The organism is Gammaproteobacteria bacterium (assembly GCA_013003425.1).
Taxonomy (GTDB): Bacteria; Pseudomonadota; Gammaproteobacteria; order Steroidobacterales; family JABDKV01; genus JABDJB01.
Genome location: JABDJB010000056.1, coordinates 115,344 through 173,014 on the forward strand (window position 1 = coordinate 115,344; position 57,671 = coordinate 173,014).

47 protein-coding genes (2 of these 47 cut by a window edge) are annotated in these 57,671 nt (G+C 60.0%); 30 read left to right on the forward strand and 17 right to left on the reverse strand.

Going from position 1 to position 57,671, the window contains the following annotated elements; genetic code table 11:
- The 4 genes from HKN06_08685 to HKN06_08700 all read left to right on the forward strand — a co-directional run.
- Positions 1–576 carry the 3' portion of a saccharopine dehydrogenase gene (locus HKN06_08685; protein ID NNF61389.1) on the forward strand. It extends 546 nt beyond the left edge of the window, so only the last 576 of its 1,122 coding nucleotides appear in the window; its start codon lies beyond the left edge, outside the window; its stop codon occupies positions 574–576.
- A gap of 55 nt (positions 577–631) precedes the next feature.
- The gene (locus HKN06_08690; protein ID NNF61390.1) at positions 632–2,023 is read left to right on the forward strand and encodes an MBL fold metallo-hydrolase; all 1,392 of its coding nucleotides are present in this window, start codon (positions 632–634) and stop codon (positions 2,021–2,023) included.
- Positions 2,024–2,027: 4 nt separating this feature from the next.
- On the forward strand, positions 2,028–2,732 hold the full coding sequence (locus tag HKN06_08695) for an alanyl-tRNA editing protein (protein ID NNF61391.1): 705 nt from the start codon (positions 2,028–2,030) through the stop codon (positions 2,730–2,732).
- Positions 2,733–2,877: 145 nt separating this feature from the next.
- Positions 2,878–5,553, forward strand: a complete 2,676-nt coding sequence (locus tag HKN06_08700; protein ID NNF61392.1) for a choice-of-anchor B family protein — start codon at positions 2,878–2,880, stop codon at positions 5,551–5,553.
- A 157-nt stretch (positions 5,554–5,710) separates the two neighbouring features.
- Here HKN06_08700 and HKN06_08705 read toward each other — a convergent pair whose 3' ends face one another.
- Positions 5,711–8,179 (reverse strand): EAL domain-containing protein, encoded by a 2,469-nt coding sequence (locus HKN06_08705; protein ID NNF61393.1) that lies wholly within the window; start codon positions 8,177–8,179, stop codon positions 5,711–5,713.
- Positions 8,180–8,409: 230 nt separating this feature from the next.
- On the opposite strand from HKN06_08705, the gene HKN06_08710 reads away from it, so the two are divergent.
- The 7 genes from HKN06_08710 (at position 8,410) to HKN06_08740 (ending at position 15,241) form a co-directional block, all read left to right on the forward strand.
- Positions 8,410–8,664, forward strand: a complete 255-nt coding sequence (locus HKN06_08710) for a hypothetical protein (protein NNF61394.1) — start codon at positions 8,410–8,412, stop codon at positions 8,662–8,664.
- A 51-nt stretch (positions 8,665–8,715) separates the two neighbouring features.
- Positions 8,716–9,066 (forward strand): cysteine methyltransferase, encoded by a 351-nt coding sequence (locus HKN06_08715; GenBank protein ID NNF61395.1) that lies wholly within the window; start codon positions 8,716–8,718, stop codon positions 9,064–9,066.
- Between the two features lie 51 nt (positions 9,067–9,117).
- On the forward strand, positions 9,118–10,446 hold the full coding sequence (locus tag HKN06_08720; GenBank protein NNF61396.1) for a 2-hydroxychromene-2-carboxylate dehydrogenase: 1,329 nt from the start codon (positions 9,118–9,120) through the stop codon (positions 10,444–10,446).
- A gap of 92 nt (positions 10,447–10,538) precedes the next feature.
- On the forward strand, positions 10,539–11,288 hold the full coding sequence (locus tag HKN06_08725; GenBank protein ID NNF61397.1) for an SDR family oxidoreductase: 750 nt from the start codon (positions 10,539–10,541) through the stop codon (positions 11,286–11,288).
- A 1,370-nt stretch (positions 11,289–12,658) separates the two neighbouring features.
- Positions 12,659–14,083 (forward strand): DUF697 domain-containing protein, encoded by a 1,425-nt coding sequence (locus HKN06_08730; GenBank protein NNF61398.1) that lies wholly within the window; start codon positions 12,659–12,661, stop codon positions 14,081–14,083.
- Entirely contained in the window at positions 14,083–14,289 is a 207-nt protein-coding gene (locus HKN06_08735; GenBank protein ID NNF61399.1) for a hypothetical protein, read from the forward strand. The genes HKN06_08730 and HKN06_08735 overlap by 1 nt, the downstream gene beginning before the upstream one ends.
- 4 nt (positions 14,290–14,293) lie before the next feature.
- On the forward strand, positions 14,294–15,241 hold the full coding sequence (locus HKN06_08740) for an alpha/beta fold hydrolase (GenBank protein NNF61400.1): 948 nt from the start codon (positions 14,294–14,296) through the stop codon (positions 15,239–15,241).
- Here the strand turns inward: HKN06_08740 and glk are convergent.
- Positions 15,226–16,167: a glucokinase gene (gene glk / locus HKN06_08745; GenBank protein NNF61401.1), complete on the reverse strand. Its 942-nt coding sequence runs from the start codon at positions 16,165–16,167 to the stop codon at positions 15,226–15,228. The two genes, HKN06_08740 and glk, sit on opposite strands and share 16 nt — an antisense overlap.
- Before the next feature lie 100 nt (positions 16,168–16,267).
- Between glk and plsB the strand changes: the two genes are divergently transcribed.
- The 8 genes from plsB to HKN06_08785 all read left to right on the forward strand — a co-directional run bounded on the left by plsB (position 16,268) and on the right by HKN06_08785 (position 28,106).
- Positions 16,268–18,751 (forward strand): glycerol-3-phosphate 1-O-acyltransferase PlsB, encoded by a 2,484-nt coding sequence (gene plsB / locus HKN06_08750; GenBank protein NNF61402.1) that lies wholly within the window; start codon positions 16,268–16,270, stop codon positions 18,749–18,751.
- Between the two features lie 235 nt (positions 18,752–18,986).
- Positions 18,987–20,348 (forward strand): DUF1329 domain-containing protein, encoded by a 1,362-nt coding sequence (locus tag HKN06_08755; GenBank protein ID NNF61403.1) that lies wholly within the window; start codon positions 18,987–18,989, stop codon positions 20,346–20,348.
- An 87-nt stretch (positions 20,349–20,435) separates the two neighbouring features.
- Complete coding sequence (locus HKN06_08760) at positions 20,436–21,497, forward strand: hypothetical protein (GenBank protein NNF61404.1); 1,062 nt, start codon at positions 20,436–20,438, stop codon at positions 21,495–21,497.
- 1,154 nt (positions 21,498–22,651) lie between these two features.
- Positions 22,652–23,977: an MMPL family transporter gene (locus tag HKN06_08765; GenBank protein ID NNF61405.1), complete on the forward strand. Its 1,326-nt coding sequence runs from the start codon at positions 22,652–22,654 to the stop codon at positions 23,975–23,977.
- Positions 23,978–24,035: 58 nt separating this feature from the next.
- Positions 24,036–24,737, forward strand: coding sequence for a phosphate regulon transcriptional regulator PhoB (gene phoB / locus HKN06_08770; GenBank protein NNF61406.1), 702 nt, complete (start codon positions 24,036–24,038; stop codon positions 24,735–24,737).
- A gap of 1 nt (position 24,738) precedes the next feature.
- Positions 24,739–26,061, forward strand: a complete 1,323-nt coding sequence (gene phoR / locus HKN06_08775; protein NNF61407.1) for a phosphate regulon sensor histidine kinase PhoR — start codon at positions 24,739–24,741, stop codon at positions 26,059–26,061.
- A 21-nt stretch (positions 26,062–26,082) separates the two neighbouring features.
- Positions 26,083–26,784, forward strand: a complete 702-nt coding sequence (phoU, locus tag HKN06_08780; GenBank protein NNF61408.1) for a phosphate signaling complex protein PhoU — start codon at positions 26,083–26,085, stop codon at positions 26,782–26,784.
- Positions 26,785–26,939: 155 nt separating this feature from the next.
- A complete protein-coding gene (locus HKN06_08785; protein ID NNF61409.1) occupies positions 26,940–28,106 on the forward strand; it encodes a hypothetical protein in 1,167 nt (388 codons plus the stop codon).
- A 36-nt stretch (positions 28,107–28,142) separates the two neighbouring features.
- On the opposite strand, the gene arfB is transcribed toward HKN06_08785, so the two are convergent.
- The 4 genes from arfB to HKN06_08805 form a co-directional block, all read right to left on the reverse strand.
- Positions 28,143–28,568 (reverse strand): aminoacyl-tRNA hydrolase, encoded by a 426-nt coding sequence (gene arfB / locus HKN06_08790; protein NNF61410.1) that lies wholly within the window; start codon positions 28,566–28,568, stop codon positions 28,143–28,145.
- 49 nt (positions 28,569–28,617) lie between these two features.
- Positions 28,618–28,833: a YdcH family protein gene (locus HKN06_08795; GenBank protein ID NNF61411.1), complete on the reverse strand. Its 216-nt coding sequence runs from the start codon at positions 28,831–28,833 to the stop codon at positions 28,618–28,620.
- 110 nt (positions 28,834–28,943) lie between these two features.
- Positions 28,944–29,744, reverse strand: a complete 801-nt coding sequence (gene cysQ, locus HKN06_08800; protein ID NNF61412.1) for a 3'(2'),5'-bisphosphate nucleotidase CysQ — start codon at positions 29,742–29,744, stop codon at positions 28,944–28,946.
- A 7-nt stretch (positions 29,745–29,751) separates the two neighbouring features.
- The gene (locus HKN06_08805) at positions 29,752–31,023 is read right to left on the reverse strand and encodes a DEAD/DEAH box helicase (protein NNF61413.1); all 1,272 of its coding nucleotides are present in this window, start codon (positions 31,021–31,023) and stop codon (positions 29,752–29,754) included.
- Positions 31,024–31,280: 257 nt separating this feature from the next.
- On the opposite strand from HKN06_08805, the gene trxA reads away from it, so the two are divergent.
- The 6 genes from trxA (at position 31,281) to HKN06_08835 (ending at position 37,713) form a co-directional block, all read left to right on the forward strand.
- Positions 31,281–31,607 (forward strand): thioredoxin TrxA, encoded by a 327-nt coding sequence (gene trxA / locus HKN06_08810; GenBank protein ID NNF61414.1) that lies wholly within the window; start codon positions 31,281–31,283, stop codon positions 31,605–31,607.
- Between the two features lie 161 nt (positions 31,608–31,768).
- Complete coding sequence (gene rho / locus HKN06_08815) at positions 31,769–33,025, forward strand: transcription termination factor Rho (protein ID NNF61415.1); 1,257 nt, start codon at positions 31,769–31,771, stop codon at positions 33,023–33,025.
- 166 nt (positions 33,026–33,191) lie between these two features.
- Positions 33,192–35,357, forward strand: coding sequence for a hypothetical protein (locus HKN06_08820; GenBank protein NNF61416.1), 2,166 nt, complete (start codon positions 33,192–33,194; stop codon positions 35,355–35,357).
- A gap of 34 nt (positions 35,358–35,391) precedes the next feature.
- Positions 35,392–35,766 (forward strand): response regulator, encoded by a 375-nt coding sequence (locus tag HKN06_08825; GenBank protein NNF61417.1) that lies wholly within the window; start codon positions 35,392–35,394, stop codon positions 35,764–35,766.
- Complete coding sequence (locus tag HKN06_08830; protein NNF61418.1) at positions 35,759–36,205, forward strand: chemotaxis protein CheX; 447 nt, start codon at positions 35,759–35,761, stop codon at positions 36,203–36,205. The genes HKN06_08825 and HKN06_08830 overlap by 8 nt, the downstream gene beginning before the upstream one ends.
- A gap of 20 nt (positions 36,206–36,225) precedes the next feature.
- Positions 36,226–37,713, forward strand: coding sequence for a GGDEF domain-containing protein (locus tag HKN06_08835; GenBank protein NNF61419.1), 1,488 nt, complete (start codon positions 36,226–36,228; stop codon positions 37,711–37,713).
- An 18-nt stretch (positions 37,714–37,731) separates the two neighbouring features.
- Here the strand turns inward: HKN06_08835 and purD are convergent, their stop codons facing one another.
- From purD to HKN06_08885, 10 genes are read right to left on the reverse strand one after another with little or no spacing between them, the layout of a single operon-like run.
- On the reverse strand, positions 37,732–39,006 hold the full coding sequence (gene purD / locus HKN06_08840) for a phosphoribosylamine--glycine ligase (GenBank protein ID NNF61420.1): 1,275 nt from the start codon (positions 39,004–39,006) through the stop codon (positions 37,732–37,734).
- Position 39,007: 1 nt separating this feature from the next.
- A complete protein-coding gene (purH, locus tag HKN06_08845; GenBank protein NNF61421.1) occupies positions 39,008–40,546 on the reverse strand; it encodes a bifunctional phosphoribosylaminoimidazolecarboxamide formyltransferase/IMP cyclohydrolase in 1,539 nt (512 codons plus the stop codon).
- 10 nt (positions 40,547–40,556) lie between these two features.
- Complete coding sequence (fis, locus tag HKN06_08850; GenBank protein ID NNF61422.1) at positions 40,557–40,895, reverse strand: DNA-binding transcriptional regulator Fis; 339 nt, start codon at positions 40,893–40,895, stop codon at positions 40,557–40,559.
- Entirely contained in the window at positions 40,879–41,871 is a 993-nt protein-coding gene (gene dusB, locus HKN06_08855; protein ID NNF61423.1) for a tRNA dihydrouridine synthase DusB, read from the reverse strand. Before dusB ends, fis begins: the two co-directional genes overlap by 17 nt.
- Positions 41,872–41,873: 2 nt before the next feature.
- On the reverse strand, positions 41,874–43,595 hold the full coding sequence (locus HKN06_08860) for a DUF3426 domain-containing protein (GenBank protein NNF61424.1): 1,722 nt from the start codon (positions 43,593–43,595) through the stop codon (positions 41,874–41,876).
- The gene (prmA, locus tag HKN06_08865) at positions 43,576–44,451 is read right to left on the reverse strand and encodes a 50S ribosomal protein L11 methyltransferase (GenBank protein ID NNF61425.1); all 876 of its coding nucleotides are present in this window, start codon (positions 44,449–44,451) and stop codon (positions 43,576–43,578) included. The genes HKN06_08860 and prmA overlap by 20 nt, the downstream gene beginning before the upstream one ends.
- A 15-nt stretch (positions 44,452–44,466) precedes the next feature.
- Positions 44,467–44,910 carry a type II 3-dehydroquinate dehydratase gene (gene aroQ / locus HKN06_08870; protein NNF61426.1) on the reverse strand — a complete coding sequence of 148 codons (444 nt, stop codon included), beginning with the start codon at positions 44,908–44,910 and terminating at the stop codon, positions 44,467–44,469.
- A gap of 45 nt (positions 44,911–44,955) precedes the next feature.
- Positions 44,956–45,498 carry a TlpA family protein disulfide reductase gene (locus HKN06_08875; protein NNF61427.1) on the reverse strand — a complete coding sequence of 181 codons (543 nt, stop codon included), beginning with the start codon at positions 45,496–45,498 and terminating at the stop codon, positions 44,956–44,958.
- Positions 45,495–47,693, reverse strand: coding sequence for a protein-disulfide reductase DsbD (locus HKN06_08880; protein NNF61428.1), 2,199 nt, complete (start codon positions 47,691–47,693; stop codon positions 45,495–45,497). Before HKN06_08880 ends, HKN06_08875 begins: the two co-directional genes overlap by 4 nt.
- A 1-nt stretch (position 47,694) precedes the next feature.
- A complete protein-coding gene (locus tag HKN06_08885) occupies positions 47,695–48,018 on the reverse strand; it encodes a divalent-cation tolerance protein CutA (protein ID NNF61429.1) in 324 nt (107 codons plus the stop codon).
- Positions 48,019–48,177: 159 nt separating this feature from the next.
- Here HKN06_08885 and groES point away from each other — a divergent pair, with 159 nt between their 5' ends.
- The 5 genes from groES to HKN06_08910 all read left to right on the forward strand — a co-directional run bounded on the left by groES (position 48,178) and on the right by HKN06_08910 (position 56,877).
- Positions 48,178–48,468: a co-chaperone GroES gene (gene groES / locus HKN06_08890; protein ID NNF61430.1), complete on the forward strand. Its 291-nt coding sequence runs from the start codon at positions 48,178–48,180 to the stop codon at positions 48,466–48,468.
- A gap of 26 nt (positions 48,469–48,494) precedes the next feature.
- Complete coding sequence (gene groL / locus HKN06_08895) at positions 48,495–50,144, forward strand: chaperonin GroEL (protein ID NNF61431.1); 1,650 nt, start codon at positions 48,495–48,497, stop codon at positions 50,142–50,144.
- Positions 50,145–50,325: 181 nt separating this feature from the next.
- Positions 50,326–52,713, forward strand: coding sequence for a TolC family protein (locus HKN06_08900; protein NNF61432.1), 2,388 nt, complete (start codon positions 50,326–50,328; stop codon positions 52,711–52,713).
- A 10-nt stretch (positions 52,714–52,723) separates the two neighbouring features.
- On the forward strand, positions 52,724–53,812 hold the full coding sequence (locus HKN06_08905; GenBank protein ID NNF61433.1) for an efflux RND transporter periplasmic adaptor subunit: 1,089 nt from the start codon (positions 52,724–52,726) through the stop codon (positions 53,810–53,812).
- Positions 53,813–53,817: 5 nt separating this feature from the next.
- On the forward strand, positions 53,818–56,877 hold the full coding sequence (locus HKN06_08910; GenBank protein ID NNF61434.1) for an efflux RND transporter permease subunit: 3,060 nt from the start codon (positions 53,818–53,820) through the stop codon (positions 56,875–56,877).
- Between the two features lie 2 nt (positions 56,878–56,879).
- On the opposite strand, the gene HKN06_08915 is transcribed toward HKN06_08910, so the two are convergent.
- A protein-coding gene (locus HKN06_08915) for a cyclic nucleotide-binding domain-containing protein (protein ID NNF61435.1) crosses the window boundary here: on the reverse strand, positions 56,880–57,671 show its final stretch. 999 nt of this gene lie beyond the right edge of the window; 792 of the gene's 1,791 nt are visible here — the last part of the coding sequence; its start codon lies beyond the right edge, outside the window; its stop codon occupies positions 56,880–56,882.

Here is a 57,671-nt window from a genome sequence, read left to right on the forward strand (position 1 = left end):
GGAAAAATTGTGACTCGCCCGGCGCTGTCCGACGCCGAGTTGCTCGACATCGAGCCGGTCGGTCAGCTCGAAGCATTCAATACCGACGGACTGCGCACCTTGCTGCAGACAACGGCCATCCCCGAAATGCGCGAACGCACGCTGCGCTACCCTGGTCATATCGAACTGATGCGGGTGTTGCGTGAAAGCGGGTTCTTTTCAACGACACCGGTTGTGGTAAAGGGCCAGAGCATCGCGCCGCGCGATCTGACTGCCGCGCTGTTGTTCCCGCTGTGGCAGCCGGAGCCGGGTGAACGGGCGTTCACGGTGATGGTTATAGACGTGGAAGGAACAGCGGAAGGCAACAACGTCAGTTACCGCTATCACCTTTATGATGAAGACGACGCTGCCACGGGACTCAGCTCGATGGCGCGCACGACAGGGTTCACCGCAACTGCTGCGGCCCGGCTGGTGCTGCAGGGGCACTACACCCGGACCGGCATCTCGCCGCCGGAGTATCTGGGCGCGGCGCCAGGCTGTCTTGATCGCATTCTGGCGATGCTTGCCGAGCGCAACGTAATTTACCGGCGTAGTTGAAGCCGGCTGTGGCGGCACTGCTAGAATGCTCACGCCGAATAACTGAAGGAGCAGCATGAAGCCGACGATCACTTTCCATGGCGGTGCCGGTACCGTGACCGGCTCGAAGTACCTGCTCGATACCGGCAAGACCCGCGTTTTAATTGACGCAGGAATGTTCCAGGGGCTGAAAAAACTTCGGCTGATGAACTGGCGTGAACCGCCGTTTGATATCGACAGGATCGATGCGGTGCTGCTGACCCACGCCCATATCGATCATGGTGGCTACCTGCCGCGACTGACCCGGCTGGGCTACTCGAATCCTGTTTATATTACGCCGGCATCCATGGACCTTGCTTTTTTGCTGCTGAAGGATGCAGCGAAGATCCAGGAGGAAGATGCCGCCTACGCCAACCGCAAGGGATACAGTAAGCACCGCCCGGCGCTGCCGTTGTACACGGCCGAAGATGCCGAGGCGGCCTGCGCGCTGATGCAGCCGGTGAAGTTTGGCGACTGGCTCGAAGTCAGTGACGATGTCAGGGCCCGTTTTCTTAATATGGGTCACATACTCGGTTCGGCCATGATCCAGCTGGAAATTGCCAACGGCAAAAAGCCGACCCGGATTGTATTCAGTGGCGATGTCGGCCGTTACGACGTGCCGCTGCATTCGAACCCCGACCCGCTGCCGTCCTGTGACTACCTGGTGGTCGAGTCGACTTATGGCGATCGCGATCACAATCACGCCCCGGTCGAGGAGCAGATACGCGACGCCCTGATCCGCTGCATCGAGCGTGGTGGCACGATATTGATACCGTCGTTTGCGGTCGGTCGAACGCAGCTGATTACTTTTACGCTGCGCCAGCTGATCAGGGAGGGACGGCTGCCGGACGTACCGATTCATATTGACAGCCCGATGGCAATTGATGCCACAAAGCTGTACAGCAAGCACATCAAGGATCTGTCGCTGGATGGATCACTGACCGAGGATGGCCGTAGCCGTCTGTTTCCGGACAATGTGCATTTCTCACGTACCGTCCGCGATTCAAAGGCGCTGAACAAGATGCGTGGCCCGCGTGTGGTCGTTTCGGCAAGTGGCATGCTTACTGCAGGTCGCGTACTGCATCATCTGAAGCGCCTTTTGCCCGATCCAAAAAACCTGGTGATGCTTGTTGGCTACCAGGCCGCCGGCACCCGTGGCCGCAAGATGATGGAAGGCGGCAAGACGATAAAGGTGCATGGTGAACACGTTCCGGTGCGCGCCGAATTCATTCCGCTGGGCGGGCTGTCCGCGCACGCCGACCGCGGCGAACTGTTGCGCTGGATCCGGTCCGGCAAAGAACAGCCCGAAACAGTTTTTGTAACCCACGGTGAGGAAGATTCACAGGAGGCATTCGCCGGTCTGCTGCGCAGGGAGCTGGGCTGCACTGCCTGTACGCCGGAGCTGGACGAGTCTTTCGAGCTGGAATGAAGCCATGACCGATGAACTGTTTCGCGACGATGCTTATCTGAAGTCATGCAGCGCAACAGTAGTCGCGGCAGGCGAAGCGGGCATCGTGCTGGACCGTACGGTGTTCTACCCGACCGGCGGTGGCCAGCCCGGCGACAGCGGCCGGTTGGAATTGCCCGACGGTACATCGTTGACGATCACCGGCACGCGCAAAGGGGACGAGGGCATTGTCCATGAGACAGATACCGGCGCTGACATGCCGCCGGTGGGCACAGCGGTCACTGCCGTTATCGACTGGGATCGTCGCTATGCACACATGCGGATGCACACCGGGCTGCACCTGCTTGGCGCAGTGCTGCGGTTTGGTGTGACCGGCGGTTCCATCAGTGCCGGCCGGAGCCGGCTGGACTTTGACATGCAGGACCCGGTCGACAAGCCGGCAGTTGCAAAAGAACTGAATGAACTCATCGCGGCCGATCATCCGGTGTTGACCCGCTGGATAACGGATGCGGAACTTGCCGCGCAGCCGGAATTAATCCGCACCATGTCAGTCCAGCCGCCGCGTGGCGCAGGCCGGGTGCGGCTGCTGGAGATTCCCGGGGTCGATCTGCAGCCTTGCGGTGGCACGCACGTATCCCGCACCGGGGAAATCGGCCGGCTGCGTCTGGGCAAGGTCCAGAAAAAAGGCGCGCGCAATCGCCGCGTCAATATCCTGTTCGATCCGGACTGACCGTCCCTTGCGCCACGGTATATGGCGCTATGAGGGTTCAAAGCCCCGGCGGTTTTGGCAAAACGACCCCTGCTCTTTACAATGCAGAGACCGGCAGCACTCTTGTGCATCGCAATACAATGATCAGCCGGATCCTGGGGGATACATGAAAATCTGTCGCGGGCGAATCGGCCTGAAATCACTGCTGGCTGCGGCAGTTGCTGTCCTGACGGTGGCGGGGGCCTGGGCATGCCCGGTGCCGCAGGGCGCTGATTCTGCCTATCACACGCTGTCCCGGCTGGTGCAAAAAGCACCGCGGCTGGGCGTGGCCAGCACGGCCGGGCCTGCGACCCGCCGTGATCCGGCGAACGCATCGGCCTGCGAAGGCGGTATCGCCGATATCTATCCGTGCAGCAATGTCGATTTGCTGTCACACCTGCCGCTGAGTGCGATCGGCGGCGGCGAGGGCAGCGACATCTGGGGCTGGACAGATCCGCAAACAGGCAAGGAATACGCGCTGATTGGCAAGACCAACGGTACCGCGTTTGTCGATATCAGTGACCCGGAGAATGCCCAATACCTTGGCATGCTGCCGGCCTATACCAGCAGTTCGCCGTGGCGTGACCTGAAGACTTACAGTGACCACGTTTACATCGTAAGCGAGGCCGTCGGGCACGGGCTGCAGGTGTTTGACCTTACTCAGCTACGGACCGTCACCACGCCGCAGGTATTCGCCGCTACCTCGCACTACGCCGGATTCGGCTCCGCTCACAACATTGCGATAAATGAACAAAGCGGATTCGCCTACGCAGTGGGTACCCGTAATTCAGAAGACGGTTGTGGCGGTGGACTGCACATGATGGATCTCAGCCGGCCCGGCGCGCCCGAGTTTGCCGGATGTTATGCCGGCGACGGCTACACGCATGATGCGCAGTGCGTCACCTACAGCGGCCCTGATACCGCCTACCAGGGCAGCGAGATTTGCTTCAATTACAACGAAGATACGTTGACTATCGTTGACGTCAGCAACAAGGCGGCGCCTGCGCTGCTTGCCCGCATGCCATACAGCGGCTCGAGTTACACCCACCAGGGGTGGCTGACCGATGACCAGGTGTTCCTGCTGCTGGACGACGAGGGCGATGAATTATCGTTCGGTCACAATACGCGCACATATATCTGGGATGTGAGCGATCTCGATAACCCGCAGGTGCTCGGCAGCTACCTCGCGCCGACCCCTGCTATAGACCACAACCTTTACATCAAGGGTGATTTTGCCTACCAGGCCAACTATCGTGCCGGTCTGCGCATCATCGACCTGACAAATATTGCTGCGGGCAGTCTGGTGCAGAACGGGTTTTTCGATATCTATCCAAACAATGACTCTGCCGACTTTAACGGCTCCTGGAGCGTTTACCCGTATTTCGACAGCGGCGTAGTCATCATGAGTGGTATCGAGCAGGGGTTGTTCGTGTTGCAGCCGACGGCGCTCGAGCCAGGCTTTATGCTCAGCGCCAGCCAGGACAACCTGGCCGTTTGCGGCGATGGCAAGAGCAGTGCGTTTATCGCGGTGGATCCGGTGGGCAGCTATACCGGCGAGGTGGCGCTGGCCGCTTCCGGTGCGCCCGCTGGTGCCACCATCAGCTTTACCCCACAGCTGGTTTCACCGCCGGCCAACTCGATCGTTTCCGCGAGCGTTGCCGGCGCTGCCGCGGGAGTCTATCCGATCACCATAACCGGTCAGGATGGCGCGCTGCAGTTCGACCAGCCATTGACGCTCGAGGTATCGCAGGTCAGCCCGGAGCAGCCGCAGCTGTTACTGCCGACCAGCGGTGCGTCGGGAATCTCGGGTATCCAGACGCTGTACTGGAGTGCCAGCGAAGGAGCCTTCAGCTACGATCTGCAAGTCGCTACAGACACCGGCTTCAACGACATTGTTCTTTCCGTTGCCGGCACCCGGCAGAGATATTTCACTCCGCCGGAGGCATTGGCCGACAATGCAACGTACTTCTGGCGCGTGACTGCAAACAACGCCTGCGGATCCATCACCTCGGCCACCGGCAGTTTTGCCACCACTGGTTCGTCATGCGCGTTATACACAAGCAATGATGTGCCGATAGACATACCTGGCGCGTCAACCGGAACCGTAGTCTCGACAATCTCAAGCGATGCGGCCGGAACTGTGGTCGACGTAAACGTTGTTGGCGTGCAGCTGACTCACACCTGGATTAATGACATCGACCTGCGTCTGGAAGGCCCGGTGACGTCCGGTACCAGCCGTCATCCGGAACGACCCAGTGTGCTGATCATGGCGCAGATCTGCAATAACGAGGACAACCTCGACGTAAGCTTTGACGACGAAGCTGCGCCAGGCCCGCTGCCGTGTCCGCCAACCGACGGTGGAACTTATCAGCCCACCAATCCGCTGGCCGCATTTGACGGTTCCAGCGGCACTGGCGACTGGAATCTGCTCGTAACCGACAATTTTGTTTCCGATGGCGGTGCACTCGACGCCTGGGCACTGGAAATATGCACCGCGCCCGATGCGCTCATCCTGGATCTCGATAACGACACGGTCGATGACCGCATTGATAACTGCACGGAAGTTTCCAACCCGGCGCAGCGTGACACCGATAACGATGGATTCGGCAACATGTGTGATGGTGATTTCAACAACGACGGTATTGTCGATCTGATCGACGTTGCAATCATGCGTGCGGATTTCCTGCTCAGCGGCGACCTGGTAACGGACCTGAACGGAGACAGCGTGGTTGATCTGGCCGATATCGCGATGTTGCGGCTGACGTTTCTCGCAGCGCCCGGCCCGAGTGCCACGGCACAGTAGGAGCGACCCGTGGGAGCGGCTTCCAGCCGCGACAGCTTGCGACCATGTTTCCTGTAGGAGCGGCTTCAGGACGGACTCGATGGAGCCGACCGTCGCGGCTGAGGGTGGATTGGCAGGGTAAAAGCAGTCGAACCGGCCGGACCGGTTCGACAATTGTTTATGAGGTCTCGCAGGCGGGGCGGGTAAAGGCGAGGACGGTACCAGTGTCCTCCGCGCTGGCTGCAGTCTCCGCCTGCTCACGCAAACGCTGCCCGAACTGCTCAGCGCTCATCGGGCGACCAAACATGTAGCCCTGCATCCTGTGGCAACCCTGGCCGCGCAGGAACTCCATCTGTTCAATGGTCTCTACACCCTCGGCGATTACGTCAAGCTTCAGGCTGCGAGCCATGGCAATGATCGCGCTGGTTATCGCGGCATCGTCGGTATTTGTTGCAACTTCGCGAATGAACGAGCCATCCACCTTCAGCACGTCAATCGGGAACCGTTTCAGGTAACTCAATGAGGAATAGCCGGTGCCGAAGTCATCAACCGATATCTTGATCCCCATCAGCTTCAGCGCTTCCAGCGTTTCAATGGTGGCTGCTGCGTTTTGCATGATGATGCTCTCGGTCAGTTCCAGATCAAGAAAGTCTGGCGACATGCCTGAGGCGCGAAGTGCATTCGCAACCACCTGCAGGAGGTTGTTGCGGCGAAACTGCCGTTCAGAGAGATTAACGGCAATCGTCAGACCGTCGAAGCCTGACTGGTGCCACAGAGCGGTCTGGTGACAAGCCTGGGCGAGCACCCATTCGCCAATCGGCGCGATCAGTCCGGTTTCTTCTGCCAGCGGAATGAATTCACCGGGCGATACCATGCCGCGTGTGGGGTGGTGCCAGCGCAGTAGCGCCTCAGCGCCAAAAATCTGTTGTGATTCCTGATCCACCTGGGGCTGGTAGGCCAGCGTAAATTCTTCCCGGTCGAGTGCCTTGCGCAGGTCGGCCTCCAGCGACAGGCGCTCCAGCGCAGCTCCGCTCATCGCCGCGTCGTAGAACATGAAGTTGTCGCGGCCATTGTCCTTGGCGCGATACATTGCCGTGTCTGCGTTCTTCAGCAAGGACTGTACGTCGCAGCCGTCGTCGGGAAAACGGCTGACACCGATACTGGCGGTAATGAAGACTTCGTGTTTGCCCAGCTGGAACGGGTCGGAGAGTGCTGCCAGGATGCGTCTGGCGACCCGGTCTATATCCTGTTGGGTGCTCACATCAAACAGGCAGATGATGAACTCATCACCACCCAGACGGGCGACAAAACTCTGCGCTCCTGCCGGGTGGGCTTCTGCCAGCAGGTCACATTCGCGCACGCACCCGCGCAGGCGTTCCGCGACCTGTCGCAACAGCACGTCGCCGGCGCTGTGACCCAGCGTATCGTTGATACGTTTAAAGCGATCGAGGTCGATAAACAGAGTCGCTACCGGAATGTTTTCCGCTGCGGCTATCTCCAGGCAGCGATGCAGCTGCTCATTCGACTGTGTTCTGTTTGGCAGGCTGGTCAGGTCGTCAAAATATGCCAGCTGCCGTATCCGGTCCTCGGCCCGCTTGCGGTGGCTGATGTCGCGTAACGTATAGACGAATGCGACCGGCATGCGGTAACGGTCGTGCATCATCGATGCGCTGAGGCTGATGGTCGTAGTCTGCCCGTCCTTGTTGACCACGGTTGACTCGATATCGCGCAGCGGCTCGCCACCAGCGAGCTGCTCCAGATGAGCGCCAAGACTCTCGCCGAGACAGGCGGTGACCGTTTCGCCCACCATCTCTTCCTCTTCACGGCCAAGCAGGCGACAAGTGGCTTCATTGGTCAGGCGGATGATGCCATCGCGATCCATCACGATCAGCGCGTCGGTCATCGTGTCAGTTATCTGCTGACCGACAAAAGAGGGGGTCAGGTCGACCAGTCGATATCGCCAGGTAACATAGGTAGTAATAGCAAACAGGCAAAGCATGGTGACTTTGCCGATCGGAAACACGTCCAGGCCATACATCGGCATGAAGTCAACGACGCTGGCAGCACCGACGCATGATGCGACGAGGAACAGCTTCGAGCGGCGATGCAGCGCCGTGTCCCGCGGTGAGCAACGCATCGCATTGAAAAACACTATGATGCAGGTAGTCACCAGCAGCACCAGGAACACGATAAACATGCTGCCGATTGCTCCGTAACGCGGATATTGGCCCCACCAGTGCTGCTGCATGCCGATGATGAATTCCGGCGACACAAAGGCCAGCACCAGGAACATTGCCGACACCGATGCGGCAAAAGTCAGGCTGCGCCCGGGCGCGAATGAACTCTTGCCTACGACGCGGGCTGCAAAGTACAAGGCAGCGGTTGGAATAAACACAATTCCCGCATGTGCAAACCGGGCCCACCATAATGCCGCTGCGGTTGTCCTGGCGCAGTACATGACGCCGAAACCCACAAGCCAGAATGCGGTTGCCAGCGCCATCAGGAAAAGGGGAACTGCCACCCGCGAACCCCGTTCGTGTGTCAGCGTCAGCGCAGACATGAACAGTATCAGGCCCGCTGCTGCGAACAGCGGCAGCGCATGGCTGTTGAAAGCATATGCCTGAGCCTGAAAAATCTGTGCGAGCAAAGTCTCTCCCTGCGCGTGCCGGGCGTTTTTTCATAATGGCGCCCTGGCGTTTCAGTAACACGAGGATGGTCGCAGGGTTGATTGTTTGTTTCGTTGCCGCCTGTCTCATTTCGCTTCAAATAGACGGCGCTGCGTTTTACATATACGAGCGGCAAGTACTATTATGTTGGCAATCTGCTGATTGATCGGTTTGTGATGCAACTCTTGGCAATTTGCCGGCTGATCCCGTAATGTTTCGCACCATGGCAAAACGCAACAGACAAAGAGCATTCGCATTAGCCATCCAGAGCTCAGACCACCTGGTAGTCGAGAAACACTACGCAGCGGCAGCCAGTATTCTCGAGCGTTATCTTCATATACACCCGCCGCATGCCAGCGTCTTGCGCCGGCTGGGTAAAGTGCGGCTGTTCCAGGGCAGGCCACACGACGCGGTGCCGCTACTGTCGCGCGCGTTGCAGATGGAGACCATTCTCAGCGCAGCCTGAGGATCTTGCGTTACCACCGGCCTGCCAGGCCCGGTGCTAGAATTCCACATCATGACTACAAGGCCGGTTGCCGAAATCAACCGCCACATCTGGCGCGTGGTAGAACAAATACCATCGGGCAGCGTGGCCACCTACGGGCAGGTTGCCGACGCTGCCGGTCTGGGGCGGGCAGCCCGGCGTGTCGGGCGTGCCTTGCGTGATCTGCCTTCGGGGTCAAAGGTACCGTGGTACCGCGTGCTGCGCGCAGGCGGAGCATTAGCCTTTACACCCGGTAGCGCTGCATTCAAGCGCCAGCGCGACCGGCTGTCTGCAGAAGGCGTGCCGCTGGTTAACGGGCGGGTTAATTTGCAGGTCTACGGCTGGGTGCGCTCGCTGGACGAGTTATTGTGGAAGCCTGATTAACCGTTCCGTGGACTCAGCCGGGATTCCACAGCGCGCGGGAGAGTCTGGGTTATGAAGTTGCCAAGTTCGCTGCTTGCGTCTGTCCTTGTCAGCCCGCTGACCCGGCGCAGTATCAGCGGATGGCACGAGGCCAGGCGCCGGTTTCGGCGCCGCCCGCACCGGATTGTCTTTTATCACCGTGTTACTGATGCCTGGTCCTGGCTCCTGGCGCAGCTGTTGCCGCGCGTGTTGCAACAGTACGAAGTCGAGCTCGAGACGCAGCTGGTGGCGGCACTGCCGATCGATTGTGTAAGTGATCCGCAGCGTCTGGATAACTATTCTGCTTATGACGCGATGCGGCTGGCGCGCGCCTGGCAACTGCGATTCCCCGACGCTGCGACGCCTCCCGCCGCCGACCTCGCACATCTCGCCGGGCGCGTAATCCTGGCGCAGCCTCAATCATTGTCCCGGCTGTTACAAGCGACCGCTGCGGCGTGGGATGGTGACAGCCAGCAGCTGGCAGCAATGGCCAGGGATGATGGCGCGGCCGACGAGCAGACCACTGCAGCGCTGCTTGGTCTTGCCAGCACGCAGCTGGCACGGCAGGGCCATTATCTTGGCGCCATGCTGTATTTTCAGGGTGAGTGGTTCTGGGGACTGGACCGCCTCGGCCTGCTGGAGCAGCGGCTTGCCGCGCGCGGGCTGAGGCGCAATGAAGAGCCGCCTGTCAGCGAGCAGTTCCAGCCGATCGAGCGGCAGGCAGCCGGCATGGCGCAGGCGCTGGACCTCGAGTTCTACTTTTCGTTTCGCAGCCCCTATTCCTGGCTCGGTGCCTGCCGCGTTGTGGAGCTGGCCGACCGCCTCGGTCTCAACCTGCAGCTGCGTCCGCTGTTGCCGATGGTAATGCGTGGCATTCCGGTGCCACGGCGCAAGCTGCGCTACATCATTACCGATGTTGCGCGCATCGCCAGGCGCGACAACATACCGTTCGGCCCCGTCCGGGATCCATTGGGCAAAGGTGTCGAGCGGGCGCTTGCGGTATTCGACGCGGCGAATCGCCGGGACCGGGGCCGCGACTTCATGCTGGCCGCAATGCGCGCGATCTGGTGTCAGGCAGCTGACCTGACCAGCACGCGTACATTGAACCGCCTGGCCGCGGTCGCCGGACTGGATGCCGCAGAGGTGGAGCAGGCGCTGCAGTCGAACAGCTGGCGCGCCGGTGTGGAGGCCAATGCGGCGGCACTGGCGGTGTTGGGGATTTGGGGCGTGCCGGCCATGTGCCTGCGCGACCCGGATGCGCGCGCCGCCACGATCGCCTGGGGTCAGGACCGGATGTGGGCGATAGAGCGGGCGGCGCTGGGTATCGATGTAGCCATGCCACCCCCCCGTCTGGTGCAATAAGCGTACCGCTCTGGACGGAGGCAGTACTGGTGACCGATTTCAAAGACAGTGGCGTGGTCCTCACGGGCGCCGCCAGTGGCATTGGCCGGCTGATGGCACTACGTATCGCTGCCGCGGGTGGTCGTGTGGCGTTGTGGGACATCGATGAAGCCGGCCTGGCCCGGGTGCGCGACGAGATCGCTGCCGCCGGAGGACAGGCTGTTGCGATTCCCTGCAACCTTGCCGACCGGGCTGCCATCGCCAATGCGGCGCAACGGACACTGGATGAACTTGGCTCAGTGGATATCCTGATCAACAACGCGGGAATCGTTTCCGGGCAAAACCTGCTGGAGGTGAGTGACGAGCAGATCGAGCTGACCTTCGATGTGAACACGCTGGCACTTTTCTGGACCGCGCGCGCATTCCTGCCAGCGATGCTGCAACGTGATCACGGGCACATTGTCACTATTGCTTCAGCGGGCGGTATCGCCGGAACCGCCAGGCTGGTCGATTATTGTTCTTCCAAGTTTGCTGCTGTCGGTTTTGACGACTCGTTACGCGCCGAGCTGAACAGCCTGGGCAGCAAAGTACGTACCACTGTCGTTTGTCCTTACTACATCGACACCGGGATGTTTGCGGGCGTGTCCACGCGCTTTCCATTTCTTTTGCCGATACTCAAGCCGGAAAAAACCGTGCGACGAATACTCGGGGCAATCACCGGCAACAAGCGTCGGGTGATCATGCCGTGGTTTGTTTACACCACTTACCTGCTGCGCCTGGCGCCCGTCGCGGTATCCGACTGGCTGCTCGACTTTTTCGGAGTAACGCACAGCATGGACCGATTTATCGGCCGCAAGAGCTGAGCTGATGACACTGGATCGCCACCTGCGCGCGCTGCTTGCCATCGTGATTGTGATCGCGATGGTGTTGCTGCTGGTGGCGGTGCTGAGCCTGACCGAATCCGCGCTGGATGTCTGGGATCGTTTTCGCCAGGTGCCACGCTGGATCGCAGGGCTGTGGCTGGGCGCGCTGGGCTTGCTGGCGCTGGCCAGCGGCTGGGCAATCCTGCGTCTGCTGTTTACCGGCCGGCGCAAGAAACGCCAGCCCGAGGAGCTGACAGCCGCGGCGCTGGAAGAACGTATTGTCAGCGGTGAGCAGCTCGGCATAGACGTCAGCGAGGCGCGCGAGGAGCTTGCGCTGCTGACCGAGCGCAAGACGGCAGGTGATTTTCGCGTGGCGCTGTTTGGCGAAATAAGTACTGGCAAGAGCGCTGTAATCCGTGCGTTGTTGCCGGACGTCGATAATATTGATATCAGCCCGCGTGGCGGTTCGACACGGGAGGTGTCCGACTATATCTGGACTTCGCCTGCCGGCGATCGCCTGGTAATCAGCGATGTGCCGGGACTGAACGAAGCAGGGGGGGTTCTCGACAAGGCGGCGACTGACGAAGCCGCGCGCGCGCATGCGGTGGTATTCGTGTGCGACCAGGACCTCACCCGTGAGCAATACGATGCAATAACGGCTCTGCGGGAAGTGCAGCGCCCGATGGTAATCGCACTCAACAAGGCTGACCGGCTCAGTGAGGGCGAATTGCGCCAGGTCAGAGAGCGTATCGGACAGCGTATCGTCGGGCTCGATGACGATGACGCTGACGCAGTTGATGTAGTGGCGATCAGCGCCGCCCCGGCCGAAACGGTCGTGCGCCAGTTACCCGACGGCAGCGAGCAGCGCGAGACACGCGTTGCACCACCGCGGGTAGAAGAGCTGGCCGACGCACTGCAGCGGATGATGGACCGCGATCCGGCGCTGATGGAGGAGTTGCGTGATGCCAGCGTTTTTCTGCTCGCGCGACGTCATCTGCAGGCGGCGGAAAACGATTATCGCAAGCAGCGATCTGCGGAGCTGGTTTCTTCGTATACGAAAAAGGCCGTTGTCGGAGCCCTTGCGGCAGTTGCCCCGGGCACTGATGTGCTGATTCAGGGCTACCTGGGCGCCAACTTCGTGCGTGAATTATGCGAGCTGTACGACGTCAGCCCGCGAGATATCGACGTGCAGCAGTTTCTGAAGCTCAGTCAAACTCATATCGGCAGAACGCTGCCGCTGTTGATGGCCATTGGCGGCAATGCACTGAAGGCCTTTCCCGGTGCCGGCACTGTCGCCGGAGGCCTTATGCATGCCGTGGCGTATGGGCTCATATTCGACGCGCTCGGCAGTTCGCTGACACAAACTCTAAATGAAAGCGGTCGGCTGCGTCCGGCACCGGCAGCCTCGCTGTTCAGGAAACAACTTGGTGAAAATCTGGAAAAACGTACAGCGCGCGTGGCAAAACTTGCTTGGGACGCCCGCCGCAAGCTCGACGACTGAGCAGCAGGCCGCGTCCGGCGATACGCATCTGCAGCTGGCGCGTCGCAGCCTGCAGGATCTGCTGGAGGATCCGCGCGTGCCGGTGCCGGTGCGCGAAGCGCTGTCGGAGGACTATGCCCAGGTCGAGCGCATGCTCGACAAGCTGGAGCACGGGCATATTCACATTGCCGCATTCGGTCGCGTGAGTGTTGGCAAGTCCTCGGTTCTCAATGCGCTTCTCGGGGAGCAGCATTTTGCCGTCAGCGCCCTGCACGGTGAAACAAAACGCGCCAGCAGCTCCTCGCTAACCTCCTACGAAGCAGCCGGCGTTTATCTGATCGATACGCCCGGTATCAATGAAATCGATGGCGAGGCACGCGAAGAACTCGCACGTGACGTCGCGTCACGCGTTGACCTGGTGCTGTTTGTGGCCGATGGAGACCTCACCGAAACGGAGCTCGATGCCCTGCGCTCGCTCGACCGGCAGCAGCGCCCGCTGCTGCTGGTGCTAAACAAGGCGGACCGTTATTCCGGGGACGAGCTCGCCCTGTTGCAGCAGACATTGGCGCAACGCACTGCCGGGTTGGTCGACCCGCGAAATATTGTCGCGGCATCAGCGCATCCGGCTGAAGTGACTTATGTGCGGGTCGACGATGCTGGCAACGAGCAGACCAGTCGCGAGCGGCCGCCGGCTGATGTGGTGAGGCTGAAAGAGCGGCTGTGGGAGATACTCGAAGCCGAAGGCCAGACGCTGGCCGCGCTCAACGCCAGTCTTTTCGCCGGTGAGCTCAGCGACCGGGTTGCGGTCAGGATACTCGAGACCCGGCGCGTGCTCGGTGAGCGGCTCATCCGCACCTACTCTGTTTCCAAGGGCGTCGCGGTCGCGTTCAACCCGGTGCCCGTAGCCGACCTGTTTGCCGCTGCGTTTGTGGACGGGGCGATGATCTGGCACCTGTCAAAACTCTATGACCTGCCGCTCGGCCGTGGCGAGGCCAGCCAGCTGGCCGGCACGATTGTTACGCAACTTGCCGTGCTCATGGGAACTGTATGGGCAATGCACTTTGTCTCGTCGGCGCTAAAGGTCAGTACCGCAGGCATGTCAACGCTGGTAACCGCAGGAGCACAGGGAGCGGTGGCCTACTACGCTACTTTTGTCGTCGGCAAGGTGGCTGAACGCTATCTGGCACAGGGAAAATCCTGGGGGGAGGGTGGTCCCAAGCAGGTTGTGCAGGAGATCCTCGACAGCGTCGATCGCGATTCGATACTCTCCGAGGCACGGGCTGACATTAAGGCTCACCTCAAAGGAGTGCGCTGATGAATTTTCTTTCCAGGATCAGTATCGCTCTGGCAGTTGCATGCGCGATCGCCGGCTGCGAGCCGAAAGAGGTCGACGAAACCGTGTGGGACGACCAGATAAAGACCATGGACAAGGCGCGCGAGGTCGAAGACAAGCTGATGAACCGGGCAGATCAGTTACGCCGGGACGTTGGTCAGGACGACGAGGAAGATCCGCCGCAGTAGAGTCATGCGCGTGCGCAAACTGATTACCCTGTCGCTGGTTGTGTTGCTGCTGGCCGGCTGCCGCAGCTTCGGTGATGGCCTGGTCAACACCGGTCGCAGCGCACTGCGCAGCCTTTCGGGAACCAGCATCGGGCAGGTAACCGTGGGTGGCAGCACAATTGAGTACCTGGAGCGTGATGCCGCCGGGCCGACACTGGTCATGCTGCACGGCTTTGCGTCAGAAAAAGATTCGTGGCTGCGCTTCATGCGCAAGATGCCGCGTCAGTACCGGTTGCTCGCCCTTGACCTGCCCGGTCATGGCGGGTCCAGTCGTGACCCTCAGTTCGACTACAACATCGAGAATATCGTCGAGCTGGTCGACCTTGCTATCGAAGAGCTGGCGGATGAACCGGTGCACATCGCAGGGTCATCGCTTGGTGGCATGGTTGCGACTTTGCTGGCAGCCAGGCACCCCGCGGAAGTGGCATCGCTGGCGCTGTACGCCCCTGCGGGCGTCTATCCGCGCGAACCGAGCAAATTTCAGCAGGCTCTGGCGCGCGGAGAAAACCCGCTGATAGCCACCACGCCGGAAGAGTTCGAGCGATTAATGGATATGGTCTTCTATGACCCTCCGCCGCTGATGTGGCCGGTGGGTCCGTCGATTCGGCGCTACGCGATTTCACGCGCGCCATTTCATCGCAAGATCTGGGCAGACCTGTGGCCAGGGCATCCGACTGTTAACGAGCTTTTGCCGGCAATAGACAAACCTGTGCTGCTGGTTTGGGGCAGCGAGGACGAAATACTCGACGTGTCGAGCGTGGAGATTTACCAGCAGTTGTTACCACAGGTCGAAACGGTGGTCGTGAACGAGCTTGGTCATGCCACGATCAACGAGCGGCCTGCAGCGATGGCAAGACTGCAGCGCGATTTCCTCGCGTCACTGCAGGACGGCACTGATTACGGCTCGCGCTGATGCAGTGAAGCAAGCCCGACAAGTGCCGGTGTCGGATGCATGATCACGGCGCAGGGGATTGCACGGAGGTAGTCGGTGTAGCGACCCTTGTCCTCGAAACGACGGCGAAATTCGGAGTTGGTCAGCAGGTCGTGCAGTGCCGGAACAATGCCGCCGGCGATGAAAACGCCGCCAAGCGCACCCAGGGTCAGGGCGAGGTTTCCGGCCACTGATCCGAGTAGCGCAAAAAACATATCGACGGCTTCACGCGCGATCGGGTCGCCGGCAAGCGCGCGCTGCGAAACTTCGCGTGGACGCACATTGTCGGCAGGATAGTTGGCCAGCTGCCGTAGCGTGTTGTACAGCGTTGCCAGCCCGGGGCCGGATACCAGCCGCTCCGCCGAGCAATGCCCGTATCGCTCGCGGACCGTATCAACTACCTGTGCCTCGCGTTCGGTCCCGGGTGCGAGCGTGGCGTGACCGCCTTCACCGGAGATTACGGCCCAGTTGCCGTTGCGCGTCGGCACCAGTCCTGACACACCGAGCCCGGTGCCCGGACCGATTGCCGCCATTGCTGCATCCCGGCGTGGTGCACCGCCGCCGACCGGGGCAACGTCCGTGCCGGCCAGGTGCGGCAGGGACAAGGCAACGGCGCTGAAGTCGTTGAGCACCTCGAGACTTTCCAGCCGCAGTTGCTCGCGGATCGTTCGAGCCGAGAAATGCCAGTTGCGATTCGTCATGCGAACTTCGTCGCCCGTCACCGGCGCAGCAACTGCAATTGCCGCAGCCGCGGGGGTAGCCGAATTTTTCTGCAGATAGTCGGACAGCGCTTCGGCCAGCGTGCGGAACCCGGCATTTTCAAAGACGCTGATGCGCGAGATCGTTCCCCGTGAGTCGACCAGCGCGCACCGCGTGTTGGTGCCGCCAACGTCGGCAATGAGTTCCATGCACAGTTCCTCCAGTGAAACCGGGTGCGATTGTAACTGCGATCGGCCGGCCGGGCGGGTGATTTCCGGTACAATTGAGCGGCACATCACGGGGGATATTGTGCGTTCAAACGCGCTGTTATCAGACTGGCTGGGCCTGGCGCCGGCACTACGCTGGCTTGCCCGCAAGTTGTTGTTCCTGTGGGTGCGTGACCGGGTGCTGCCGGAAAACTTCGCCGCCAGCCTGGCCGCCGATGTGCCGGTAGTCTACGTACTGGCCAACGACGCGCTGTCTACCAGGCTGGTCGTCGCCGGAGTTTGCGCGCGGCAGGACTTGCCCGCACCGGCCGCAGCGATTGCCGGGTTTCCCGGCGAGCGCAATTCAGTCGCTTACGTTCGTCGCCTGCGCGGCTGGTGGCGGCGCCGGCTGGTGCCGATCAGGTCGGAACGCCTGACCCGCCTGGTCGAGCGCGTGCGCGAAGATTCAGGTCGCGATGTACAGGTTGTCCCGGTATCGGTTTTTTGGGGTCGTTCGCCGGACAAGGAACGCGCGCCGCTGAAACTGCTATTTTCAGAAAGCTGGGCCCCGGCCGGCCGGATCCGCAAAGCGCTGATAATCATGGTGCACGGGCGCCAGATGCTGGTGCAGTTCAGCGAGCCGATTCGCCTGCAGAATTTTGTAGCCGAGGCAACGGCCGAGGGACTCGATACCGAACGTACGGTGCGCAAGTTGTCCCGGGTGTTGCGCGTGCACATGCGGCGCCTGCGTGTTGCCACGATCGGGCCCGACCTGTCCCACCGGCGCACGCTGCGCGGACAAATACTGCGGTCAGCATCGGTACGCGAGGCGATCCGCCGCCACGCCAGCCGCCAGGAAATTTCCGAGTTCGAAGCCGCCCAGCGGGCCGGCGAATATGTCGACGAAATCGCTGCAAACTATTCCTACGCCTTTATCCGCTTTATGGACAGGTTGCTGGGCTGGTTATGGAACCGCGTGTATGACGGTATCGAGCTCAACCATGTTGATAGCCTGAAGACCAACGCTGAAGGCCGGGAAGTCATATACGTACCGTGTCATCGCAGCCACTTCGATTACCTGCTGCTGTCCTATGTGCTGTATCACGCGGGACTGGTCCCGCCCCATGTAGCGGCTGGCATCAATCTGAATATCCCGGTTATTGGGCCGTTGCTGCGTCTGGGTGGCGCGTTTTTTCTGCGCCGCAGCTTTGGTGGCAACAAGCTCTACACCGCGGTGTTCCAGAAGTACCTGTCGCTGAACCTGGCCAAAGGCGTGCCGATCGAGTATTTCATTGAAGGGACCCGCAGCCGCACCGGCCGGCTGTTGCTGCCCAAGTCCGGCATCCTCGCCATGACAGTGCGCAGCTACCTGCGTGAACCAACCCGCCCGGTAATTTTCATCCCTGTCTATTTCTGTTACGAGAAACTGCTGGAGGGGCGCAGCTACATCGGCGAGCTGAGCGGAAACGCGAAGCGCAAGGAGAGTTTTTTCGGTTTTGTCCGCTCACTGGGTGCGATCCGACAGAAGTTTGGCAAAGTGCATGTGAATTTCGGCGCGCCGCTGTCGCTCGATGCACTGCTCGATGAATACAACCCCGGCTGGCGCGAACAGGGAGAAATGCCCGAGAAGCCAGCATGGCTGGCACCTGCGGTCGATGATCTTGCCCTGCGTATCATGCGGCAGATAAATCTGAGTGCGGCAGTCACGCCGGTAAGCCTGTTGTCGCTATCGCTGTTGTCGGCATCGCGCCAGGCCATGCTGGAAGAGGTATTACGCGATCATCTCGATTTGCTGCGGCAATTACTGCGGCGCGCCCCGTATTCGGAGAGCGTGACCTTTCCCGAGCAGGATGGCCGCGCGATTATTGATTATGCGCTGGAGATGGGCCTGGTACGCCGGCGCAGTCATGCTCTCGGTGACGTAATAGCAGCGCGCGGGAACAGCGCCATTCTGCTGACCTACAACCGCAATAACGTCATGCACCTGTTCGCACTACCGTCGCTGGTGGCGTGTTGTTTCCTGAATAACCGGACGATGCACGCCGACAAGATCATCGATCTGGCACAGATGGTCTATCCCTATGTGCGCGCCGAGTTGTTCCTGGCCTGGCCGGAGGAGCAGCTGGAAGACGTTTTGCACCAGCTGCTGGCCGTTTTTGTAGACATAGGCCTGCTGGAACGGGATCCGGACAATGGTCGGCTCAGTCGTCCCGCTGCCAACACGCCGCGCGCAGCCCAGCTTTCGCTATTGGCTCAGGGGGCGCTGCAAACGCTCGAGCGCTACTACATGACAATCGGGCTGTTGCTGAAGCACGGACCTGGCCACGTCAGCCAGCCTGATCTGGAAAATCTCTGCCAGCTGATGGCACAGCGCATGTCGATGCTGTACCAGTTTGATGCTCCCGAGTCGTTTGCCAAGCCGCTGTTCCGCGAATTCATCGACCGGCTGCGCGAATCCGGCGTGGTCTGGCTGGACGATAACGGCCTGCTGGCCTATGACGACAGGATTCGCGCGGTGGAGCAGGATGCGAAACTGGTGCTGGGCGAGCAGATGCGGCACAGTATCCTGCAGGTAATTCATGTCTGAGGCAAGCTTAAGCCATTGATATTTAATCAGAAATGAATTGCTGCGCCGCAGCGTGTTGTCTGCAGTGGTGCAGTGTATTTTGCGTCGGACCATATATCTGTGAATCCAGGGCAGGGCCGGCGCGGCGGATGTGACAGAAGTTTTACAACTTTTGCGCCGCACAGCCGTCCAAATGCCTGTATGCCCGTAATATCAGGGCAGCGCTTCACGGTCTTAACATTCTGGAGAACGACTGATGCAGAGATTCACTACAGCCGTTGCAGGGCTTCTCGCCCTGGCGTTCCTGAACATTGCCGCAGCTGCAATCTCGCCCGAAGAGGCTGCCCGTCTGGGCCAGGACCTCACGCCAATGGGCGCCGAGAAAGCGGGCAATGGCAAGGAGATCCCGGAATGGACCGGCGGCATCACAACGCCACCGGCAGGCTACAAGCCCGGTGACCATCACCCCGACCCGTTTGCCGACGACGAGATCGTCATGACCATCACGGCGGCGAACTACCAGGAGGAGGGTATTGCGGATCGTCTCACCGTTGGACACAAGGGTTTGTTCGAGGCCTATCCCGATACCTTCAGGATGCACGTCTACCCGACACGCCGCAGTTTTTCGGCGCCGGATCATATTTACGATGCGACAAAGAAGATTGCCACCACCGCCGATCTGATCGAGAACGGTAACGGCGTAACCGGCGCGTTGATGGGTGTGCCATTCCCGATACCCAGTAGCGGTGTTGAGGTTATCTGGAATCACATCCTGCGTTGGCGCGCTGAATCCGGCGAGCGTTTTTACGGCCAGGCAGCTGTGACGCGCGGCGGCGACTTCACCCTGGTGCAGTTTGCCGACCAGATCTCGGTGCCCTATGCGCTGCCGGGTATGACAGAAGAAGAGCTCGACAACGTCATTATCTTCTTCAAGGAAAAGACTGTGGCGCCGGCGCGCCTGGCCGGCCGGGTGTTGCTGGTGCATGAAACGCTGGACCAGGCTAAAGAGAACCGCAAGGCGTGGGTGTATAACCCGGGCCAGCGCCGTGTGCGCCGCGCGCCAAACGTTGCGTTTGACAACCCGCGTAGTGGTTCCGACGGTTTAATGACTTCTGACCAGTACGACATGTACAACGGCTCGCCCCAGCGCTACAACTGGGAGCTGGTTGGCAAGAAAGAAATGTATGTGCCGTACAACGCCTACAAAGTGCACAGCAACAAGCTGAAGTACAAGGATTACATCAAGCCGTTGCATGCTGACCCGCAGTACCTGCGCTATGAGCTGCATCGGGTGTGGGTCATCGATGCCACGCTGAAAGACGGCATGCGCCACCAGTACAGGCGCCGTACCTTCTATATTGATGAGGATTCGTGGCAGATTCTCGCGGTGGATATCTACGATAACCGCGATGAATTGTGGCGCGTGTCGGAAGGTCACGGCATTAATTACTATGATGTGAAAAACTTCTGGACCACGCTGGAGGTGAACTACGATTTGCAGTCCGGTCGTTACCTTGCCTTCGGTCTCGATAACGAGACGGGCATGTACGATCTGTCAGCGTCGATTCCAAAGGAAGAATTCACCACGGGAGCTCTGCGCCGCGCAGGTACGCGCTAGCAGGCAGGTTCAGACTTACGCCTTCGCCGGCTGCGTAGGGCAGCCGGCGAAGGTTTCGATAATCCGGCACGGATGCCGGAAAAAGTGATGGGGGTTCACTTGTTTAAATTTCTTGCCACTGTTGTGGCTTTTCTGGCCGCCATGCAGGCCAGTCTGGCGGCCGAGTATCCGCCAATACCGGAACCGGGGCAGGCTTTCATCGCGCCAAACGCGACTGAAGCTGTGCTGCTCGATGGGGTCTACGTGGACGGCCGCCTGGTCGTAGTCGGTCAACACGGAATCGTGCTGATAAGCGATGACGAAGGCCGCAGCTGGACGCAGAAGCAGTCCGGTACCCGGGCTGCATTGACCGGCGTGTATTTTCATGATCGGTCAACGGGCTGGGTGGTCGGGCACGATGCGATAATCCTTCGAACCCGGGATGGTGGCGAAAGCTGGGAGCAGGTTAATTTTGACCCTGACGACCAGCGGCCCCTGTTTGATGTGTGGTTTGATGATGCCACGAGTGGTTTTGCCATTGGCGCCTACGGATTGTTACTGGCAACAACTGACGGCGGCAGCAACTGGGAATCGCGCGAGCTGATACCGCAGCCGTGGCCTGATCTCGCTTCAGTCGACAGTGCCGGCTCTGACGCGGACGAATTCGATTTCGAAGACGATCAGTTCTACGATTTTCACCTCAACAATATCGTTGAAAGCCCCACCGGTGACCTCTACATTGCTGCCGAGGCCGGCAATTTTTTCCGCTCGGGTGATGGCGGCTCAACCTGGTATTCAATGCCGACAATCTACGAGGGGTCGTTTTTCAGCGTACTCCCGCTGCAGGCTGAAAACCTCGTGCTGATGGGACTGCGTGGCAATATGTTTGCTTCCACCAACGGCGGTGAGGCGTTCAGACGGATCGACACCCCGGTTACCGTGCTGCTGAATGATGGTGCAGTGCTGGCAGACGGCACCATATTGATCGGCGGGATGGCTGGAGCGTTGCTGGAGAGTAACGACGCCGGCTCGACATTCCAGCTGCGGCAGCAGACAGACCGCAAGGCGATCTCGGTGTTGCTGCCCGTAAGTGACGCGATAATTGTAGTTGGTGAGGCAGGTGTAAAACGCCGCACTCTCGAGCAACTGCAGCAGGGAGGCGCGTCATGACCACTCTTGTAACACCAAAATCCGGCCCGGTAGTCGCGCTGCTGGAGCGGCTGGTTTTCGGCAACCGGCCGCTGGTCATCGTCGTATTCGCGGTAGTGACAGTGTTGATGCTGTGGCTGGCCCGCGGCCTGCATGTAGATGCCGGCTTCACCAAGCAGCTGCCGACAAAGCACGAGTATATGCAGACGTACCTGGATCACCAGGAGCAGTTCGGTGGTGCCAACCGCGTGCTGGTGGCGCTGGTTGCTCGCGACGGCAACATGTTTACGCCGGAGTTTTTCCAGGCGCTGAAAGAGGCCACTGATGAGGTCTTCTTTATTCCCGGCGTCGAGCGAGCCCGTGTCAGCTCGCTGTTCACGCCGAATACCCGCTATATCGAAGTTATCGAGGGTGGTATTGCTGCAGGCAACGTTGTGCCGGCAGATTTCCAGCCAACGGAAGCCGGGCTGGAGCGCGTGCGCGAGAATATTCTGAAATCGAATATTGTCGGCCGGCTGGTTTCGAATGACTTCAGTGGCGCAATAATCAGCGCGCAGCTACTGGAGGTGAACCCTAACACCGGGGAAAAACTCGACCTGGTGCGGGTATCCAATGACCTCGAGGAAAAAATCCGCGACGTATTCGGTGGTGAGCAATTCCCGAATGTTGATGTGCACATGATCGGATTCGCCAAGGTTATTGGCGACGTGACCGACGGCGCACGGATGGTAATCCTGTTTTTCCTCGTGGCTTTCATCGTCACGACGCTACTGGTTTATTTCTACACCCAGTCAGTCACGCTTTCGGTAATCCCGCTAGCGTGCTCGCTGACTGCGGTTATCTGGCAGCTGGGGCTGCTTACCGGGCTGGGCTTTGGTATTGACCCGATGGGTATCCTGGTGCCGTTCCTGGTTTTTGCTATCGGCGTCAGTCATGGCGTGCAGATGGTCAGCGCTGCGCGCGCGGAAATTTTCGATGGTGTCGACAGCCTGCAGGCTGCGCGCAACAGCTTCCGTCGTCTCGTTGTACCCGGCAGCATCGCCCTGGCCAGTGACACCATCGGTTTCATCACCATTTATTTCATCGAGATACGCATGATCCAGGAAATGGCGATCACAGCCAGCCTGGGTGTGGCCGTGATAATCCTGACCAACCTGGTGCTGTTACCGGTGTTGATGTCCTACGTGCGGTTCAGCGAGCGTTACAAGCAGAAGCTTGTGATTCGTGCCAGGCAACTGAGCCCGTTGTGGGACAAGCTGTCGATAGTCGCTCAGCGTGGCCCGGCAGCCGTAGTGATTCTGATCAGCGTGGGGCTGCTGGCGTTTGGCGCCTGGAAGGGCTCCGAAGTGAAGGTCGGAGACCTGCACCAGGGGGTGCCGGAGCTGCGGGCCGACTCGCGCTATAACCTCGATACGCGGGCTATTACCGAGCGGTTCTCGATCGGCGTGGACATCATCACCGTCATTGTCGAGACGGTGCCCGAAGGGTGCATCGACTATGAAGTGATGAGCTCGATCGACGATTTCGCCTGGTATATGGCCAATGTGCCGGGGATACAAAGCGTGATAACGCTGCCGATGGTGGCCAAGGTGGTCAATGCCGGATGGAATGAGGGCACACTGAAGTGGCGTGTGCTGTCACGCAATGCAGACAACCTGGTGCAATCGAGCCAGTCAGTCGATACCAGCAGCGGTCTGCTGAATGCCGATTGCAGCGTGATGCCCGTGATGATGTTCAGTGAGGATCACAAGGCCGAAACCATCGAACGCATCGTTACTGCAGTAAAAGCGTATCGTGCCGAGTACGGCACTGAAAAAATCAAGTATCGCCTGGCGACCGGCAATGTTGGCGTGATGGCGGCTACCAATGAGGAAGTCGAGGCGGCCCAGTTCCCGATCCTGATGGGGGTGTTTTCTGCCGTTATCCTGCTGTGCATTATCACTTTCGCCACCCGGCGGGCTGCGCTTTACTTTCTGGTCCCGGCCGTAATTGCGGCGCTGGCGGCCTGGTTCCTGCCGGGTCAGCGCAACCTGGTCGCAGCTGCCATGGCGCTGTATACCGTCTTCTGGCTGGTCCGTTTCCCGACAGCGCGTTCGGTACTTTGCATCGTTATCCCGCTGGGCCTGGTTTCATTGCTGGCATACGCGCTGATGGCGACCCTGGAAATCGGTCTGAAGGTGTCAACGCTGCCGGTGGTGGCTCTCGGCGTTGGTATCGGAGTTGACTACGGTATCTATATCTATAGTCGGTTCAAATCGTTTATGAGTGAAGGGCTGCCGCTGGCTGAGGCCTACCATGCGACACTGCGTGTGACCGGCGCCGGCGTGATATTTACCGGCGTGACACTCGGGATCGGCGTAGTCACCTGGCTTTTTTCGCCACTGAAATTTCAGGCCGACATGGGACTGTTGCTGACCTTCATGTTCATCGTAAATATGCTTGGCGCGATCCTGTTGTTGCCTGCGCTGGCCAGCTGGCTGTTGCCACGCAGGCTGCACTGAACCGACAGTGCAGGGTGCGTCATAGCGCTGTAACATAGATCTGCTTCAATAGTGCACCATGTCACGCTCGGGTGAGACAGTGATTCTGATTGTCGAAGACGAACAACCGGTTCGTGAGATGGTCAGGTTTTCATTGAGTCGCGCCGGATTCGAGGTATGCGAAGCAGCTGATTGCCTGGAGGCCCACGACGTGATCGCCGGGCAGCATCCCGATCTTATTCTGATGGACTGGATGTTGCCGGAGATGAGCGGGCTGGAGTTCACCCGCCGGCTGAAGCGTGACCCGGAAACGGTCGATATACCGGTAATCATCCTGACCGCCCGTGGCGAGGAAGAAGACAAGGTCAAAGGCCTGAATACGGGCGCCGACGACTATGTGACAAAGCCGTTTTCGACGCGCGAACTGACGGCGCGTATCAACGCGGTGTTGCGCCGCAGCGCGCCACCTGGCGACGCTGTCATAGAGGCCGGCGACCTTTTGCTCGATGCGGACAGCCATCGGGTAATCGCGGACGGCACCGAAGTGAAACTGGGGCCGACCGAATTCCGGCTGCTGCATTTCTTCATGACAAACCAGGAACGCGTGCACAGCCGGGCGCGCTTACTTCATCGTGTCTGGCGTGGCAACGTGGATGTTGAAGAACGCACGGTCGACGTGCATATCCGGCGGCTGCGCAAGGCATTGCAGCCATACGGGCTGCATTCCTTCATCCAGACGGTCCGCGGGACCGGTTACCGGTTTTCCACCCGGGTCGATTGAAGTGAAAGGCCTCGCTTCTGTATTGCTGCTGCCGACGCTCGTTGTCGCCACGTCACTACTGCTGGGCTATGGCTCGGGATATCCGTTGCAGTTTCTCAGCGCTGGTCTGGCCGTATTGTTGGCCTGGCAGTTGTTGCAGTTGTGGCGTCTGCTGCGCTGGCTGGGTAATAGTGACAGTGCTGCTGCCACGCCAAATCACCGCGGCGCGTGGTCGCAGGTTTATGCCGCCATCGGACAGCTGCGTGAGAACCGGGCTGGCAACGACGGGGACCTGCGCTCTGCGCTGCGTGCATTTCGCCAGTCGGCTGATGCGTTGCCTGACGGCGTTGCCGTGCTCAATGAGCATCGACAGCTGGTGTGGCTCAACCGTGCCGCAGCGGATCTGCTGGGGCTGGACAGCGCCCGTGACCGGGGCCAGCGCATCACCAATCTCATTCGCAAACCGAAGTTTGTGAAATTTATCGGGCAGCATGAGCATCCCGAACCGTTGGTGATCAGGGGTCGCGGCAAGCCGCGCCGGCAGTTGTCCCTGCAGCTTGTTACCTACGGGGATAATCAGCAAATTCTGATGGTGCGTGACGTGACGCGGGAGCGCCAGGTAGAAAAGATGCGTCGCGATTTTGTTGCAAACGTGTCGCACGAACTGCGTACACCGATGACGGTTATCACCGGCTATGTTGATGAGATGCTGACAGATCGGGCGCTTATCGGTGAGTGGGGTCCGCAGCTGGACACAATCATGGCGCAGGCGGCGCGTATGAAGGCTATTGTCACTGACCTGCTGCGGCTGTCGCGGCTGGAGTCGGCGCTGGAAGATGCCGGATACGAAGCAGTAGCGCTGGCCAAGGTGCTCTCCAGTATCAGGCTCGAAGCGATCGCCCGCTATAGTGAGGGCACGGCTATTTCGATTGAAGTCAGTCCGGATGCGGCCCTGCTCGGCGACTACCAGGAGTTGTACAGTGCCCTGAGTAACCTCGTGGATAATGCGGTCAAGTACACCGGTGAGACCGGGGCCGTCAGGGTGCGCTTTGAGCAGCAGGCAGATGGCAGCGCGAAGCTTTCGGTGACCGACTCAGGTCCCGGTATTTCAGCCAAGCACCTTCCACGGTTGACGGAGCGATTTTATCGTGTCGACAAGGGGCGTGACCGCGAACGGGGTGGCACCGGGCTGGGCCTTGCCATCGTCAAGCACGTACTGCAGCGTCATAACGCCGAATTGGTAATCACCAGCAGTCCGGGTGAAGGTAGCTGCTTTGCGTGCGTGTTCCCGCCGGAACGTGTCACATTGCTGGCGGCCGAGACGCGCAACGCCGGCGCTGCCTGAGGCTGCGAACAGAAAAGGCCTGTGTCGGGAAATAAAGAAGACGTTGTGCCACGGCAGTTCGATCACGAACTGGAGGACTTGCGCAATTCGGTGCTGGCGATGGGTGGGCTGGTCGAAGAGCAGCTCGCCAGTTCGGTCAAATCTCTAAGCCGGCAGGATGATGAATTGGCCAAGGCCGTTATTGCCGGCGATGTGCGGGTCAACAGGATGGAGCTGGAAATCGATGCGCGGTGCAGCCAGCTGATCGCCCTGCGCCAGCCGGCACGCAGTGATTTGCGGTTGATCCTCGCGATTATCAAGACAATTGCAGATCTCGAACGTATCGGGGATGAGGCAGAAAAAATAAGCCGGCTGGCAACTGAAAACATGATGCGGGAGCGGCAGAAAAGCGACTATGGGCAGCTCCGGCATCTTGGTCGTCATGTGCGTACGATGCTCAGCAGCGCGCTCGACGCATTTGCACGGATGGACTCGCAGCAGGCGCGGGCAGTCGCCGGTGAAGACAGCGAGGTTGATGAAGAGTATGAATCGCTGGTGCGCCAACTTATTACCCGCATGATGGAAGACCCGCGCAAGATCCGTGAGGCGCTCGATATCATGTGGGCAGCACGCGCCCTCGAGCGTGTCGGTGATCACGCCAAGAACATCAGCCAGTACGTGATCTACCTCGTTGAGGACCGCGACATTCGCCACCGTTCGGTCGTGCGTGACGACCCCCGGTAAAATTTTTCTGCACTATAAGCTACTGACCTGGATCGAGAATTTCCTGCAACAGGGCCACGGGCAACGACGCCTGCTGTAACAGTCCTGTCACTTTACTCTCATAGAATGCCCGGCAACTTCACCGGGCGCCGTCCCGTATTCCAAAGGAGACAGACATGACCGGACCATGCCGGTGGCTGACAATTTTTGTTCTCGGTTTCTCATTTTCCTTACCCGCGCTGGCAGCAGACGACGACATCGCGGAATTGAGAGCTGAGATCGAGCGCCTGTCGCAGCGACTGGAGCAGCTGGAGCAGGATCGGCGGGAACGTCACGAGGAAAAAGTGGTCTCGGTGCCGGCGCCCCGACAGGAAAAACAGCTAAAGTTTAAAGGCGATGTGCGCTATCGCTATGAAATGATCGACCAGGAAGGCAAGGAAGATCGTAATCGCAACCGGGTGCGCGCGCGCTTCGGGGCAACGGCGCGAGTCAACGATTCAGTCAAGGCTGGCATTCAGCTTGGAACCGGTGGTGACAGTCCGGTCAGCGGCAACCAGTCCCTTGATGGCGGATTTTCCAGAAAGGATTTTGGGCTTAACCTGGCCTATGTCACCTGGCAGATGGCGCCGGGTTCGTCCCTTACCGCCGGCAAAATGAAGAACCCGCTGCATCGCGCCGGCGGCCATGGGCTGATCTGGGACAGTGATGTCAATCCGGAAGGCGTTGCGTGGCAGTACCAGGCCAACGGGGTTTTCACCAATGTTGTTGGCCTGTACGTGGAGGAGCGCTCGTCAGCAGATGACAGCCTGATGTTTGGCGGACAGCTGGGCTTCGATACTGATGTTGCCGAAGATATGGACTTCAAGGGTGGCATTGGTTACTACGTCTACACAAATACGGTCGGCAACAAGCCGTTTTTTGACGGCGACGATAGTGCCGGAAATACACTAGTCGATGGATTACTCGTAAATGATTACAGGCAGGTGGAGTTGTTCGCCGAGCTCGGTCTGAAGGTCAGCGAGTGGCCGGCAGCCGTTTTTGCCAACTACGTGCAAAATACCGACGCCAGCGACAACGACACGGGCTATGCGGTTGGCATCAGTGTCGGTCAATTCTCGTGGGCCTACCAGGACCTCGAAGCCGATGCCGTGATCGGTACATTCGCCGATTCGGACTTCGGTGGTGGCGGTACCGGGGTTAGCGGTCATGTATTCAAGGCAAAGCATCCCATCGCAAAAAACTGGGCGGCTTCGCTGACTTTTTTCCTCAACGATTTTGGCGCGCCGGGCGCGCCGGAGAAAGACTACCGGCGGCTGCAGGCCGACATGCAGTTCAAGTTCTGAGACTGTCTGTAACCGGGCCGGCTCCGGCTGGCCCGGTCAATCCAGCGGCGGGCGCCCGCGCAGCCGCTTTACCTTGCCGCGCCGCTTCTTGTCGTCAAGACGCTGACGCCGCGCGGCACGCGTGGGTTTTGTGCGCCGGCGCTTCTTTGGCACTACCGTGGCCCGTCGCACCAGCCTGGCGACGCGATCGAGTGCGTCCTGGCGGTTTTGCTTGCGACTGCGAAAGCGTTTTGCTGTGAGTATCAGCTCACCCTGCGTTGTCACCCTGTTACCGGCAATCCGCAGCAGCCGTTTGCGTACATCATCAGGCAAAGAAGGTGAGCTGCGGATATCGAAGCGCAGCTGCACGGCGGTGGAGGACTTGTTGACATGTTGTCCGCCCGGTCCCGACGCGCGGATAAAGCTGAGCTCGAATTCATCGAGCGGTATTGACAAGGTGTCGGTGACAGTCAGTTCAGGCATGGGCGGTTTAGCAGCGACTGCGCTGCTGTCAGGGTTTACCTCGGGCGGCTCAGGCGTTGAGGTCGGGAATGAGTTGACTCTCGAGGCGTGAAATCGTGTCTTTGATCATCAGCTTGCGTTTTTTCAGCCGCTTGAGTTCGAGCTGATCGACCAGCGGGTCGTCGGCAAGGCGGGAAATAACATCATCAAGATCGCGGTGTTCAACACGGAGCGATTTCAGTCGCTCGAGACTTCTGAAGGCTTCGGTTTCTATTTTCTGGTCCATTTGCGCTTTCGAATCACGTTGCCGCGGCGGGCAGTGGCCGGATGGCCCGACCGGTCTAGCTTAGCCTATAGGCGCGGGGCGAATCCAAGCGCCGTTGCTGCGGCGCATCATCAGGCTTCCACATACCGGGCCCAGTCGCGACAGGTATCGCCGATCGCCAGAAAATAAGGGTTGAGCAGCGGCTCCTTTGCGTTGTACCGCAGGGACTGCCCATCGAGCTGGACGACGTCGCCGCCGGCGGCAGTCAGGACCGCGTGCGCCGCTGCGGTGTCCCACTCGTTGGTCGGGCCCAGCCGCGGGTAAATATCGGCGCCACCCTCGGCGACCACGCAGAATTTCAGCGAGCTGCCCATTGGTACCATTTCGTAATCGCCGACGTTTTCCAGGAAAGCATCGAGCGACGCGCCACGATGCGAGCGGCTGCCAACGATACGCGCCGGGCCGTCGCCGGCGCCGACGCTGATGCGGCCGGGCTTGCCGTCGGCAGCGATCTTCCAGGCGCCGTCATTCGAAGTGCCGTAATACTCCAGCTCACGTGCCGGCGCGTAAACGACGCCGAGTATCGGCTCATGGTCGGAGATCAGTGCGATGTTCACGGTAAACTCGCCGTTGCGCTTGATAAATTCCTTGGTGCCGTCGAGCGGGTCGACCAGCCAGTAGGATTGCCACTGCGTACGCTCGGCGTAATCCGGTACGCCGGACTCCTCGGAAAGCACGGGCAGCGCAGGCTCCAGAGCGGTCAGGCCGGCTGCAATGACGCGGTGGGCTGCAAGGTCGGCCTCGGTCAACGGCGATTTGTCGTCTTTTACCTCGACATCGAAATCGCGTGCGTAAACTTCCATAATCGCAGCACCGGCAGCGCGCGCTATCCGGCGCACTTCGGGCAGAAGAGTTTCTGTCTCAGTCTTCATTCAACACCTATTTCCTGCGCCGGGGTGGCCGGCCACCGCGGCCCCTGGCTGGTGGTCCGCCGCGCTTGTTGTGCGGCTTGCGGGGCGGTCGTGGCGGGATCTTTATATCGACCAGCAGGGCAGGGTCGATTGCTTCAACCGGAATCTTGTAGCCGACATACTTCTCGATGGCGGGGAGGTTCTGCGCATAATCCTCGCAGCCGAAACTTATCGCGTCGCCTTCGGCGCCGGCACGCGCGGTGCGCCCGATACGGTGAACGTAGTCTTCAGCATCGTCGGGCAGGTCGAAGTTGAACACGTGGCTGACACCGGGAATATGCAGGCCACGCGACGCCACGTCAGTTCCGATCAGAACCGGCAGCTCGCCACTCTGGAAGTCGCGTAACAGCCGTAATCTTTTTTTCTGTGGCACGTCGCCCGACATTGCCCGGGCATCAATACCGTTTGCCTCGAGAAACCGCTGCAGGCGCTCGGATTCACGCCGCCGGTTGACAAACACCATCGTGCGCCGCGGATCCATTTGGCGCAGCAGGCCGATGAGCAGCGGAATCTTCTCGCGGTTTGACGGGTAATAGATGAGCTGGCGAATCCGGTCCGGGGTGACCCGTTCGGGCTCGATCTGTACCAGTTCGGGGTCGTTCATATGCTCGTAAGCCAGTTCGAGCACCCGCTGCGACAGCGTCGCTGAAAACAGCATGTTGAGACGCTGTCCGGGCTCCGGCATGCGCCGCAGCACAAAACGGATGTCGCTGATAAAGCCCAGGTCGAACATCCGGTCGGCCTCGTCCAGCACTACCACCTGGCAACAGCTGAAGCGAAAAACCTTCTGCTTGAAGTAGTCGATGATGCGACCTGGAGTGCCGATCAATACATCGCAGCCCGCCTCGATCTGCTTGCGCTGTTTCTCGTAGTCGGTGCCACCGAAAGCCAGTGCGAGTTTGAAGCCGGTATGCCGGTTGAGTATCTCGGCATCCTTGTGAATTTGCACCGCCAGCTCACGGGTCGGCGCCAGCATCACGGCGCGCGGATCATTCGGTCGCCGGCCAGGCAATGGCTCAGTTTGCAACAAATGATGGAATGCGGCGATCAGGAATGCGGCAGTCTTGCCGGTGCCCGTCTGGGCCTGTCCGGCCACGTCCGAGCCCGTCAGGGCGTCGGGCAGGGTCGCGCCCTGGATCGGCGTGCAGGATTCGAAGCCGGCCTCGCGGATGCCTGCGAGTACTGCGGGGTCGATCGCGAGCGCGTCGAATCTAACGTCTGTAAGGTGCCTTTCGGTCATTTCGTTTTGGCAGATCCTGTGCTATAAAGTGAGTCGCTGGCGCTTGGCGCCGCACCGGTCCAGTACAGCCAGGGGCTGTAGACTGACAACCATCCCAGACTGGAAGTCCAGCTCCTATCCCAGACAACAAACAGCGCCGCTAGTCGGCTGCGTTGATCAAGGCTGAACTGTTTTCACAACTGGCTTCAGGCCCCCGTAAATCTTCGACGACCTGTACGCGGCCGGTAGTGTAACCCGACATTCACTTGGAGGAGAATGTGAGCGAAAGAATAATTCATACGAGTGATGCCACCTTTGAGGCAGACGTGCTGCAGGCCGACAAGCCTGTCCTGCTGGATTTCTGGGCCGAGTGGTGTGGCCCGTGCAAGATGATCGCGCCGGCACTGGCAGAAATTGCCGAGGAATTCGATGGCCGTGTCACCGTTGCCAAGCTCAACATTGACGAGAATCCCGCGACTCCGCCCAAGTACCAGGTGCGGGGCATCCCAACGCTGATCCTGTTCAAGGACGGGACCGTGGAGGCCCAGTCGGTGGGCGCCAAGTCAAAAACCCAATTGACCTCATTCCTGGAATCACACCTATGAGAGGCTATCTCGGCAACTCGGCCCGTGGTGGCCGGTCCAAGACGCAGCCGCGCAAGCGGTCTGGCGGCAACAAGTCGCGCCGGCGGAAGCCGCCGAAGCACGAATTCCCGGATGACGGCGAAGGGCTCGAGACCATAGACGGCGAGCTCAGCGAAAACGTCATGGACCTGACCGAGCTCAAGCAGAAGCCGGTTTCCGAACTGGTCGAAATGGCCAACGAAATGGGTCTCGACAGTGCGGCCCGCCTGCGCAAGCAGGACATGATCTTTGCGTTGCTGAAAGAGCACGCCAAGAATGGCGAAGACATATACGGCGCCGGTGTGCTGGAGATACTGCAGGATGGTTTTGGCTTTCTGCGCTCTGCCGATGCATCGTATCTTGCCGGACCCGATGATATATACGTATCGCCGAGCCAGATCCGCCGTTTCAACCTGCGCACCGGCGATACCGTGGCCGGCCTGATTCGCCCGCCAAAGGACAGCGAGCGCTATTTCGCCCTGCTGAAAGTCGGGCAAATCAACATGGATGCGCCGGACAATGCCAAGAACAAGGTGCTGTTCGAAAACCTGACCGCTCTGTTTCCGCGCCGGCGGCTGAAGCTGGAAGCTGGCAACGGCAGTACCGAAGACATTACGGCGCGAATAATCGATATGGTTGCTCCGATCGGTGCCGGCCAGCGCGGGCTGATCGTCTCGCCGCCGAAAGCCGGCAAGACCATGCTGCTACAGAATATCGCGCACTCGATCATCCACAACTGCCCCGACGTAGTGCTGATCGTGCTGCTCATCGACGAGCGGCCTGAAGAGGTCACCGAGATGGCCCGGTCGGTCCGCGGCGAAGTCGTCTCCAGCACCTTCGACGAGCCGGCCAGCCGTCACGTACAGGTGGCCGAGATGGTCATCGAGAAAGCCAAGCGCCTCGCAGAGCACAAGAAGGATGTCGTCATCCTGCTCGATTCGATTACCCGGCTGGCGCGGGCGTACAACACGGTTGTGCCATCATCCGGCAAGGTGCTCACCGGCGGCGTGGACGCCAACGCGCTGCACCGGCCGAAGCGCTTCTTCGGCGCTGCGCGCAACATCGAGGAGGGTGGCAGCCTGACTATTATCGCCACCGCCCTGATCGATACCGGTTCGCGCATGGACGACGTCATCTACGAGGAGTTCAAGGGAACCGGCAACATGGAGATCCACCTGGATCGGCGTATTGCTGAAAAACGTGTATTCCCGGCCATCAACATCAATCGGTCCGGAACGCGCAAGGAAGAGCTGCTGACTGATCCCGACGAGCTCGCCAAGATCTGGATTTTACGTAAGCTGCTACATCCGATGGACGAGATTGCAGCGATTGAATTCCTGATCGGCAAACTCAAGGACACCAAGGTCAACAGCGAGTTTTTCGAGGCAATGAAGCGCTGACGCACGTAAAAAGCGTTTTAACCTGACATAACACGTATCTTGTCATATTGCGTTGTGATTCCGATCACGGCGCCCTGAGTCATTTTCCTTTCTACTGATTGCGCGGGGTCCGTCAGGCCCCGCGTTGCTGTGCGCAGGACAGGCGTGCAATACAGAGGGAGAAGCGATGGGCGCAATCACGTCAGGGAAATACAGGGCAATCGTCATATCGATTGCGCTGTTTATTGTCTTTGACGCTGGTGTGCTCATCATGAACTTCTATATCGCGAACCAGTTCGCTCGCGATGCCACAGAAGTAAACCTGGCGGGCCGCCAGCGCACCCTGTCACAGCGCCTGCTGAAGGCCTTGCTGCAGACCGACAATGCCCTTGGCAGCGGCAACTATATTGACGTTCCGCTCAATGAGCTGAAATCCAGTTTCCGCCTGTTCGACGACACGCTCAATGCCTTCAACAAGGGCGGCGAGGTGATGGGTGTCGATGGGGATCCGGTGCTGGTGGAGGCTCTGGACGATCCATATGCCCGCCGCATGCTGACCGAGACTATCGAGCAGTGGTTGCCGTTGCGCGAGGCGCTGCAGCCGATGCTCGCTTTCGACGCGAAGATCGATCGCAGCGCTGAACTGATCATGACCGATGCAGGCGCCGAGCTGGAAGGCGACCTGTTTCACGCCATCATGGTCGCCACTGCCGAGGGCCGCGATACGCGGCTGCACGAGCTGACCAACGGACTGACGGTTCACATGGAGTATGAATCGACCCGCCGTGCCGCACGACTGCGCATCATTCAGGTGACCGGTATATGCCTGGCACTGATCAACTTCTTTGTCATCCTGTTCCATTTTATCCGTAACCTGAACAAGTATGACGCGATGATCGAGCAGGCCAGGAAAGAGACTGGCGAGATACTCGAGACAGTCAACGAGGGGCTCTTTCTGCTCGATTCAGAATACCGCATTGGTACTCAGCATTCGGCTGCGTTGAGTGGAATATTCCGTCGCGACAATCTGGGCGGGGTCAACCTGATTGAGTTGTTGCGCGGTATCGTGCCGGAGACAACGCTCAATGTTGCCCGTGATTACATCAGCCTGTTCTTTGGCAAGCGCGTCAACCAGGCCCTGGTTGACGACCTGAACCCGCTGAATGAGGTTGAGGTTCATTTTGGCGGCGACAGCAGCATGTTCCAGACCCGCTATCTCGGTTTCGAATTCCGCCGCGTGCTGGTCGACGACCAGTTGTCGCACCTGCTGGTGACTGTCAATGACATTACCGAAAAGGTGGCGCTGGAGCGCGAACTGCAGGAATCACGAGCGCGGTCGTCCGCGCAGCTGGATATGCTCATGGACATCCTGCATATCGAGCCGGAAATGCTTACAGATTTCCTGTGCGGCTCTGAGCGGTCATTGGGCAAGATCAACTCGATTCTGCGGCGCCCGGCCAAGGGTATCGAAGTCTACAAGGCCAAGCTTGACCAGATTTTCCGCGAAGTACATACGGTCAAAGGCGAGGCCGCGGCGCTGGGCCTCAACTCCGTGGAGATTCATGCTCACGAGCTGGAGGACCTTATTGCCGAAATCCAGGAGCGGCCGTCGATTCGCGGCAGCGACTTCCTGCCGCTCACCATCAAGCTGGACGAGGTGCTGGGGCATATCCAGTCGGTGCGCGAGCTGGTGGCGCGGCTGATAGATTTCCGCACCGCTTTTGACCGCAGCAGCATTGCCCAGGTAGACGATGACCAGCGCTCGGCACCGCGCACCGACATGTCGGCGCTCATGCACAATCTCGCCGAACGTATCGCCGACGAGCAGGGCAAGCGCGTCAACCTGCACTGTGTCGGCCTCGAGGGGCGGCACGTACCGGAAGCCTACCGCGGTCCGTTAAAGGACATGGCCCTGCAGTTCATTCGCAACGGCGTAACCCATGGTATCGAGCCTCCAGGGGAGCGCAACGAGGCCAACAAGGGACAGGTTGGGCGTATAGCCATGAAGTTCATGCCGCTCAATGGTACCGGGTTCGAATTTTCCTACCGCGATGACGGGCGCGGGCTGGATCTCGATCTCATTCGGCGTACCGCAGTCGAGAAAGGCTTTGTCACCGCCGACCAGATTGACACGATGGAAGAGCGGGCGGTAATGGCGCTTATTTTCCAGCGCGGTTTTTCGACTTGCGAACAGGTCAGCACAGATGCTGGCCGGGGCGTAGGCATGGACGTTATCCGCAATCTCGTCAATGAGCTCAATGGCAAGGTCAGGGTATCGACCGCGCGAGGTGAGTTCACCCAGTTCAAGATCACGTTGCCGGCAATACCGAGCGACATGGACCAGGCGGCATGAAAAGCCGCGCGTTTACTGCAGCCGAAAGGTGAAAATCATGAAACTCATGATCGTGGATGACTCCAATATCATCCGGAGAAAGATAGAGCGCTCCACCGAGGTCGACGGCCTTGAGGTGGTAGCTACCGCAAGCAACGGCGTCGAGGCGCTCGAGCAGTTCCCCAAGGTGTGCCCGGACATCGTCACGATGGACCTGACCATGCCGGAAATGGGTGGCATCGAATGCGTCGAGCGGATGGTAGAGATAGATCCGAATGTCATCATCCTGGTGATCTCGGCACTGTCAGACAAAGCCACCGCCATCGAAGCACTCAAGAAGGGAGCCAACGGGTTCCTGTGCAAGCCTTTCACGGAAGAAGAGCTGAATCGCGCTTTCCGCGAGCTGCTGGAGGAAGCGAATTATGGATAAGCAGGACCTGCAGGTCTTTATCGAGGGTGCCACCTCGTTCTTCAGTCATATGGGTGGCGAGCAGGCGCAGATCGGTACTCCCTACCTGGCCAGCAACACCAACAATGAGGTGAAGGGTTTTACCGGCATTATTGGTGTGACCGGCAAACGCAGGGGCTCGGTCTATTTCACGGCACCACCGGTGCTGCTGAAGGTACTGCTGATGACCCTGGGTGAAGAAAACACCGATCACGAGAACATGTGCGACATGGTCGGCGAGGTGGCCAACGTCATTTCGGGAAATGCTCGCAAAGAATTTGGTCACGAGTTCCTGATATCGGTGCCGATCGTGGTGGTCGGCAGGCTCGACAGGATTGTCGTGCCACCCGAGCTGCGCTCATTCGTCGTACCCATCACCTGGAAAAACTACGACGCATCGCTGGTCATAGCGCTCGAGTGATACCACCCGGGTTTTGCTGAATGAGCAACGCGGTTTCACAACAACTAACCGGGCCCATTCCATTCGCACCCGTGCGCTTGTGGCGGGCTGGTGGCAGGCAGCGCGCGGCGGTGCAGGCATGGCTGCTGGTTTGTGCAGTGACAATTCCCGGCGGATTGCTGACGCGCATCTTCGAGTGGACCGGGCTGGCGGTCGAACTTGGTGGCACCACGGTGCATCTGACCGTATACCTGCCATTACTGGTTTGCGTGCCATTGGTGCTGTGGTGTGGCTTCCTGTGGGCCGCCATACCGGCCTATTTTTCGACGCTCCTGGTGGCAATAGCCGGCGGCATGTCTTTGCCATGGCTGCTGGTGTTCCCGCTGGCAAATCCGCTCGGCCTGGCCATGTTTGCGCTGCTTTACCGGGTGTCGAATGCAAATTCCCGCATGCGCGATGGCGCGTCAGTTGCCGGTTTCGCGGGGGTTGCCCTGGTCGCCTCACTGGCAGGATCGGCCGGGGCATTCGTCTGGGTTTATTCAAACCGGATTGGCGCCGATGTTGCCTACCCGGTCTGGCAGGGCTGGTGGCTCGGCGGCTGGCTGCAGGCAGTACTGATCAGCCTGCCGACCCTGTACCTGCTTAGTCCCGCCGTGGAGCGCTGGCTGGCACCATTGAAGCCGGCTCGCGAAATCAGCCGGCGTGATCTCAGCCATCGGCTGCTGCCGGCAATTGCTTCTGCGGTTGTGGTGTTGATGACCTATGTTTTTGCTGCAAGGCTGTTCAGCCTGCGGAAATTTAACGCTGCGGCGCAACGAATCAGTGACGATGAGATAGTCAACGAGTTGCTCAATTCCATTGACGCGCTGACCTATCCCTTGTTCATTCTTGCCGCCGCGCTGGTCGCAGTCGGTTTTCTCGGTTACCGCGCCGCGATGTTCTGGAACCGCTCGCTGATGGATGCCAACGAATTACTGGCTGCCCGCAACTCGGAGCTTGCGCGAATGGCCGAAACGGATGTTTTGACGCGCGTATACAGCCGGCGCAAGGCCATGGAAGTGCTGCACCTGGAATTCGAGCGGGCGCGGCGTACCGAAACGGACTTCAGCGTGATGATGATCGATGCCGATTATTTCAAGCGAATCAACGATGAACATGGCCACCTGGTGGGTGACGAGGTAATCAGCGCCCTGGCTCAACGGCTGGCCGAAGCGCTGCGCGAGTACGATGTACTCGGCCGCTATGGTGGCGAGGAATTCATCGCCATCCTGCCGCAAGCCAGTCACGACGATGCGCAGCACATCGCCGAGAGGGTACGCGCTGCTGTAGCTGAAGACCCTGTTGCGACAGCAGCCGAGCCGTTGCCGGTGACCGTCAGTATTGGCTTTGCGACGATCAACGACGCCGATGCAAATGAGAACTTTGTGCTCGATCGCGCCGACCTGGCGTTGCTGGCAGCAAAACGCGCGGGCCGGAATCGTGTCGCCTCCGGGCGCACGGTGCCTGCGCGGCCCAGGGTTACCGCCTGACAGAGGCTCGACCCCGATTTACCGGTTTATTGCGCGATGCCCGATGTCGCGGCGACTGAAAGCGCCTTCCCAGGTAATCGTATCCGCACGCCGATAGGCCAGCTCTTGTGCCGCGGCAACGTCATGGCCCAGCCCGACGACACACAGCACCCGGCCGCCGGCCGTAACCACGCGGTCGTCACGCACGGCGGTGCCGGCATGGAAGACCTTGGTGCCGGGGATGTCATGTTCCAGGCCGCTGATCGGATCCCCTTTGCGGTAACCGTCGGGGTAACCGCCCGCCGCGAGCACCACACCGAGCGCGGCACGCGGGTCCCAGGCTGCTTCCAGCTCGTCCAGGCGCCCGTCGATTGCGCCATCGCACAACTCCGCCAGGTCACTTTGCAGACGCATCATGATCGGTTGTGTCTCGGGATCGCCCATACGGCAGTTGAATTCCAGTACCCGGGGTGCGCCTGACTCATCGATCATCAGGCCGGCGTAAAGAAAACCGACGTACGGAGTGCCGGACTCGTCGAGCGCACGCACCGTCGGCTGCATGACTTCATCCATAATGCGCTGGTGCACAGCCGGGGTTACCACCGGCGCTGGGGTATAGGCGCCCATCCCGCCTGTGTTTGGCCCACGGTCCTGCTCGTCACGGGTCTTGTGGTCCTGCGAGCTCGCCAGCGGCATTATCTTGCCGCCGCCGACCAACGCGATAAAGCTGGCTTCCTCACCGACGAGACAGTCTTCGATGACGATGCGCCGGCCGGCTTCTCCGAAACGCCGGTCGGCCAGCATGTCGCGCGCCGCCGCTTCTGCTTCCGCAACGCTCTGTGCAACGATGACGCCCTTGCCGGCAGCCAGGCCGTCGGCCTTGATGACAATGGGCGCGCCGCGCTCGCGAATCCGGGCCAGGGCAGGCGTTAGCTCGTCGAATACTTCGTAGCTTGCCGTCGGAATGCGATTGGCCTCGAGAAAATCTTTCATGAAGGCCTTGGAGCCTTCCAGCCTCGCGGCACCGCGTGACGGCCCGAAACAGCGCAAGCCCGCCGCTGTAAACTCGTCGACCACGCCAGCGACCAGTGGCCCTTCCGGACCGACGATAGTCAGGTGCACCTGCTCTTGTTGCGCCAGGGTCAGTAGCGAGTTGATCGCGTCCGGCTCGATATCGACGTTTCGCAGCTTCTTTTCGCTGGCGGTGCCGGCGTTGCCGGGTGCTACCAGCACTTCCGTTACCCGCGGTGACTGCGCTACGCGCCAGGCAAGTGCGTGCTCGCGGCCACCGCCACCGATAACCAGTATTTTCATGTCAGTGCCTGAAATGACGCATGCCAGTGAAAACCATTGCCATGCCGTGCTCGTTGGCGGCTGCGATAACTTCCTCATCGCGGCGTGATCCGCCTGGCTGGATTACTGCGATTGCTTCGTGCCCGGCAGCAGTGTCGATGCCATCGCGAAACGGAAAAAACGCATCCGATGCCATCGCCGAGCCCTTGACGGCGAGGCCGGCATCCACTGCTTTCATCGCGGCGATGCGGGCACTGTGGACGCGGCTGGTCTGGCCGCAACCAATGCCTATAGTCATCTGGTCCTTGGCAAAGACAATGGCGTTGGACTTGACGTACTTGCACACCTTCCAGGCGAACAGCAGATCGCGTAATTCGTGTTCGGTGGGCGAGCGCTGCGTGACAACTTCAAGATCTTCCGGGGCAACCAGTCGCGTATCGCGATCCTGCGCGAGGAGACCGCCGTTGATCGAGCGATACTCGGTGCCTTCGAGGCGCTCCATGTCCCACCAACCCGTGACCAGCACGCGCACGTTGGGCTTGCCTGCCAGCACGACGCGCGCCGCGTCCTGCACCTCGGGCACGATCAGAACTTCAACGAACAGGCGCAGTATTTCCTCTGCTGTGGCCGGGTCGAGGCTGCGATTGAGGGCAATGATGCCGCCGAATGCCGATGTCGGGTCTGTCGACAGCGCGCGCCGGTAGGCTTCGAGAGCGCTGTCAGCCACCGCGACCCCGCACGGGTTGGCATGTTTGACGATTACGCAGGCAGGTTCATAGAACTGGCGCACGCATTCGAGAGCAGTGTCGGCGTCGGCCAGATTGTTGTATGACAACTCCTTGCCCTGCACCTGGCTGGAGTGTGCGATTGAAGCTTCGCGATTATCGCTGTAGCGATAAAATGCCGCGTGCTGGTGGGGGTTTTCCCCGTAGCGCAGATCTGCCGTCTTTTTCAGCGGCAGGATATTACGTTCCGGAAACCGGTCGGCGTCTGCAGCATGCGCACCCAGGTAACGGGCGATCTGCGCGTCGTAGGCCGCAGTGTGGCCGAACGCGCTCACCGCCAGGCGGTAACGCAGGTCGTCATCCGGGCCACCGGACTTGATGGCTGTCAGAACTTCGCCATAGTCGGCCGGATCGACGACCACAGCCACGGCCGCATGGTTCTTTGCGGCGGCACGCAACATGGCGGGGCCGCCGATGTCGATATTCTCGATAGCCTCGTCCAGCGTACAATCCGGCCGCGCAATCGTCTGCTCGAACGGATACAGGTTGACGACCAGCAGGTCGAAGCGCTCCAGGCCCAGTTCGGCAAGCACGTCGTCATCGGTGCCAGGCCGCGCAAGCAGGGCTGCATGAATACGCGGGTGCAGCGTCTTGACCCGGCCGTCCATGATCTCGGGGAAGCCGGTCTGCTGTGCTACGCCGGTGACGGCGATTTCATTTTGCTGCAGCAGTTTTGCCGTGCCGCCGGTGGAGACGATTTCTACCCCGAGTGCATTGAGGCTGCGGGCAAACTCGACGATGCCGGTCTTGTCAGAAACGCTGAGCAGTGCACGCAAGGCCTGATTCTCAGCGACTGTCCGTAAGACCGTAGGTTTTGAGCTTCTTGCGCAGCGTACCCCGGTTTATACCCAGAACTTCGGCTGCGCGACTCTGATTGCCACGGGTATAAGCCATGACCGAGCGCAGCAGCGGCTCCTCAACCTCACGCAACACCAGTCCGTAAAGCCTGGCAGGCTCATGACCGTTCAGGTTGGCGAAGTAGCCGTTGAGTGCTTCTTCAGTTAAATCGCGTAGCGGCTTGCCGGCGCTCATCCTTCGCGCGGTGGCAATATTTTTTCCGTTCAAAGTCCGTTGTCCCACCTGCCGAGACTCCCCTGTTTTGGTTTTCTTACGCTGCAACCGCATCATCAGTCGCGCGTTCAAAATATTGTCTTGTCAGATTCACCTGTTGTGCAGCCGAGTCAACCCGAACTACGGCATTGCGGTATTGCCCTGCATCCGTGCGATTCCTGCAGTACCAGCCGAGGTGTTTTCTGGCTACCCGCACCCCGGTCTGTTCGCCGTAAAAACGATACAGCTCCTCAAGGTGGGCGAGCATAATATCACGGAGTTCGGCGACCGCCGGCGCGGCGTTTTGGTCATTCTTGTCCGGCGTCGAAAGACACGCGGCGATCTCTCTGAAAACCCACGGTCTGCCTTGTGCTGCGCGACCAATCATCAGGCCGTCAGCCCCGGTTTGTTGCAAAACTTCACGTGCCCGCTGCGCGGAGTCGATGTCGCCGTTGGCGATGACTGGTATGGAAATCGCGCGCTTGACTTCGGCAATCGACTGGTATTCGGCATGACCGCCAAACTTGCAGGCGCGCGTGCGACCATGAATCGCGATGGCCTGTACACCGCACTGTTCGGCAATTTCCGCGATGCGCACGCAGTTTTTCTCTTCCGGTGACCACCCGGTGCGGATTTTCAGCGTAACGGGTACGTCGACGGCGGCTACAGTCGCATCAAGTATTCGCCGGACATGATCTTCGTCACGCAGAAGCGCTGAGCCAGCGGCCTTGTTGCAAACTTTTTTTGCCGGGCATCCCATGTTTATGTCGATAATTCCGGCGCCACGCTCGGCATTAAAGCGAGCTGCAGCGGCCATCATCTGTGGATCGCCGCCGGCAATTTGCACGATGCGTGGCTCGGGCTCACCGCTGTGGTCCATGCGTCGACGGCTTTTGACGGTCTGCATCAGGCGCGGATCCGCGCTTATCATTTCGCCTGCGGCCATCGCTGCGCCCAGTCGCAGGCACAGCAGCCGGAAGGGTTTGTCTGTAACGCCGGCCATCGGCGCCAGCGCCAGGTTATTGCTGAACTGGTACGGGCCGATTTTCACGTCTAGCCCTCGTCGGCGCAGCGCAGGGTGCCGGCGCCATCAGGCAGGCACATGTCGAAATCGAATCCGACTACATCCGTGCCGGGGTCATGCAGGTTCAGCACGACACGCAGCCGCTGTCCGGGTTCGAGCAATTCGCCGACCAGGGCGCGATCCGCCAGGTACTCAGGAGGAGTGAAGTCGCGTATGCCGGTCGGGTCGCCCCAGCGGTCGCGCAGGGTTAGCCGAACCATCGGTGCCGGCTGCGGCAGGTCGGCGCCGTTGGAAATGATCGCCACGAAACGCAGTGCGGTGGAATCGTCGGCATTATCCGTCGTCTCGTCGGCAGGCATTTCAAACAGGCGTGCCTGGCCGACCACCTTGTAATCGCTGATGCGCCAGTTTGGTCGTGGTGCACCACCCGCTACCCCATACAGGGAGCTGACTGCCGGACCAAACCGTGGATGGATGACCAGGTCGCCACGATTTCGATGCACGATCTGCCCGACCAGCAGCAGGGTCATCAGTGCTGCCCCGACGGACCAGCCAATTGTTGCAGCACGGCTGCCCGGCGCCCGCAGGTAGTCGCGCAGGTCACGCGCATCCTCGGCATCGTAAGCGTCGCTTGCCGCACTTGATACGAGAGCCGCCGGCGGAGGTTCGGGCGGTTCCGGCAGCTCCGGCTGGCCTGGCGAGACTGCGGTCTGCGCAAACGGGTCCTGTGCTGCAGCGCCACCCTCCATTTTTTCCGGAATAACAACGTCATGGTCGCGGTCGAGCGCGGTTAGTTCCGGCAGCGGCAGGCTGAACAGCGCGGATTCGTCGACAGCTTCTTCGCTGTCCGCGGTGTCTTCAGGCCGGTCAGCAGCGGATGCGGTTTCGGTCTCCGGCAGGCTGGCAACGACATCGGCGTCGATGCTCTCATCAGCGCCATCGTCGAAGCCGGCAAACAGGCTGTCTTCGCTTCCGTCTGCAGCCTCGGTGTCTGTAAAGCTTTCATCGTCGTCATCCCACTCGTCGTCGAGAAACGATTCTTCATCATCGACTTCCGGTGGCTGGTATGACTCATCCAGAAGAATCTCGTCGTCTTCCTCGTCGACTGCTTCCTTTTCGACCGTAGTTACCGCCGGGACTTCGCCGGAATCATCTTCAGCATTGTCGTCAGAAGTGGCATCGTCGTCATCCTCCGTGTCCGTTGCCAGTGCCTCGTCTGCACCAACATCCAGGACGGTGACATCAGCCTCGCTTTGTCCGGCCTGCTCGTCGTCGGCTGACGCAGCTGCTTCAGGGGCCTTGTCGTCCTGATCGTCATCCTCCGTGTCCGTCGCCAGTGCCTCGTCTGCACCAACCTCCAGCACGGTGACATCAGCCTCGCTTTGTCCGGTCTGCTCGTCGTCGCCGGGCGCAGCTGCAGCCGGTTCAACGACTTCGTCCTCTTCATCAGCCAGCGACTGCTCTGTTGCTTTGGCAGGAACGACGCTGTCATCGGCTTCGCTTTGTCCGCCCTGCTTGCCGCCATCTGGCGCAGCTGCTGCCGCATCAGCCGCCTTGTCGTCTTCATCGGCCGGTGATTGTTCTGGCGCAGTATCCGGTGCCGGCTTTGTCTCCGGCACGGCGTCACTGATCGTGCGTAATGCATCGAATGATTTGCCGCACTGGCCGCAGCGCGCAAAGCCGCCCGCAACGGCGAGGTCGGACGCCGTTATCTCCAGTACCGCGCTGCAATCAGGACATTGTGTATACACGATCGTTTCGGGTGCCGCTCAAACGGGCCCAGCCGGCACGTATGGAGCACTGTTCGTTTTCAAACCATGGAGCATAAGCCTGCCATACCTGCTCCGCCTGGTCGTCGAGAATACCCGAAAGCACGACTGCACCGCCCGGTCGCAACATTCCGGCCAGCACCGGCACGAGTCCGATCAGCGGGCCGGCCAGTATGTTGGCCATGGCGATATCGACGCTGACAGCCGGCAGTTTTCCGGGCAACGAAATGTGAAATTTCTCGCCGCAACGATTGGCGGCCGCATTATTGCGGGTGGCTGTCAGGGCCTGCTCATCGATGTCGGCAGCAAAAACCTGTCGTGCTCCCAGCGCCACCGCAGCCAGGCCAAGCACGCCGGAGCCGCAGCCGAAATCAAGCACCGTGCATCCGTCGACCGAATTCCCGGCCAGCCACTCCAGGCACAGCGCGGTCGTCGCATGACGCCCGGTGCCAAACGCCAGCCCGGGGTCGAGCCGAACTATGTGTTTCGCATTTCCCGGCGTTTTGCCCGTCGGGCAAATCCACAATCGGCCGCCAAAACAGGCCGGCTCGAATTCCTGCAGCGCGGCACGCTGCCAGTCGCGCTCCTCCAGCGGCTGCCAGGTGGCGTGCGCGCATGCGAGTTGATTGACGATGTCTTCACGGTCAACGTCGTCCGGGAACAGGGCGCTGAAACGCAGTCGCGACCAGTACGGCGTGGCCCCCGGCGCCGGTTCCAGCAACGGCTCGTCGCCGGCATCTTCCAGGCTGACCGAAAGCGCACCAAGCTCTATGGCCTGTTCTTCCAGCGCACAACGTTGCTCGGCGCCGATCTCGACGATCAGTTTTTGCCAGGCCATGCGGGCGTTCTCGTGTCAGCCCTGGGCGAGGCGGCGATTGACGGCCTGCATGGCCAGCTCATAGCCGTGTGCGCCCAGGCCGGCGATGGTGCCGGCAGCAATATCACTGATCAACGAACGATGACGGAATTCTTCACGCGCCTGGATGTTGCTGAGGTGTAGTTCAATGAAAGGGATTGCCACGGCGAGCAAAGCGTCGCGTAGCGCCACGCTGGTATGGGTGAATGCGCCCGGATTGATGATGATGAAGGCGGTGCCGTCACCGGCGGCAGCCTGGATACGGTCGACCAGTTCATGTTCGGCGTTGCTTTGCAGCGAATCCAGCTGATGACCCTCGGCGGTGGCCATACGCTCGAGTTTGCTTTCGATATCAGCCAGCGTGGTGGCGCCGTATTTGTCCGGCTCACGGCTGCCAAGCAGGTTCAGGTTGGGGCCGTTTAGCAGCAGGATTTTTGCCATGGATCCTCCCTCGAATGCGGGGAGTTTACTCAAAAACCACAGCGGCTACCGAAGTTTCGCGATCGCCGCATCCAGCTGCTCACGGTGCAGCTCGCCCGCATGTATTTCGATCACTTCGCCGGCATGGTTTGTAAACACCGTAATCGGCAGCGCGATGACATCGGCGCCGAAAGCCTCCGCGGCATCCACGGCTTCCTGTTCGCCGACCAGTACCGGGTAATTGAAGCTGGTGCGTGATGCAAACTCGTGCACTGCTGCAGGGTCGTCCATGGCGATGCCAATAATCTCGATTTCACGGGCCGCCAGCTCATCACGGGCCTCGATCAGCATCGGTATCTCGCGCAGGCACGGCGGGCACCAGGTTGCCCAGAAGTTGACCACCAGCGCCTTGCCGTCCCATTCGGTTATGGATCTTTCGTTGCCGTTAACATCAGGCAGTGCAAATACGGGGCGGGTTGCCGGCAGCTTTTTTTCCGCCACCACCTTTGCGTAGCCCACCGGCTGCGGGCGGGATGTATAGAACTGGTAGCCAGCGGCGAATGAGGCCGCCAGCAGCGCAGCCAGCAGGATCAGGTTGCGGGTGTTCAAGGCGTTGTCGCTCCTGTGACCACGGCCGCGAATTCGGCGGCACCCATGTAACCAACGACGCGATAGTTTTTTCGTTCCAGGCCATCGCGGCCGAAGAAAGCAATGGTCGGCGGGCCGTAAATACCAAAGTGATTCAGCAGCGCGCGATCGATTTCATCGTTGGCGGTCACGTCTGCCTGCAGCAGGACGGTATTGCCGAGTGCGGCCAGGACGGCGGGATTGTGAAATGTGGTTTTTTCCATTTTCTTGCATTCGACGCACCAGTCCGCATAGAAGTCGAGCATGGTGGATTGCCCGGCTGCGCTGGCGGCCCGGACCTCGCGCTGCAGGTCGGCGACGCTCTTGATCGGCCTGAAGACCAGGCCTTCCTGCTGTGTTGCTGAGCCACCGGCCAGCGAGCTGCCACTCAGCGGCCGCAGCGGGTCGGTACCACCCGTTGCTGCGCCGATCACCAGCAGCACGCCATAAACGACGGCCATGATCCCGCCGCCCTTGGCCAGTTTGTGTCGCGTGTCTGCGTCCTGCGGTAATGGCGCAAAGGCGCCGAGGAAAATTCCGCTCATCAGTACCAGCCCGGCCCACAGAAACATCGTGACCTGATCCGGCAGAATTCGCGAAAGCATCCATATGGCGATGCCCAGCATCAGCACCCCGAAGGCACCGCGAATCGTCGTCATCCAGGCGCCGGCGCGTGGCAGCAGGTGGCCGGCCGAGGCACCGAACACCAGCAGCGGGGCGCCCATACCCAGGCTCATGACAAACAGCGCCAGCCCGCCACGCAGCGGGTCGCCGCTCTGGCCGATGACAATCAGTGCTGCCGCCAGTGGTGCGGCGACACAGGGCCCGACGATCAATGCCGAAAGCACGCCCATGATGCCAACGCCGAAAAGTGTTCCGCCGCTTTGTTTGTTGCTCATCTCGTTGAGCTTGTCTTGCATCGCGGCCGGCATCTGGAATTCGTAGGTGCCAAACATGGCCAGCGCGAGTGCCACAAACACCAGGCTGAACACAATGATTACTGCCGGCTGCTGAAAGACCGCCTGCAGGTTCTGGCCGAGCAAGGCGGCGGCCACGCCGGCTGCGGTATAGGTCAGCGCCATTGCCACCACATAAATGGCGGACAGCGTGAAGGCGCGTCGCGTCGTGATGTCCGGCCCCTGGCCGACAATAATTCCAGACAGGATTGGCACCATCGGGAAGACGCAGGGCGTAAAGGCCAGCAACAGCCCGGTGCCAAAGAACATCAGCGCAACCAGCCCCAGGTTGCCGCTGCGGATAGTTTCGGCCAGCCGGTCCTGTTCGCTGACCGGCTCATCCATCAGCGGGCCGGGTGGAGCGCTGCTGGCTGCCGGCAACAGCACCACGGTATCGCGCGTCATCGGCGGATAGCAGATGCCGTCTTCAGCGCAGCCCTGGAAGCCGATATTGAGGTTGAAGTCTCCTGGCTCCGGCCCGGCGCGGGACATCGGCACACGAATTTCGACCTGGTTGTAAAAAACCTCGGTCGCGCCGAAAAACTCGTCGGTTTTTGGCGTGCCGGCCGGCAGTCGCGGTGTGCCGAATTGCACCAGCTGGCTGTCGCTGGTGAACGCAAACTTGTCGCGATAAAGGTAGTAACCCTCTGCAATTTTGAAACGTACCGCAAGCGTGTAATCGTCCGCCATGTCGGCAACGAAACGAAACGCTTCATCGGGATGGAGAAACTCACTGCTGGCCTGCGCGTTATCCTGCAGCAGGGCCATCAGATCGACGCCACCGTTATTGGTGCTGGCAACGCGGACCGGCAGGGCTACTTCAGCGGTCCAGGTCTGTGGCGGGTAGCACAGGCCAATGTCGGCGCAACCCTGCGAGCGCAGCTGCAATGTCATCTGCGCCGGCGCATCGGCAGCGCGGGTGTATGGCAGCACGACGCGCAGCGCGTCGCGGTAGATTTCCGATTCACCAAAGAATTCGTCGGTCTTTTTCTTGCCCGGCGGGATAATCGCCGCACCCAGTTCGACGCTATCTGTGCGGCTGTCAAAGCCGAAGCGATGACGGTAGAGGTAATAACCGGGTTCAATACGCCAGTCGACGCGCAGCTCGTCGGCTGTGGCTGTGACGGTGTAGCGGAACGCCTCGTCGGGCGGAATCACATCCTCTGCGGCACCCGCCAGTGCAGGCAGCAGCAACAGGCAGGCTAGAAGTGTTCTAGGCATATCAGCGCGTGTTCTCGGCGACCCAGGCCAGGTAATCGGGCAAACCGGCACTCACAGGGACTGCCAGTATTTCCGGAAGTTCATAAGGATGCAGTTCAAGCAGGCTTTGTTCCAGTGCCGGGTAACGGTGCTGCACCGTCTTGATGATCAGCAGCACCTCGTCGTCGGCGGTAACCTCGCCCTGCCAGCGGTAGGTTGAGCGTGCCGGCAGGCAGCTGACGCAGGCGGCGAGGCGCTGCTCCACCAGGGCAGAGGCCAGCTCGCCGGCGGCATCTGCGGAGCAGGAACAGAAGATCAGCAGGGTCTGGTCAGGCTCGGAATTCATGCGTCTCCGGGTGCCGCCGGCCGTATACCGGGTGCAGGCTATTGAAAAGGCTTGACTGTGGCCCAAGCATGAATAGAATTAGCACTCCTTTCAAGGGAGTGCTAACAATCTGGCACTCGCGTAAGTTCTTAACTTACTGATTTACTAGGAGATTTACAAATGAAACTGCGTCCACTGCACGACCGTGTGATCGTCCGACGCGTCGAGGAAGAGACCAGGTCACCGGGCGGGATCGTAATTCCCGACACCGCAGCAGAAAAACCCAGCCGTGGCGAAGTCATCGCCGTCGGCAACGGTAAAGTGCTCGACAATGGTGATGTGCGTCCGCTGACCCTCAAACAGGGCGACAAGGTGCTGTTCGGCAAGTACAGCGGTACCGAGGTAAAGATCGAAGGCGAGGACATCCTTGTCATGCGCGAAGACGACGTCATGGCAGTCCTTGACGACTAACGCTGTAATTTGAGGAGAGCAAGATAATGGCAGCTAAAGATTTAAGATTTGGAGATGATGCGCGGCACCGTATGTTTGCCGGCGTCAACGCGCTGGCTAACGCCGTGCGCGTAACCCTTGGCCCGAAGGGCCGCAACGTCGTTCTCGACAAAAGCTTCGGCGCGCCGACCGTCACAAAAGACGGTGTTTCGGTGGCGAAAGAAGTCGAACTCGAGGACAAGTTCGAGAACATGGGCGCCCAGATGGTGAAGGAAGTCGCTTCGCAGACCTCTGACGAGGCCGGCGACGGCACCACCACCGCTACGGTACTGGCCCAGTCGATCCTGCGCGAAGGCCTTAAGGCCGTTGCCGCGGGCATGAACCCGATGGACCTCAAGCGCGGCGTGGAGCAGGCTACCCATAAAGTGGTTGCCGGGCTGCACGATTTGTCGAAGCCCTGCACCGACGACAAATCGATTGCGCAGGTTGGCACGATCTCGGCTAACTCTGACGAAGAGATCGGCAGGATCATTGCTGAAGCGATGGATAAAGTTGGTAAAGAAGGCGTGATAACGGTCGAAGACGGTTCCGCGCTGGAAAACGAACTCGACGTCGTCGAAGGCATGCAGTTTGATCGTGGTTACCTGTCGCCTTACTTCATCAACAACCAGCAAAACCAGAATGTCGAACTGGATGATCCGTACATCCTCTTGCATGACAAGAAGATCTCGAACATCCGCGACATGCTGCCGCTGCTGGAAAGCGTGGCGCGTTCAGGCAAGCCGTTACTGGTTATCGCCGAAGACGTCGAAGGCGAAGCGCTGGCCACGTTGGTGGTCAACAACATCCGTGGCATCGTCAAGGTGGCAGCGGTCAAGGCTCCTGGCTTCGGCGATCGCCGTAAAGCCATGCTGCAGGACATCGCGATTCTGACCGGTGGCACCGTGATCTCCGAGGAAGTAGGTCTGAGCCTCGAAAAGGCTTCACTGGAAGATCTTGGCAGCGCCAAGAAAGTCCAGCTGACCAAGGACGACTCGACGATCATTGACGGCGCCGGCCGGCCTGACGAGATCAAGGGTCGGGTCGAGCAGGTGAACGCTCAGATCGCCGACACCAGTTCTGACTACGATCGCGAGAAACTCCAGGAGCGCGTTGCAAAACTCGCTGGTGGCGTGGCCGTGATCAAGGTTGGTGCCGCGACCGAGATCGAGATGAAGGAAAAGAAAGCCCGCGTCGAAGATGCGCTGCACGCAACCCGTGCCGCTGTCGAAGAAGGCATTGTCCCGGGCGGTGGTGTTGCGCTGTTGCGTACGCTGGCCTCTCTGGAAGGTGTGAGTGGCGCCAACAGCGATCAGAAGGTTGGTATCAACATTCTGCGTCGCGCGCTTGAGGAGCCACTGCGCCAGATCGTCAACAATGCTGGCGAAGACGGTTCAGTCGTGTTGTCAAAAGTAGTCGAAGGTAAAGGCGATTTTGGTTACAACGCCGCGACCGGCGAATACGGCAGCATGATCGATATGGGTATTCTCGATCCGACCAAAGTGACTCGTACAGCGCTGCAAAACGCTGCATCGATCGCGGGTCTGCTGCTCACCACCGAAGCTATGGTGGCAGAGACGCCGAAGGAAGATTCTGCACCTGCCATGCCCGACATGGGCGGCATGGGCGGAATGGGCGGCATGGGCGGCATGATGTAAGCGACCGCGGCAATCTGTCGTGGGAGCGGCTTTAGCCGCGACTGCCCAAAAACCCCGGCCTGAGCGCCGGGGTTTTTTTTGGCCTATCCTTTTGCTGAAGCTGTAGCATCTGGAATTACACAGCGGTAAAAGGCCCGTGTGGCGCACAAGGGGCCGATCTGCAACTGGGGGAAGAGTTGTCATGAATGCCTTACGCAGCAATGCGCGGCGGTGCACTTTAATTCTGCCGCCCGTCGTGTTCGCGATGCTGTTGTTTCTTGCCGGTGCTGCCGGTGCTGCCACAGTGGCCATTGTTATTGACGGGCCGACCGAGCGGCCCGACACAATTACGCCTTTGATTCGACGCGAGGTCGCCGACCTCCTTGGCAGCGAGTTCACCGTTGATTTTCCCGCAGACAAGCAGTTCGTTGCGGACTGGACCCTGGAAGGCGTCCGCACGACGCTGCAGCGCGCGCTCGCTGATCCACAGGTTGACGTAGTAGTTACCCTGGGCCTGATTTCATCCAACGAGGCGGCACAGATTGACCGCCTGCCAAAGCCTGTTATTGCTACCGTGGTTCCCGATGCCACGCTGCAAGGGTTTCCTTTGCGTGATGGCGCCAGCGGGCGGCGCAATTTTACCTACATCTCCGGTCTCACCGGTATCGACCAGGAAATTGCGACCTATCACGAAGTCGTGGGGTTTCGTCATCTCACGGTAATTGCAGATGGCGTTTCGATTCGGTCGATACCCAAATTGCGCAGCCGCATCGGGCAGTTGTCGGAATATCTCGACATCGAGATTGCGATGGTAGCGGCCGGCAGTTCGGTTGAACAAATACTCGCGGGACTGCCCGCGCAAACTGAAGCCGTGTTCGTCGCGCCTCTGCACCGGCTGCCGGCCGATGGCATTGAGCGCCTGGCCGCAGGCCTGGTAGCGCGCAAGCTGCCGAGCCTGTCGATGCTCGGTCGCAGTGAGGTGGATGCCGGGCTGTTGATGACCATTGGCGGTTTGCCGGCCGATGACACGCGTTTCGCGCGGCGCATCGGCCTCAATCTGCAGCGCATTCTGTTGGGCGAAGATGCCGGGCGCATCGAAGTCGGGTTCCGGCTTGGGCGCCGGCTGGTTATCAACATGCATACGGCGCGCGCCATCGGCTATCTGCCGCGTTGGGCGGTGTTGATTGATGCCGAGAGGCTGTACGACGAGGAGGTGCAGGCGGCAGACGTACTGACTTTTGCTGACGCCATGCGCGAAGCGGTGGTCGCCAACCTGAGCTATCGCGTTTCCGAATTTGACACCTTGATCGCTGCCGAAGACGTCAGGTCCGCACGGGCGGCATGGTTGCCCCGGCTGGATCTGGATCTCACCCGCGCGCAAATCGATGCGGACCGGGCCAATCCCCTGCTGCAGTCCGAGAAAAGCACTGATGCCAGGGCGGCGGCCAGTCAGTTGGTCTATTCAGAGCAGGCGCGTTCGGCATTGGCGATTGCGCATCAACTCGAGGCCGCGTCACAGGCGGGCCACAGCGCGACACTACTGGATACCCTGCAATCCGCCTCGACAGCCTACCTTACGCTGCTGCGTGCGCGTGCACTTGAAGCAGTGCGTATTTCCAACCTCGAAGTTACCCGCACGAACCTGGAGCTGGCACGCGTTCGCGAATCCATCGGTGCTTCGGGCCGGGCAGATGTGCTGCGCTGGGAGACACAGATTGCCGGCGATCGGCAGCAGCTGCTGGCGGCACAGGCGCAGCGGCAGCAGGCCCGAACTGATCTGAATCGCGTGCTTAACAGGCCGCAGGGAAAATCGCTTGTGCCGGTGCGCGATGGTCTGGAGCAGGCGCTGGCGGTGCTGGGTGATCCGCGTTTCAACCAATATGTGGGTAATCCGGTGGTGTGGGAGACCTTTATAGCGTTCTCCGCCGCAGAGGCAGTGTCGCTGTCACCGGAGTTGCAGCAGCAGCAGGCGCGAGTCGGGGCGCAACAGCGCGACGTGCTGGCGGCACGACGCGCGTGGTATGTGCCGGATGTTGCATTGTCCGCGAGCACCGGCAACAACCTCAGCCGCGGTGGCGCCGGCTCCGACCTGACCGGCCTGATGCTCGATGACACGAGCTGGACGGTTGCACTTAATGCGTCGATACCGGTTTTCAGCGGTGGTGCGCTGCGCGCACGCCTGTCCCGCGCACAGCATGAGCTGGCACGGTTGCAGCAACAATACGCCGCGTCGGCAGAAGCGATAGAGGCGCGGATGCGTGCCGCGCTGTATCAGGTCGGCGGCTCTTACCCGGCGATTGAACTGTCACAGGATGCGGCCCGGGCTGCCGGCACCAACCTGGAGCTGGTTACCGATTCCTATTCGAAGGGTGCAGTGTCGGTTACCGATCTGATTGATGCGCAGGATGCAGCCCTGGCGGCAGAGCTCGCTGCGGCAGAGGCGGAGTACGCTTTTCTCATTGACTATATGGAAGTGTTGCGTGCACGTGGCAGCTATGACCTGGTGCTGGAGCCGCAGAAAGTTTCTCCGTACTACGACAGCATCAGTGATTTTTTCCGTGAACGCGGCGTCTCGCCGCTCGGCCAGTAAGGAAACCAGTATGCAGAAATCGCCAACCCTGTTGATTGCCGCACTGCTGGTTGCCGGCTGTGCCGAGCCACCACCGGAAGTGGAGCCGATTGTCAGACCGGTGCGCTACGCTCGCGTCAGCCTGCAGGGTGCAGCGGAAAACCGGGTTTTCTCCGGCACAACGCAGGCCGCGCTTGAGACCGACATGAGTTTCAAGGTCGCCGGCACGATTACCGGCCTGCCGGTCGAAGTTGGCGATATTGTCGCCGCCGGACAGCAGATTGCGACAATGGACGTGAAGGACTACCAGGTGCGTGTACAGGAGGCGCAGGCTGGTCTGGCGCAGGCGCGCGCGGAGTTGCGGAACGCGGAGAGTTCGTACGGGCGCGCCCGCAGTCTGTACGAAAATCGCAATATTTCACGCGGCGAGCTGGACGCCGCACGCGCTGCAGCCGAATCGGCGCAGGCGTTGCTCAACGCGGCCGGCCAGCAGCTGCAGGCCGCCAGGCTGCAGCTGTCGTACACGAGGATATCTGCGCCGCAGGAGTGCACAGTCGCTGCGGTATACCGCAAAGAGAATGAAAACGTCAGCGCCGGCCAGCCGATCATGCAGCTCAATTGCGGTGATTGCTCTGAAATATCCGTCACCGTGCCGGAAACTATTATCGACCGGGTGGAACAGGACAGTGACGTTGAGATCAGGCTGGCCGCGATGCCTGATGCGCGGATTGCGGGCAAGGTGATCGAAGTGGGTGTTGCTGCCGCCGGAACAGCGTACTCGGTAACTGTAGTGGTGACCGGAGATTGTCCTGAGCTGCGCTCGGGCATGGCAGCCGATGTTCACTTCCGGCTGCCCATCCAGGGCGGCGAACGGCGGATAGTTGTGCCGCCGGTTTCGGTCGGCGAGGACCGTATGGGCAACTATGCATTTGTGCTTGAACCTGTGCCAGATAGCGACCTTTATGTAGCGCGGCGTCGCGACGTCGAGGTAGCCGGGATCTTCGCCGAGGGTCTGCTTGTAACTTCAGGCCTGACCGCCGGCGAGTTGATCGCCACAGCGGGAGTGCGGCGCATTACCGACGGGCTTGAGGTGCGGTTGCTGGATAGCAAGGGTCGCTAGACGCAATGGACGTCACCCGTTTTGCTATCGAGAAAAAGCGCGTCACTATCGTCGCGTTGATTGCCGTGTTCATGGCCGGTGTCAGTGCCTATCAGGGCATGTCTCGCAACGAAGATCCCGGATTCATCGTCCGTACTGCGCTGGTGCAGACGCTGTTTCCAGGTGCCAGCCCCGAGCGGGTCGAGCTGCTGGTTACCGACAAGCTGGAAAAAATGATCCAGGAGATGCCGGAACTCGATTTTGTAAACAGCTCGTCACGGGTTGGTGTTTCGGTCATATACGTCAATATCAAGGAAAGCCTGACAGACATGCGGCCGATCTGGGAGAAGCTGCGGCGCAAAGTGGAAAGCGCAACCGCCGACCTGCCCGCAGGAGTTATCGGCCCGTTTGTCGACGACGAATTCGGCGACGTGTTTGGCACGATTATTTCAATCACCGGTGACGGCTTTGAAAGCCGCGAGCTGGAAAAAATTGCCGAGGAAGTGCGCAACGAATTGTTGCTGATCACGGATGTGGCCAAAGTTGATATCGCCGGTGCTCGCGATGAGCGGGTATTTGTCGAATATGACAACGCGCGGCTGGCAGAATTTGGCCTGTCGCCGGCAGCACTGCAGCGCATCCTGCAGGAGCACAACATAGTAATGCCCGGCGGTAACGTCACCACGGAGCTGGAAAAGATCGAGCTGGAACCGTCCGGCAACTATGAAACGCTTGACGATCTGCGACGCACGGTAATCAATGTTCCGGGACGGTCCGAAGTCTTGCGATTGCAGGACCTGGTCAGTATCAATCGGGGCTATGTCGATCCACCAAAGACGCTGGTGCGGGCCACCGGTGAGCCCAGCCTGATGCTGGCGGTGTCGCTGCGCGAAGGTGGCAACGTGCTGACCATGGGCGCAGCCGTCAGCACGGTAATCGATCGGGCTCGCAGCATTTATCCGATCGGGATCGAGTTCGGGGAGCTGCAGGCGCAGGCGGATATCGTTGCGCGCAAGATTTCCGACTTTACCGGCAATGTAGGCCAGGCGATTGTCATAGTTGTGCTGGTGATGCTGGTATTCCTGGGCTTGCGTACCGGTCTGATTGTCGCCTCGCTTATTCCGATGACCATTGCCGCGGCACTGTTTGTCATGGGACTGCTGGATATCGGTCTCGACCAGATGTCGCTGGCTTCTCTGATTATTGCGCTGGGAATGCTGGTCGACAACGCAATTGTGATGTCGGAATCGATAATGGTATCGATGGAAGAAGGAAAGCCGGCAAAGCAAGCGGCAATCGAAGCCGCCGCGGAGTTGCGGTTGCCATTGCTGATCGCATCGTTGACCACCGCCGCGGCATTCCTGCCAATCTTTCTGGCTGAATCCGCGACCGGCGAATATACCGCGCCAATATTCAAGGTGGTGTCGATCACGCTGTTGTGCTCCTGGGCCATTGCGTTGACGCTGATACCGCTTCTGTGTGTCGCCTTTATGAAAGTAAAGCCCAGCGACAACAATTACGACACCAGGTTTTATCGAGCTTACCGGAGCGTGCTGACGGCCATGCTGCAACGTCCCTGGGTCAGTATGGTGGTAGTCGCTCTGGTGTTTTTCGGCGCGATGCAGCTGTTCGCCCTGGTGCCCAGCATTTTCTTTCCGGAAAATGACCGCCCGACCTTTACCGTGGAGCTTGAGTTACCCGAGGGCTCACCAATACAGCGCACCGATGCGGTGGTCCGGGCCACGGAGCAATACATGCTGGGCAACCTGATGGCTGATGAGAATCAGGCCGGCATCGAAGGGTGGGGGGCGTTCATAGGATCCGGTGCGCCACGTTTCGTGCTGCCGTACCGGCCGGAACCGACTGCGCCAAATTACGCGTTGATGCTGGTAAATACGTCAGCACTAGATGCGGTAGCCGGCATTGTTACCAGGGTAGAGCGTTACCTGCTGGAGCGTTTTCCCGATGTCAATCCGACGGTACGCAAGCTGCCGCTGGGCGCACCAGCCTGGCCGCCCGTTTCGATACGCATTTCCGGTTCCGATACCGATACGATTTTTGCCATTGTCGATGAGGTCAGGGCCAGGCTGCGCGCAACAGCGGGCGCCAGACAGGTTAGCGACGATTGGGGTGCGCGCTCGAAAAAAGTGGTTGTCGATATCGACGACACACGTGCACGGCTGGCCGGTGTCAGTCACCAGGATATTGCCCTGTCGCTGCAGACCTTTCTCACCGGGCTGGAAACAACAGAGTTTCGTGAGGGCGACAAGCTGATACCGGTGGTCATGCGGTCTGAACGCAGCGGGCTGATCAGTGCGCGACAGATCGGTGCGCTCAATGTGTATTCCCAGACGACGGGCGCCAGCGTACCGCTGTCTCAGGTGGCCGATCCACGCGTGGTCTGGCAGCCGGCGAAGATCGAACGGCGCAACAGGCTGCAAACCGTAGCGGTCGAGGCACTGCTGGATCCCGGGGTCACAGCTGCTGACGTCACCGGTGCGATACAACCCTGGCTGGAGCAGCAGTCGGCAACCTGGCCGTTTGGCTATTCCTGGGAGTTCGGTGGCGAACAAGAAACGTCCGGCAAGGCCAACGCCTCAATTGCGGCGAAGCTGCCAATTGCCGGCCTGATTATTCTCCTGCTGCTGGTTGGTCAGTTTGATTCGCTGCGACGCCCGGCAATCATCCTCATTACCATTCCGCTGGGATTGATAGGCGTCGTTATCGGTTTGCTTGTGGCGAGGTCCTACTTCGGGTTTATGACGCTGCTGGGCGTAATTTCGCTATCGGGGATCGTCATCAACAACGCAATCGTGTTGCTGGACCGGATCAGGATAGAAATCGAGAGCGGGATGGCCGAAACAGCTGCCGTGTTGCAGGCAGCCCAGCAACGCTTGCGCCCGATACTGCTGACTACTGCGACGACGGTCGGCGGCATGCTGCCGCTTTGGTTCGGCGGCGGGCCGATGTGGGAACCAATGGCGATCACCATAATTTTCGGGCTGGCTTTTGCGACGATGCTGACGCTGGGCGTCGTGCCAGTCCTTTACTGCCTGTTCTTCGGGGTGAAGTTCGCGGATAGCTGATTTTAGTGTGGCAGACGCAGGTGCTCTTTGAGGTCCTGCAGCTGTGAGTAGACGTCGCCCTGGCGCACTTTCCCTTCGCCCAGTTTTATTAGCGCGTCCATGGCGCCAAATTCCAGCAGTCCATACTCCGTTGCGTCAATATCGATAAGGACGTCCGCCGCGGCGCGCATCTTTTCAAAATTGGCGTTGTTACCGAGCATCATGGAGCGTACCAGCACCGGTCCGATAGTCGGGATTTGCTCCTGGTCGTGGAGGCTGCGCCAGCGCCGCAGCAGCGGTGCTTCCGGATCGAGGCCGTTGAAGCTGGCCCGCCATTCGCTCTGGCCGCCGAGGTTCAGGGCCAGCACATGATCGGCCCCCATCTTCTTCATTTCATCGACCGGGAAATTATTAAGCAACCCGCCATCGATGAGTATGTCGCCATTACGCTCAACCGGAGGGGCCAGGGCGGGAAGTGAGATGCTCGCCCTGATGGCCAGGCGCAGGCGTCCCTGGTCGATGCGTTCGATGCGGCCCTTGCTCAGGTTGGTAGCGACACAGAATCCCTTGATCCAGCATTGCTCGAAAAGCCGGTCACCGAAAGTCATGCGCAGCATGCTGGTGAGCCGATTTCCGCGCGAGATCGAAACGAGCGGCACTGTCCAGTCACCCAGCGGATTCCTGGACAGGAATGCTTTTCGCGACGTCGCCTCGATGTAGGCGTCGTCGTACTCTTCCAGTACGGAGCCGGAAAACACAGCGCCAATGCTGCACCCGCCCACGTAGTCAAATTCGAAGTGCATGTCACGCAGGGC

Bases quoted from the DNA above. Each gene is read 5' to 3' on its own strand.
- HKN06_08785 (NNF61409.1), top strand. From the start codon at position 26,940: ATGACCGGACCATGCCGGTGGCTGACAATTTTTGTTCTCGGTTTCTCA.
- HKN06_08830 (NNF61418.1), top strand. From the start codon at position 35,759: ATGGATAAGCAGGACCTGCAGGTCTTTATCGAGGGTGCCACCTCGTTC.
- HKN06_08695 (NNF61391.1), top strand. From the start codon at position 2,028: ATGACCGATGAACTGTTTCGCGACGATGCTTATCTGAAGTCATGCAGC.
- groES (NNF61430.1), top strand. From the start codon at position 48,178: ATGAAACTGCGTCCACTGCACGACCGTGTGATCGTCCGACGCGTCGAG.
- HKN06_08765 (NNF61405.1), top strand. From the start codon at position 22,652: ATGTCCTACGTGCGGTTCAGCGAGCGTTACAAGCAGAAGCTTGTGATT.
- rho (NNF61415.1), top strand. From the start codon at position 31,769: ATGGACCTGACCGAGCTCAAGCAGAAGCCGGTTTCCGAACTGGTCGAA.
- HKN06_08880 (NNF61428.1), bottom strand. From the start codon at position 47,693: ATGCCTAGAACACTTCTAGCCTGCCTGTTGCTGCTGCCTGCACTGGCG.
- fis (NNF61422.1), bottom strand. From the start codon at position 40,895: ATGCGGTTGCAGCGTAAGAAAACCAAAACAGGGGAGTCTCGGCAGGTG.
- arfB (NNF61410.1), bottom strand. From the start codon at position 28,568: ATGCCTGAACTGACTGTCACCGACACCTTGTCAATACCGCTCGATGAA.
- glk (NNF61401.1), bottom strand. From the start codon at position 16,167: ATGGAACTCATTGCCGACGTTGGCGGCACCAACACGCGGTGCGCGCTG.
- aroQ (NNF61426.1), bottom strand. From the start codon at position 44,910: ATGGCAAAAATCCTGCTGCTAAACGGCCCCAACCTGAACCTGCTTGGC.
- groL (NNF61431.1), top strand. From the start codon at position 48,495: ATGGCAGCTAAAGATTTAAGATTTGGAGATGATGCGCGGCACCGTATG.
- HKN06_08805 (NNF61413.1), bottom strand. From the start codon at position 31,023: ATGACCGAAAGGCACCTTACAGACGTTAGATTCGACGCGCTCGCGATC.
- HKN06_08715 (NNF61395.1), top strand. From the start codon at position 8,716: ATGACTACAAGGCCGGTTGCCGAAATCAACCGCCACATCTGGCGCGTG.
- HKN06_08755 (NNF61403.1), top strand. From the start codon at position 18,987: ATGCAGAGATTCACTACAGCCGTTGCAGGGCTTCTCGCCCTGGCGTTC.
- HKN06_08735 (NNF61399.1), top strand. From the start codon at position 14,083: ATGAATTTTCTTTCCAGGATCAGTATCGCTCTGGCAGTTGCATGCGCG.
- HKN06_08710 (NNF61394.1), top strand. From the start codon at position 8,410: ATGTTTCGCACCATGGCAAAACGCAACAGACAAAGAGCATTCGCATTA.
- phoB (NNF61406.1), top strand. From the start codon at position 24,036: ATGTCACGCTCGGGTGAGACAGTGATTCTGATTGTCGAAGACGAACAA.
- HKN06_08905 (NNF61433.1), top strand. From the start codon at position 52,724: ATGCAGAAATCGCCAACCCTGTTGATTGCCGCACTGCTGGTTGCCGGC.
- HKN06_08730 (NNF61398.1), top strand. From the start codon at position 12,659: ATGAAAGCGGTCGGCTGCGTCCGGCACCGGCAGCCTCGCTGTTCAGGA.
- HKN06_08795 (NNF61411.1), bottom strand. From the start codon at position 28,833: ATGGACCAGAAAATAGAAACCGAAGCCTTCAGAAGTCTCGAGCGACTG.
- HKN06_08885 (NNF61429.1), bottom strand. From the start codon at position 48,018: ATGAATTCCGAGCCTGACCAGACCCTGCTGATCTTCTGTTCCTGCTCC.
- HKN06_08835 (NNF61419.1), top strand. From the start codon at position 36,226: ATGAGCAACGCGGTTTCACAACAACTAACCGGGCCCATTCCATTCGCA.
- HKN06_08725 (NNF61397.1), top strand. From the start codon at position 10,539: ATGGCACTACGTATCGCTGCCGCGGGTGGTCGTGTGGCGTTGTGGGAC.
- HKN06_08700 (NNF61392.1), top strand. From the start codon at position 2,878: ATGAAAATCTGTCGCGGGCGAATCGGCCTGAAATCACTGCTGGCTGCG.
- HKN06_08760 (NNF61404.1), top strand. From the start codon at position 20,436: ATGGGGGTTCACTTGTTTAAATTTCTTGCCACTGTTGTGGCTTTTCTG.
- HKN06_08720 (NNF61396.1), top strand. From the start codon at position 9,118: ATGAAGTTGCCAAGTTCGCTGCTTGCGTCTGTCCTTGTCAGCCCGCTG.
- cysQ (NNF61412.1), bottom strand. From the start codon at position 29,744: ATGAAGACTGAGACAGAAACTCTTCTGCCCGAAGTGCGCCGGATAGCG.
- HKN06_08690 (NNF61390.1), top strand. From the start codon at position 632: ATGAAGCCGACGATCACTTTCCATGGCGGTGCCGGTACCGTGACCGGC.
- HKN06_08820 (NNF61416.1), top strand. From the start codon at position 33,192: ATGGGCGCAATCACGTCAGGGAAATACAGGGCAATCGTCATATCGATT.
- purD (NNF61420.1), bottom strand. From the start codon at position 39,006: ATGAAAATACTGGTTATCGGTGGCGGTGGCCGCGAGCACGCACTTGCC.
- HKN06_08740 (NNF61400.1), top strand. From the start codon at position 14,294: ATGCGCGTGCGCAAACTGATTACCCTGTCGCTGGTTGTGTTGCTGCTG.
- prmA (NNF61425.1), bottom strand. From the start codon at position 44,451: ATGGCCTGGCAAAAACTGATCGTCGAGATCGGCGCCGAGCAACGTTGT.
- HKN06_08900 (NNF61432.1), top strand. From the start codon at position 50,326: ATGAATGCCTTACGCAGCAATGCGCGGCGGTGCACTTTAATTCTGCCG.
- HKN06_08910 (NNF61434.1), top strand. From the start codon at position 53,818: ATGGACGTCACCCGTTTTGCTATCGAGAAAAAGCGCGTCACTATCGTC.